Annotated in this window: 36 protein-coding genes; 19 read left to right on the forward strand and 17 right to left on the reverse strand. The window is 67.4% G+C overall.

Annotated features, from left to right (window positions below):
* Positions 1-141: 141 nt before the first annotated feature.
* The 7 genes from ubiD to HPA02_RS12735 all read left to right on the forward strand — a co-directional run bounded on the left by ubiD (position 142) and on the right by HPA02_RS12735 (position 5,696).
* Positions 142-1,638 (forward strand): 4-hydroxy-3-polyprenylbenzoate decarboxylase, encoded by a 1,497-nt coding sequence (gene ubiD / locus HPA02_RS12715; protein WP_146803581.1) that lies wholly within the window; start codon positions 142-144, stop codon positions 1,636-1,638.
* Positions 1,635-2,396 carry an NAD(P)H-flavin reductase gene (locus HPA02_RS12720; protein WP_146803582.1) on the forward strand — a complete coding sequence of 254 codons (762 nt, stop codon included), beginning with the start codon at positions 1,635-1,637 and terminating at the stop codon, positions 2,394-2,396. The genes ubiD and HPA02_RS12720 overlap by 4 nt, the downstream gene beginning before the upstream one ends.
* Positions 2,393-3,106: a dihydromonapterin reductase gene (folM, locus tag HPA02_RS12725; protein ID WP_146803583.1), complete on the forward strand. Its 714-nt coding sequence runs from the start codon at positions 2,393-2,395 to the stop codon at positions 3,104-3,106. Before HPA02_RS12720 ends, folM begins: the two co-directional genes overlap by 4 nt.
* A 60-nt stretch (positions 3,107-3,166) precedes the next feature.
* Positions 3,167-3,289 (forward strand): hypothetical protein, encoded by a 123-nt coding sequence (locus tag HPA02_RS18565; RefSeq protein ID WP_269750153.1) that lies wholly within the window; start codon positions 3,167-3,169, stop codon positions 3,287-3,289.
* A 351-nt stretch (positions 3,290-3,640) separates the two neighbouring features.
* A complete protein-coding gene (locus HPA02_RS18570) occupies positions 3,641-3,766 on the forward strand; it encodes a hypothetical protein (protein ID WP_276508217.1) in 126 nt (41 codons plus the stop codon).
* A gap of 289 nt (positions 3,767-4,055) precedes the next feature.
* Positions 4,056-5,117: a 3-deoxy-7-phosphoheptulonate synthase gene (locus HPA02_RS12730; RefSeq protein ID WP_146803584.1), complete on the forward strand. Its 1,062-nt coding sequence runs from the start codon at positions 4,056-4,058 to the stop codon at positions 5,115-5,117.
* A 66-nt stretch (positions 5,118-5,183) separates the two neighbouring features.
* Positions 5,184-5,696, forward strand: a complete 513-nt coding sequence (locus HPA02_RS12735; RefSeq protein ID WP_146803613.1) for a DUF3087 family protein — start codon at positions 5,184-5,186, stop codon at positions 5,694-5,696.
* A gap of 267 nt (positions 5,697-5,963) precedes the next feature.
* On the opposite strand, the gene ppk1 is transcribed toward HPA02_RS12735, so the two are convergent.
* Together ppk1 and hemB are read right to left on the reverse strand one after the other, a co-directional pair.
* Positions 5,964-8,159, reverse strand: coding sequence for a polyphosphate kinase 1 (gene ppk1, locus HPA02_RS12740; protein WP_146803585.1), 2,196 nt, complete (start codon positions 8,157-8,159; stop codon positions 5,964-5,966).
* 39 nt (positions 8,160-8,198) lie between these two features.
* Positions 8,199-9,200: a porphobilinogen synthase gene (gene hemB / locus HPA02_RS12745; RefSeq protein ID WP_371832435.1), complete on the reverse strand. Its 1,002-nt coding sequence runs from the start codon at positions 9,198-9,200 to the stop codon at positions 8,199-8,201.
* Between the two features lie 241 nt (positions 9,201-9,441).
* On the opposite strand from hemB, the gene elbB reads away from it, so the two are divergent.
* On the forward strand, positions 9,442-10,101 hold the full coding sequence (gene elbB, locus HPA02_RS12750; protein ID WP_146803587.1) for an isoprenoid biosynthesis glyoxalase ElbB: 660 nt from the start codon (positions 9,442-9,444) through the stop codon (positions 10,099-10,101).
* 109 nt (positions 10,102-10,210) lie between these two features.
* Here the strand turns inward: elbB and tatC are convergent, their stop codons facing one another.
* The 14 genes from tatC to HPA02_RS12820 form a co-directional block, all read right to left on the reverse strand.
* A complete protein-coding gene (gene tatC, locus HPA02_RS12755) occupies positions 10,211-11,017 on the reverse strand; it encodes a twin-arginine translocase subunit TatC (RefSeq protein ID WP_146803588.1) in 807 nt (268 codons plus the stop codon).
* Positions 11,014-11,493, reverse strand: a complete 480-nt coding sequence (gene tatB / locus HPA02_RS12760; protein ID WP_146803589.1) for a Sec-independent protein translocase protein TatB — start codon at positions 11,491-11,493, stop codon at positions 11,014-11,016. The genes tatC and tatB overlap by 4 nt, the downstream gene beginning before the upstream one ends.
* 6 nt (positions 11,494-11,499) lie before the next feature.
* Positions 11,500-11,754 (reverse strand): Sec-independent protein translocase subunit TatA, encoded by a 255-nt coding sequence (gene tatA, locus HPA02_RS12765; RefSeq protein ID WP_146803590.1) that lies wholly within the window; start codon positions 11,752-11,754, stop codon positions 11,500-11,502.
* A gap of 49 nt (positions 11,755-11,803) precedes the next feature.
* Positions 11,804-12,136 (reverse strand): phosphoribosyl-ATP diphosphatase, encoded by a 333-nt coding sequence (locus HPA02_RS12770; RefSeq protein ID WP_146803591.1) that lies wholly within the window; start codon positions 12,134-12,136, stop codon positions 11,804-11,806.
* Positions 12,137-12,165: 29 nt separating this feature from the next.
* Complete coding sequence (ubiB, locus tag HPA02_RS12775; protein WP_146803592.1) at positions 12,166-13,788, reverse strand: ubiquinone biosynthesis regulatory protein kinase UbiB; 1,623 nt, start codon at positions 13,786-13,788, stop codon at positions 12,166-12,168.
* Entirely contained in the window at positions 13,785-14,411 is a 627-nt protein-coding gene (locus tag HPA02_RS12780; protein ID WP_146803593.1) for a ubiquinone biosynthesis accessory factor UbiJ, read from the reverse strand. Before HPA02_RS12780 ends, ubiB begins: the two co-directional genes overlap by 4 nt.
* Before the next feature lie 3 nt (positions 14,412-14,414).
* Positions 14,415-15,161, reverse strand: coding sequence for a bifunctional demethylmenaquinone methyltransferase/2-methoxy-6-polyprenyl-1,4-benzoquinol methylase UbiE (gene ubiE, locus HPA02_RS12785; protein WP_146803594.1), 747 nt, complete (start codon positions 15,159-15,161; stop codon positions 14,415-14,417).
* A gap of 156 nt (positions 15,162-15,317) precedes the next feature.
* Positions 15,318-15,701 carry a gamma-butyrobetaine hydroxylase family protein gene (locus HPA02_RS12790; RefSeq protein WP_146803595.1) on the reverse strand — a complete coding sequence of 128 codons (384 nt, stop codon included), beginning with the start codon at positions 15,699-15,701 and terminating at the stop codon, positions 15,318-15,320.
* A 266-nt stretch (positions 15,702-15,967) separates the two neighbouring features.
* Positions 15,968-17,290 (reverse strand): ATP-dependent protease ATPase subunit HslU, encoded by a 1,323-nt coding sequence (hslU, locus tag HPA02_RS12795; RefSeq protein WP_146803596.1) that lies wholly within the window; start codon positions 17,288-17,290, stop codon positions 15,968-15,970.
* A gap of 10 nt (positions 17,291-17,300) precedes the next feature.
* Positions 17,301-17,819, reverse strand: a complete 519-nt coding sequence (gene hslV / locus HPA02_RS12800) for an ATP-dependent protease subunit HslV (protein WP_146803597.1) — start codon at positions 17,817-17,819, stop codon at positions 17,301-17,303.
* Between the two features lie 143 nt (positions 17,820-17,962).
* Positions 17,963-18,658 carry an SPOR domain-containing protein gene (locus HPA02_RS12805; RefSeq protein ID WP_146803598.1) on the reverse strand — a complete coding sequence of 232 codons (696 nt, stop codon included), beginning with the start codon at positions 18,656-18,658 and terminating at the stop codon, positions 17,963-17,965.
* Between the two features lie 100 nt (positions 18,659-18,758).
* Entirely contained in the window at positions 18,759-20,444 is a 1,686-nt protein-coding gene (gene argS, locus HPA02_RS12810) for an arginine--tRNA ligase (RefSeq protein ID WP_146803599.1), read from the reverse strand.
* Positions 20,445-20,712: 268 nt separating this feature from the next.
* Complete coding sequence (locus HPA02_RS12815; protein ID WP_146803600.1) at positions 20,713-21,261, reverse strand: YaeQ family protein; 549 nt, start codon at positions 21,259-21,261, stop codon at positions 20,713-20,715.
* A gap of 281 nt (positions 21,262-21,542) precedes the next feature.
* Positions 21,543-23,774 carry a primosomal protein N' gene (locus HPA02_RS12820; protein WP_186809982.1) on the reverse strand — a complete coding sequence of 744 codons (2,232 nt, stop codon included), beginning with the start codon at positions 23,772-23,774 and terminating at the stop codon, positions 21,543-21,545.
* A gap of 156 nt (positions 23,775-23,930) precedes the next feature.
* Between HPA02_RS12820 and rpmE the strand changes: the two genes are divergently transcribed.
* Positions 23,931-24,143, forward strand: a complete 213-nt coding sequence (gene rpmE / locus HPA02_RS12825) for a 50S ribosomal protein L31 (RefSeq protein ID WP_146803601.1) — start codon at positions 23,931-23,933, stop codon at positions 24,141-24,143.
* A gap of 272 nt (positions 24,144-24,415) precedes the next feature.
* Complete coding sequence (locus tag HPA02_RS12830; protein ID WP_146803602.1) at positions 24,416-25,684, forward strand: malic enzyme-like NAD(P)-binding protein; 1,269 nt, start codon at positions 24,416-24,418, stop codon at positions 25,682-25,684.
* Between the two features lie 136 nt (positions 25,685-25,820).
* Here the strand turns inward: HPA02_RS12830 and HPA02_RS12835 are convergent, their stop codons facing one another.
* Positions 25,821-28,346 carry a penicillin-binding protein 1A gene (locus HPA02_RS12835; RefSeq protein WP_146803603.1) on the reverse strand — a complete coding sequence of 842 codons (2,526 nt, stop codon included), beginning with the start codon at positions 28,344-28,346 and terminating at the stop codon, positions 25,821-25,823.
* 252 nt (positions 28,347-28,598) lie between these two features.
* On the opposite strand from HPA02_RS12835, the gene pilM reads away from it, so the two are divergent.
* The 9 genes from pilM to HPA02_RS12880 all read left to right on the forward strand — a co-directional run bounded on the left by pilM (position 28,599) and on the right by HPA02_RS12880 (position 41,874).
* Positions 28,599-29,660 carry a type IV pilus assembly protein PilM gene (gene pilM / locus HPA02_RS12840; RefSeq protein ID WP_146803604.1) on the forward strand — a complete coding sequence of 354 codons (1,062 nt, stop codon included), beginning with the start codon at positions 28,599-28,601 and terminating at the stop codon, positions 29,658-29,660.
* Positions 29,657-30,226 (forward strand): PilN domain-containing protein, encoded by a 570-nt coding sequence (locus tag HPA02_RS12845; RefSeq protein ID WP_146803605.1) that lies wholly within the window; start codon positions 29,657-29,659, stop codon positions 30,224-30,226. The genes pilM and HPA02_RS12845 overlap by 4 nt, the downstream gene beginning before the upstream one ends.
* 272 nt (positions 30,227-30,498) lie before the next feature.
* Positions 30,499-31,122, forward strand: a complete 624-nt coding sequence (locus HPA02_RS12850) for a type IV pilus inner membrane component PilO (RefSeq protein ID WP_146803606.1) — start codon at positions 30,499-30,501, stop codon at positions 31,120-31,122.
* Positions 31,119-31,664 carry a pilus assembly protein PilP gene (locus HPA02_RS12855; RefSeq protein WP_146803607.1) on the forward strand — a complete coding sequence of 182 codons (546 nt, stop codon included), beginning with the start codon at positions 31,119-31,121 and terminating at the stop codon, positions 31,662-31,664. Before HPA02_RS12850 ends, HPA02_RS12855 begins: the two co-directional genes overlap by 4 nt.
* A gap of 43 nt (positions 31,665-31,707) precedes the next feature.
* Positions 31,708-33,789: a type IV pilus secretin PilQ gene (locus tag HPA02_RS12860; protein ID WP_146803608.1), complete on the forward strand. Its 2,082-nt coding sequence runs from the start codon at positions 31,708-31,710 to the stop codon at positions 33,787-33,789.
* On the forward strand, positions 33,789-34,334 hold the full coding sequence (gene aroK, locus HPA02_RS12865; protein WP_146803609.1) for a shikimate kinase AroK: 546 nt from the start codon (positions 33,789-33,791) through the stop codon (positions 34,332-34,334). Before HPA02_RS12860 ends, aroK begins: the two co-directional genes overlap by 1 nt.
* 34 nt (positions 34,335-34,368) lie before the next feature.
* The gene (aroB, locus tag HPA02_RS12870) at positions 34,369-35,475 is read left to right on the forward strand and encodes a 3-dehydroquinate synthase (protein WP_146803610.1); all 1,107 of its coding nucleotides are present in this window, start codon (positions 34,369-34,371) and stop codon (positions 35,473-35,475) included.
* Between the two features lie 439 nt (positions 35,476-35,914).
* Positions 35,915-40,366, forward strand: a complete 4,452-nt coding sequence (gene gltB, locus HPA02_RS12875; protein ID WP_146803611.1) for a glutamate synthase large subunit — start codon at positions 35,915-35,917, stop codon at positions 40,364-40,366.
* An 89-nt stretch (positions 40,367-40,455) separates the two neighbouring features.
* Positions 40,456-41,874 (forward strand): glutamate synthase small subunit GltD family protein, encoded by a 1,419-nt coding sequence (locus HPA02_RS12880; protein ID WP_146803612.1) that lies wholly within the window; start codon positions 40,456-40,458, stop codon positions 41,872-41,874.
* The last annotated feature ends 307 nt before the right edge of the window (positions 41,875-42,181 follow it).

Genomic DNA, 42,181 nt, shown 5'->3' on the forward strand with positions numbered 1-42,181 from the left:
TTTGCGGAGTGCCTGTCCCCAGGAAAGCCCCGGGGCTTGGTCACGGTCATATGGCGGCCCTGACTCGATAGAATCAGCAGTAACGCCAAGGGGCAGCATGTTATGCTGCCCCTTTGCCGTTTAGCCATAGGGAATAACCCTGTGAAATATAAGGATTTACGGGACTTTATCGCGGCCCTGGAGGCCCAGGGCGAGTTGCAGCGAATCGGCGCCGAGGTGGATCCCTACCTGGAGGTCACCGAGATCTGCGATCGCACCCTGCGGGCCGGCGGCCCGGCGCTGCTGTTCGAGAACGTCAAGGGCCACGACATGCCGCTGCTGGGCAACCTCTTCGGCACCCCGCGCCGGGTGGCTCTGGGCATGGGGGAGGACTCCGTGGCGGCGCTCGGCGAGGTGGGCAAGCTGCTCGCCTACCTCAAGGAGCCGGACCCGCCCAAGGGGCTCAAGGACGCCTGGGAGAAGCTGCCGATCTTCAAGCAGGTACTGAGCATGGGGCCCAAGGTGGTCAGCAAGGCCCCGGTGCAGGAGGTGGTGCTGGAGGGGGATGCCGTCGACCTGGATCGGCTGCCCATCCAGCACTGCTGGCCCGGCGATGCCGCGCCCCTGGTCACCTGGGCCCTGGTGGTCACCAAGGGCCCCCACAAGAAGCGCCAGAACCTGGGGATCTATCGCCAGCAGAAGCTCGGCCGCAACCGGTTGATCATGCGCTGGCTCTCCCATCGCGGCGGGGCCCTGGACTTCCAGGAATTCCAGCAGGCCCACCCCGGCGAGCCTTTCCCGGTGGCGGTGGCGCTCGGCGCCGACCCGGCCACCATCCTCGGCGCCGTGACCCCGGTGCCGGACTCGCTCTCCGAGTACGCCTTCGCCGGGCTATTGCGTGGCTCGCGCACCGAGCTGGTCAAGTGCGGCCACGCCGACCTGCAGGTGCCGGCCTCCGCCGAGATCATCCTCGAGGGCTTTATCCATCCCGAGGACATGGCCCCGGAAGGCCCCTATGGCGACCACACCGGCTACTACAACGAGGTGGAATCCTTCCCGGTCTTCACCGTGACCCGCATGACGATGCGCCGCGACGCCATCTACCACTCCACCTACACCGGGCGTCCGCCGGATGAGCCGGCGATCCTGGGGCTGGCCCTCAACGAGGTCTTCGTGCCCATCCTGCGCAAGCAGTTCCCGGAGATCGTCGACTTCTACCTGCCCCCGGAGGGCTGTTCCTACCGCATGGCGGTGGTGACCATGAAGAAGCAGTACCCGGGTCACGCCAAGCGGGTGATGATGGGGGTGTGGAGCTTCCTGCGCCAGTTCATGTACACCAAGTTCGTGATCGTGCTGGACGACGACGTGGACGCCCGCAACTGGGAAGACGTGATCTGGGCCATCACCACCCGCATGGACCCGGCCCGGGATACCCTGCTGGTAGAGAATACGCCCATCGACTACCTGGATTTCGCCTCGCCGGTGGCGGGGCTCGGGTCCAAGATGGGCATGGATGCCACCAACAAATGGCCCGGCGAGACCGACCGCGAGTGGGGCACACCCATCGTGATGGACGAAGCCATCAAGGCCCGGGTCGACGCCCGCTGGGACGAGCTGGGTATCGAACTGCCGGCGACCAACCACAAGAGGACATCATGACGGCCAGGACAGTGACCTGCCATGTCGCGGCGGTGGAGGATCTCACCCCCGACGTTTTCCGCGTGACCCTGGAGGGGCGGCCCGAGGCGCTGTCCCATGCCCCGGGGCAATACCTGGAGCTGCAACTGGAAGAGGGCACCTGGGTGCCCTTCTCCATCGCCAACGCCCATGTCGATGACGGCATCCTGGAGCTGCATATCCAGCACTGGCCGGAGCGTTCCAACTCGGCGCGACTGCGCGAGATGATGCAGCACGCCGCCCAGTTGACCCTGCGTCTGCCCAGTGGCGATTGCGTCCTCGACCGCGACAGCCGGCGTCCCCTGACGCTGATCGCCGCCGGCACCGGCTTCGCCCAGATGAAGGCCATCCTGGAGGCGGCCTTCGCGGCCCACGAGCGCCCCATCCAGCTATGGTGGGCGGTGCGCGAGCGCCGCGACCTCTACCTGGAGAGCCTGGCCCGGGAGTGGACCGAGCGCTATCCCCACTTCCGCTTCCACGGGGTGATGGAGGTGGCGCCGGAGGAGCCCTTCGACGGTGAGCGCATCCAGGCCCATGTGGGCCGCATCGACGCCGCCCTGCGGCAGGGCCTGGGTTCGGTGGCCGGGCACGATGTCTACCTCTCCGGCTCGCCGGGCATGGTCTATGCCTGCCTGGATACCTTGGCGCCCCTGGGCCTGGAGGCGCCGCGAGTCTTCTCCGATGTCTTCGCCTATGCCCCCCGGGAGCCGCTGCTGCCGAGCCGCGAGGCCTCGTCGTGAGTGCCTCGCCGGTATTGATCACCGGCGGCGCCCAGCGCCTGGGGCGCCATTGCGCCGAGCGCCTGCTCGACGATGGCCACCCGGTGATCATCAGCTATCGCCGCGAGCGCCCGGAGCTCGACGAGCTGCGTCGCCGCGGCGTGGTGACCCTGGCGGCGGATTTCGCCAGCGAGGCGGGCATCCTCGACTTTATCGCTCGCCTCAAGGCCGAGACCAGATCGCTGCGCGCCATCGTGCATAACGCCAGCGACTGGGCGCCGGACACCACCGGGGATGAGGCGGGGACCAACTTCGAACGGCTGTTCCGGGTGCATATGCAGGCGCCCTATCTGATCAACCTGCATTGCCGCGAGCTGCTGGAGGCGTGTAGCGAGCCTCAGCGGGATATCGTGCATATGACCGACTATGTGGTGCGCAAGGGCTCGAAGAAGCATGCCGCCTATGCCGCGAGCAAGGCCGGCCTCGATAACCTGACCCTGTCGTTCGCCGCCCTGTATGCCCCGCGGATCCAGGTCAATGCCATCGCCCCGGCGCTGATCATGCTCAATGAGGGGGATGACGAGGCCTATGCCGAGAAGGCCCGGGCCAAGTCGGTGATGGAGATGGTCCCGGGACCCGGGGTGATCTATCAGAGCCTGCGCTACCTGCTCGATAATCGCTACGTGACCGGGGTGACCCTGCCGGTGGATGGCGGTCGTCACCTGCGTTGAGGGCCGCCCCCTCGGGGCGGCTAGACTGAAGACACATTCGTTGATTGAAGGAGCAAGACGATGGCTCACGATCCCAATTTCAAGGACGATACCGGCGTGCTGCTGGTCGTCATCGGCCTGGTGGTCTTCCTCGGCATGGCGGCGCTGCCCGGCACCATGGCCCTGGTACGCCTCTTCGGTTAATGGCCCGTAGCGAGGTTGCTGGGTCATTACAGTTGGAATAGCCGAAGGGCGCTGGGGGGAGGCCGGAGCAAAGCGTCTTTTTCATGGGTAAGGAGCACCGCTCCGAACGGGAAAGCCATGGATGGCTTACCCAGGCCCTGGAAGCGGAGCAGGATAGCGTAGCTTCGCAGGAAAAAGTCGAGCGCCCAAGGACGGGTTCACAGCGTCTTTGCGAAGGTTTACCCCCAGACAGCCCCGTGCCACCAGGAGGCGGAAGCACTTACTGTGATAGCCCTGCCCCGGCCGGGGGTTGCCAAGCGGCCTGGGCCGTGTAGGATGTAACGACGATTCCCATTCGTGACGGAGCCCCTGATGCCCAACCGTAGCCTGTCTGCCCCGCTGTCTCTCACCGCTTCCGGCGGCGAGTGCGTGCTGGGCGCCGGCTGGCGCGGTTATGGCTATTGGTTTAGCGCCGGCGTGCCGGTGGCCAGGCGCTGAGCCCAGCCACCAGGCGCGCCCCGCAGAGGGTTGCCGCCAGCGAATCGAACCCCCGGACGGCAACCCCGCCCGGGGGTTCTGCGTTCTGGGAACCACATAGACAGCCAACTGACAGGAGTCAGCCGATGTTCGACCGCGATCCCTCCGCCGCCCTTCGCCCCGCCTCCCTGGCCTATTACGGCTATGGTGGCTGGCGATTTAGCGGCGCTCGGTCGGCATCAGCTGCCACCTCCGGCCGGGTGATTCTGGGTGGCCACGCCAACCGATGCCATGACCGGAGTCCATTACGATGAATGCCCCTCTCGCCCTTGCCGAGCAACCCCAGTCCCCCATGACCGAGTCGCTCGAACGGCCCCTGCCGAGTCCCGCCCAGCTACGCCAGCGCCTGCCCCTGGATGCCGACCAGCGGGCCCGTGTCGCCGCCCAGCGCGAGGCCATCCAGGCCATCCTCGAAGGGCGCGACGATCGCCTGCTGGTGGTGGTGGGGCCCTGTTCCATCCATGATCCTAAGGCGGCCCTGGACTACGCCCGGCGCCTGGTGCCACTGGCCGAGGCCGTCGCCGATCGCCTGCTGGTGGTGATGCGGGTCTATGTGGAGAAGCCACGTACCACGGTGGGCTGGAAGGGTCTGGCCTATGATCCGCACCTGGATGGCAGCGACGACATGCCCCGGGGGCTGGCGCTCTCCCGGGAGCTGATGCGCGAGATCGTCGACCTGGGCCTGCCGGTGGCCACCGAGCTGCTGCAGCCGATGATCGCTCCCTACCTGGAGGACCTGCTGGCCTGGGCCGCCATCGGTGCCCGCACCACCGAATCCCAGATCCACCGCGAACTGGCCAGCGGCCTGGGGGCCGTCGTGGGCTTCAAGAACGGTACCGACGGCGGCATCCAGGTGGCCATCGACGCCATCCAGGCCGCCGCCCGCGCCCACCATCACTTCGCCCTCGGCGCCGAGGGGCAGCCGGTGATGCGTACCACCCCGGGCAATGCCCATACCCATCTGGTGCTGCGTGGCGGTCACGGCGAACCCAACTATCAGGCGTCACACGTGGCCAAGGCGCGCCGGGCGCTGAGCGAGGCGGGGCTGACGCCGCGGCTGATGGTGGATTGCAGCCATGCCAACTCGCGCAAGGATCATCGCCGCCAGGGCGAGGTGCTGCTGGAGGTGCTGGCCCAGCGCCTGGCCGGCGAGACGGCGCTGTGTGGGGTGATGCTCGAGAGCCATCTCCACGAGGGCAAGCAGCCGCTCAAGCCCGGGGCACTACGCTACGGCGTCTCGGTGACCGATGCCTGCCTGGGCTGGGAGAGCACCGAGCATCTGCTGCAATTGGCGGCTCGGCGGCTGCGCTGAATTTACCCGCGGGCGGTATCACGGGATAATCGCCAGCCATCCCGTGATGCCCAGGACCTTATGCCGATGATGTTCCGCTTCGAGACCCATGACCCCGAGACCTACCGGCGCAAGGCGCGCCTGATCAGCCTGGCCATGGCGGGCCAGCTGCTGGTCTTCGGGCTGCTCTTCTCCCAGTTGCTGGTGTATGCCTTCGGCTCCAGCATCTGGCTCAATGCCCTGGGCGTGCTGCTGGGGCTGATCGCCACCAGCCTGATCTTCGCCGCCCTCAAGGAGCGGCCCTGGATGAGCGAGGTGCGCTATGTGTGGCAGCTCAAGGGGAACCTCTCCCAGGTCAGCGGTTACCTGGGCGCGCTGCGCGAGGCGGTGGAGCAGGGCAACAACTCGGCGCTGCATCTGTTGACCTTCTACCACCAGGGCATGGCGCAGCTCGCGGAACTCAATGGCCGCACCCTGGACGACGATGGCGAGTTGCTGGCGGAGCGCCTCAAGGTGCGCCAGCGCCGCGCCGAGCGCGGCCTGCCGGAGCGCGTGGAGGGGTTCGACCCCCAGGATCTGCAGGCCTTTAAAAAGTCCTGACTAAGCGGCTAGCAATATCCCACGTAGCCGCCGGGCTTGCCGGCTCGCTCCTCTCCAGGACGAAACCCTGACGCTACGCTCGCGACTGACGCGTCGGGCCGGACCGAGGTCCCTCTCGCCGGCCCTAGATACGACATCCCTGTCGATCCCCGCTAGTCGCTCGCTTCTCGTCAGCGTCCTGGCGACGTCGCTGCGCTGGCCAGCCCGGCTTGTCCCGCTGAGCGGAGTGTGGCGGTACCGAATACCCTGCGCCTTTGCTGTGCCTTGCTATGCCTTGGTGGCATAGGCGTAGAGCAGGGTCTCCTGGGCGCTGATCGGCGCCGCCTCGCCGGGGTGCTGCTTCAGGTAGCTGCCGTCGGGCTGCAGCAGCCAGCTCTGGCAGTTATCCACCAGATAGGTCTCCAGGTCCTTGCGGACCCGGGCGGCCAGTTTCTTGTCGCGCAGCGGGAAGCAGGTCTCCACCCGGTGGAACATGTTGCGGGTCATGAAGTCGGCGCTGGAGCCCCATACCTCGCCCTGGCCGTCGTTATGGAAGTAGAAGACCCGGGTATGCTCCAGGAAGCGGCCGACGATGGAGCGCACGCGAATGTTCTCCGAGATGCCCGGCACCCCCGGTCGTAGGCAGCACTGGCCGCGGATGATCAGGTCGCATTCCACCCCCGCCTTGGAGGCGCGATAGAGGGCGCGGATCAGCTTGGGCTCGGTCAGCGAGTTGCACTTGATGATCAGGTGGGCGCGGCGCCCCTGGCGGGCGTGCTCCGCCTCCCGGTCGATCATCGCCACCAGCCCCTCGTGGAGGGTGAAGGGGGCATGCAGCAGGGCCTCGATGCGTCGCTGCTTGCCCATCCCCGAGAGCTGCTGGAAGAGCTGGAAGACGTCCTCGCAGAGCACCGGGTCGGCGGTGAACAGGCTGTAGTCGGTGTAGAGGCGTGCCGTCTTGGTGTGGTAGTTGCCGGTGCCCAGGTGGGCATAGTAGCGAAGCCCGCCCCGTTCGCGGCGCACGATATGCAGCAGCTTGGCGTGGGTCTTGTAGGCCATCACCCCGTAGATGACGATGGCCCCGGCCTCCTGCAGCTTGGCCGCCAGGGCCAGGTTATCCGCCTCGTCGAAGCGCGCCCGCAGCTCGATCACCACCGTGACCTCCTTGCCGCCCCGGGCCGCCTCCACCAGGGCGCCGACGATCGGCGAGTCGGCGCCGGTGCGATAGAGGGTCTGCTTGATGGCCAGCACCTCCGGGTCCCGGGCCGCCTCCGCCAGCAGGTCCTCCACCGGGGCGAAGGACTGGAAGGGGTGATGGAGCAGGATATCGCCGCCGGCGATGGCATCGAAGAGGCTGCCGCCCCGGTTCAGCGCCTTGGGCAGGCCAGGGGTGAAGGGGCGATAGACCAGCTCGGGGCGCGCCACGTCGTCGATCACCGCCATCATGCGGGTCAGGTTGACCGGACCGTTGACCCGGTAGAGGTCGCTCTCCTCCAGCTCGAACTGCTTGAGCAGGAAGTCGGCCAGATCCTCCGGGCAATTGTCGGCCACCTCCAGGCGCACGCCGCTGCCGTAGCGCCTGGCGAGCAGCTCGCCGCGCAGCGCCGAGGCGAGGTCGGAGACTGCCTCCGGGTCCACGGAGAGGTCGGCATTGCGAGTCAGGCGGAACTGGTAACAGCCCTTGACGCGCATGCCCGGGAAGACCTCGCCGGCATGGGCGTGGATCATCGAGGAGAGGAAGACATACTCCTTGATACCCTCCGCGCAGAGCGACTCGGGCAGGCCGATCAGCCGCGGCAGCGAGCGCGGCGCGGGGAGGATGGCCAGGCCTCCCTCGCGGCCGAAGGCGTCCTTGCCCTCCAGCTCGACGATAAAGTTGAGGCTCTTGTTGACCAGCCGCGGGAAGGGATGGGACGGGTCGAGGCCGATGGGGCTGATCACCGGCTGGATCCGCGATTCGAAGTAATCCGCCACCCAGTTGGCCTGCTCCGGCGTCCAGTCCTCGCGGCGCCGGAAGCGGATGCCTTCCTCCTCCAGGGCCGGCAGCAGCAGTTCGTTGAGGATGCGGTACTGGCGCTCCACCTGCTCATGGGCCAGTCGCGAAATCTCGGTGAGTAGCTGGGGCACCGGCAGGCCGTCGGCACCGCTCTCGTCGCGACCCAGGGCCAGGCTGTGCTTGAAGCCGGCGACGCGGATCTCGAAGAACTCGTCCAGGTTGGAGGAGAAGATCAGCAGGAAGCGCAGGCGATCCAGCAGCGGGTGCGCCGGATCCAGGGCCTGCTCCAGGACCCGGATATTGAACTCCAGGTGGGAGAGCTCGCGGTTGATATACAGGGCCGGGTCGTCCAGGGCCGCCTCCGGGGCCGGCAGCGGCTTGGCCTTGATGCCGGGGCGGTGGCGGTTGAGGCGCAGCTCCCCGGCGGATTCCCCGCGCTGGGGAGCCTGGGCACTAGGCGAGGTCTGAGGGCCGTGCAGCGTCGTCATCCGTGTCTCCTCGGGTGATGACGAGGCACGGCCCCGTCATCAGGCGTTGTTGAGCAGTCGCGCCGCCCGCTTGGCGAAGTAGGTCAGCACCCCATCGGCGCCGGCGCGCTTGAAGCAGAGCAGTGACTCCAGGATCACCCGGTCGGCATCCAGCCAGCCGTTATCGAAGGCCGCCATATGCATGGCGTACTCCCCGCTCACCTGATAGGCGAAGGTGGGGACCCGGAGTTCCTCTTTGACCCGGCGCACCACGTCCAGGTAGGGCATGCCGGGCTTGATCATCACCATGTCGGCGCCCTCGGCCAGGTCGAGGGCCACCTCGTGGAGGGCCTCGTCGCCGTTGCTCGGATCCATCTGATAGGTGGTCTTGTCGGCACGCCCCAGGTTGGCGGCGGAGCCCACGGCATCCCGGAAGGGGCCGTAGTAGTTGGACGCGTACTTGGCGCTATAGGCCATGATCCGCGTATTGACCAACTGCTCCTGCTCCAGCACCTGGCGAATGGCGCCGATGCGACCATCCATCATGTCCGAGGGGGCCACCACGTCGGCGCCGGCCTCGGCGTGGGAGAGGGCCTGCTTGAGCAGGGTCTCCACGGTGCGGTCGTTGTGGACATAACCCTCCGCGTCGAGGATGCCGTCCTGCCCATGGCTGGTGTAGGGGTCGAGGGCCACGTCGGTGATGATGCCCAGTCCCGGCACGGCGGCCTTGAGGGCGCGCACGCTGCGCTGCACCAGGCCCGAGGCGTTATAGGCCTCCTCGGCCAGCTCGCTCTTCAGCTCGGCGTCCACCACCGGGAAGAGCGCCAGGGCGGGAATGCCCAGCGCATGAGCCTCCCTGGCTTCCTCGATCAGCAGGTCCAGGGATAGCCGCTCGACCCCCGGCATGGAGGGCACCGCCTCGCGGCGGTTCTCGCCGTCCAGCACGAAGACCGGCCAGATCAGGTCGGCGGGGGTCAGCACGTTTTCACGCATCAGGCGGCGCGAGAAGTCATCCTTGCGCATGCGCCGCAGGCGCGCCGCGGGGAACTGGCGAGACGTCATCAGGCTCAAGGTCATTCTCCGGTCGAGGCCGCCCCGTCGTCCGACTATCGCCCATGGCGATGACAGTTCGGTGACAGTGGCGGGAGGGATCGATGGGCCCCTGGGGGCATGGGAAGGCAGTATATCAGGGCGGCTCGAGCCTCGGCAGGCGCCGCTTGTCGCACCCCGGGCGAGCCTCTAGAGTAAGGTCTCCACTGTTTCCCTGGGGCCCGCGGGGCGGGCCGAATGCGAGGAGTCGAAGATGACCAAGAAGGTAGCGGTGATTCTGGCCGGGTGCGGCGTCCAGGACGGTGCCGAGATCTACGAGACGACCCTGACCCTGCTGCGCCTGGATCAGCGGGGCATCGAGTATCGCTGTTTCGCCCCGGATATCGCCCAGCGGGAGGTGATCGACCATCACCGCGGCGAGGCGCTGGAGGGCGAGACCCGCAACGTCCTGGTGGAGGCCGCGCGCCTGGCCCGGGGCGAGGTCAGTCCCCTGGCCGAGCTCGATGCCGAGGCCTTCGATGGCCTGGTGCTGCCGGGTGGCTTCGGGGTGGCCAAGAACCTCTGCGACTTCGCCCTGGCCGGCTCCGACATGGAGGTGCTGGCGCAGCTACGCGATGCCGTGGTGCCCTTCCATGAGGCGCGCAAGCCCATCGGCCTGATGTGCATCGCCCCGGTGCTGGTGCCCAAGCTGCTAGGCAGCGGCATCGCCGTGACCGTGGGCAACGACCCGGGGGTGGCCGGTGCCATCAGCAGCATGGGCGGCCTGCATCGCAGCTGCGCGGTGGACGATATCGTCGTCGACCACGAGAACCGGGTGGTCACCACCCCGGCCTATATGCTGGCTAGTCGCATCAGCGAGGCGGGGGAGGGCATCTTCAAGCTGGTGGACAAGCTCGACGAGCTGATGGCCTAACCGGCGAAATCGTTCGCCTTCCTTGCCTGGAGCTCAGGCGGTTGGTTGGCAATAAAACACCGCCGTCGTGGTAGCCCACGGCGGCGGTGTTTTTATGGTGACAAGTGCCCTAGGAGCGGTCGTCGCCGGTGCTGTCGCTCGACTTCGCGTTCGGCTCGGCCTCGGCTGCCGACGTGGCGCGGCGCTGGCGGGCCAGGCGACCGAACAGCAGGCCTACCTCGTAGAGCAGGTACATGGGCACCGCCAGCAGGCTCTGGGAGATCACGTCCGGGGGGGTCAGCAGCATGCCGATCACGAAGCAGCCGAGGAAGATATAGGGGCGCTTCTTGGACAGGCTCTCCACCGTGGTGGCGCCGGAGGCGATCAGCAGGAAGGTGGCGATGGGGATCTCGAAGGCCACCCCGAAGGCGAAGAACAGCTTGAGGACGAAGTTCAGGTAGGCGTTGATATCGGTCATCACCGTCACGCCTTCCGGCCCGGTCTGGGTAAAGAACTGGAACAGCAGCGGAAAGACCACGTAATAGGCGAAGGCGGCGCCGGCGTAGAAGAGCAGTACGCTGGAGGCCAGCAGCGGTATGGCCAGGGCCTTCTCGTTGTCGTAGAGGCCCGGGGCGACGAAGGCCCAAGCCTGGTGCAGCACATAGGGAATGGCGGCGAAGACCGCCACCACCAGGGTCAGCTTGAAGGGGGCGAGGAAGGGCGAAGCCACCTCGGTGGCGATCATCTGGGAGCCTTCCGGCAATAGCGCCATCAACGGCTGGGCCACGAAGGTGTAGATGTCGTTGGAGAAGGCGTAGAGGCCGAGGAAGATCACCAGGATCGCCAGCACCGCCCGCATCAGCCGCGAGCGCAGCTCGATCAGGTGCTCGATCAGCGGGGCCTGGGCGAGGTCCTTGGGGTCGGGGGTCTGGCTCATGGGGCGGAGGAGTCCTTGGCGCGGGAGGTGGCACTGTCCTGGGGGGCGGCGGGCGCATCCTCGGCGCCACCAGCGTGGCCGCCCTTGCGCGCCAGCGCATCATCCAGACGTTCCAGGGGGCTGCTCCCCTCCCGACGCTCGCCCTCCCCGGGGGACGAGGCCGGGTCGCCTTCTGCCGGGGGCTTCGAGGAGGGCGAGGCGGCAGAGGAGCGGGTCGGTTCGGCCACGCCTTCGACGCCGCGCCGGGCCTGATTCAGGCTCTCGTCGAGCTTCTTCTGCTGCTCGTTGAGCTTCTGGCGCAGCTCCTCCGCCTCCAGTTGGGCGCTGATCTCACGCTGCATGCCGGAGACGGTACGCTTGATCTTGCCGATCCACAGTCCCAGGGTGCGGGCGGCCTTGGGCAGGCGTTCGGGGCCCAGCACCAGCAGGCCCACCACGCCGATTAGCAGCAGCTCGAGGAAGCCGATATCGAACATGGCGGTCTACTTGCGCTCTTCCGATTCCTCGGACTTCTGCTCGGCCTTGACGTCATAGGTGTTGCCCTGGTCGTCGTGGCGCACCTGGGCCTGGCCGGTCTCCTCCTCTTTCTTCTTCTCTTCCTCGTTCATGGCGCTCTTGAAGCCCTTGACGGCGCCGCCCAAATCGCTGCCCACGTTGCGCAGCTTCTTGGTGCCGAAGATCAGGATGATAATGCCGAGTACGATGAGCAGCTGCCAGATACTGATACCGCCTAACATAGTCTCTCTCCTTCAGAGGGCCGGCTCGTCGGGAGCCTGACCTGCATTGTCATTGCCGGGCGGCCTTCTCGTCCAGCCCGGACATGCCGAAGCGGCGCGCCAGCTCCTCCAGCACCGCCCGATGCGAGATATCCAGATGCGATAGCATCACCAGGCTATGAAACCACAGGTCGGCGGTTTCGGCGACCAGGGCGTGGCGCTCGGCCTCGCCGCCGGTCTCGGCGTCCTTGGCGGCGAGCAGGGCCTCGGTGGCCTCCTCGCCGACCTTCTCGAGGATCTTGTTGAGCCCCTTGTGATGCAGCGAGGCCACATAGGAGCTCTGGGGGTCGGCATGGCGGCGCTCGTCCAGCACCGCTTCGAGTCGTTCGAGGATATCGCTCATCGATGACACTCCAGGGTCAAGGGTCGGAATCAGTGCCAGGCCAGCAGCAGGGCGCCCAGCGCCGCGGCGGCGAGCACCGGCCAGGGCTGTTGCCCGGCCCAGGCCAGCAGCGGCTGCCAGGCCAGGGCCAGGGCCAGCAGCAGCACGCCGAAGCGCAGGCGGCGGGCGCCCCGGGCGGCATGCTTGAGATGGCGGCGCATGCCGGCCAGGGCATCGCTCTGGCGGCGGCGCTGCTGGCGCTCCGCCTCCACCTGGGTCAGGGCCTGGTGGGCCAGTACCGGCAGCTCCGGCAGCTGCCGGGTCAGTTCCGGCGCCTGGCGCTTGAGCGACTCCAGGAAGCCGCGGGGGCCGGCGCGCTCCTTCATCCAGCGCTCCAGGTAGGGCTTGGCGGTACTCCACAGGTCCAGGTCCGGATAGAGCTGGCGCCCCAGGCCCTCGATATTGAGCAGGGTCTTCTGCAGCAGCACCAGTTGCGGCTGGACCTCCATATTGAAGCGTCGGGCGGTCTGGAAGAGCCCCAGCAGCACCTGGCCGAAGGAGATGTCCTTGAGGGGCTTCTCGAGGATCGGCTCGCACACCGCGCGGATGGCGGCGGCGAACTCATTGGCCCGGGTGCCCTCGCCGACCCAGCCCGACTCGATATGCAGGGCCGCCACCTCATAGTAGTCCTGGTGGAAGAAGGCCAGCAGGTTGCGGGCCAGGTAATCCTGGTCCTCGCGGGTCAGGCTGCCGACGATGCCGCAGTCGATGGCGATGTACTGGGGATCCTGGGGCTTGTCCTCGGCGACGAAGATATTCCCCGGGTGCATGTCGGCGTGAAAGAAGTTGTCGCGGAAGACCTGGGTGAAGAAGATCTCCACGCCCCGCTCGGCGAGTTTCTTGAGGTCGGTGTCCCGGGCCTCCAGGGCCGCCAGGTCGGCCACCGGGATGCCGTGAATGCGTTCCTGAACCATCACCCCGCGGCGCGTCAACGGCCAGTGAATGGCCGGCACGTAGAGCAGCGGCGACTGCTTGAAGTTGCGCTTGAGCTGGGAGGTGTTGGCGGCCTCCTTGTGCAGGTCGAGCTCGTCGAAGAGGGTCGCTTCGTAGTCGCGGACCACCTCCAGGGGACGCAGGCGGCGCGCCTCGGGGACCAGGGTGAGCAGCCGCGCGACCCGGTAGAGCAGCGCCATGTCCTGACGCATCACCCGCTCGATGCCGGGGCGGATGATCTTGACCACCACGGCCTCGCCGCTATGCAGGGTGGCGGCATGCACCTGGGCGATGGAGGCGGAGGCCAAGGGGGTACTGTCGAAGCGGGCGAAGGCCTCGGTCAGGCTCATCTCCAGCTCTTCCTCGACTCGCGCCACCGCGGCCTCGCCGGGGAAGGGCGGCACCTGATCCTGGAGGCGGCGCAGCTCGTCGGCGATATCCGCGGGCAGCAGGTCGCGGCGGGTGGAGAGCATCTGGCCGAATTTGACGAAGATCGGGCCCAGGGCCTCCAGGGCCAGGCGCAGGCGTTCGCTGCGCGCGCGCGGGCCGATGGGGACCAGGCGCAGCGGCGAGAGCAGCAACAGCAGGCGCAGCGGCAGGGGCAGGCGGTCGAGGGGAATCAGGGTGTCCAGGCGGTAGCGGGTGACCACCCAGAAGATGCGTACCAGGCGCAGGGTCATGGGCCGGGCTCCTCGATGGCCTGCGCCAGGCGTCGCAGGCGGGCCAGCCGCGCCTCGAGGCGATCGGCGGCCACTTCCAGGTCGGTGAGGTGGTCGCGCAACACCTCCAACTGGCGTCGCGCCGGCAGTAGGCGGATCTCTTCGCTGAGGTATTCGCTGAGGTCGCTGCGCAGCTCGTGATGGCTGCGTAGGCCCCAGCGGGTCAGGCGGCGCAGCCCCTCGGCGAGGCTATGGGCAGGCACGTCACCCAGCCAGTCGGCCAGCTCCGCCTCCCAGTCCAGGTCGAGGTCGAGCAGCAGGTCGCGGGCCTGCTCCAGCAACGGCACGCGGCCGCGTACCGCCAGCTTGCCCTGGAACATCAGCCGCTCGACCGATTCGCCGCCGAGTAGGGCGCCGAGGGTCTCGGCATCCAGCTCGACGATGGCATCGGCGTCATGCTCTTCGCACGCCTCGGCCCGCAGCAGCATCAGGCCCCGGTCATGGAAATGCACCAGCAGTGCCAGGGCGGGGCGCTCCAGGCGCAGCAGCAGGCGACCGCCATTCAGGCGGGCGAGGCGCCTCGGGGCCGCGGGGTCCCGGGCCAGCAGGGCGTTAAGCGTGGATTCGAGGGCGGCCAGCAGCATGGGTCAGAGCTTGATCCCGCGGTGCAGGGCGACGATGCCGCCGGTGAGGTTGGTGTATTCGACCCGCTCGAGGCCCGCGGCTTCCATCATGCCCTTGAGGGTCTCCTGATCCGGGTGCATGCGGATCGACTCGGCCAGGTAGCGGTAACTGTCCGGGTCCTTGGCCACCAGCTCGCCCATCTTGGGCAGCAGGCGGAAGGAGTATTCGTCGTAGACCTTGGAGAGCAGGGCGCTGGTCGGCTTGGAGAACTCCAGCACCAGCAGGCGGCCGCCGGGCTTGAGCACCCGGGCCATGGAGCGCAGGGCGGCGTCCTTGTCGGTGACGTTGCGCAGGCCGAAGGCGATGGTGATGCAGTCGAAGCTGTTGTCCGGGAAGGGCAGGCACTCGGCGTTGGCCTGGACGTACTCGACGTTGCCGCCGACGCCGCTGTCGAGCAGCTTGTCGCGGCCCACGTTGAGCATGGAGGCGTTGATATCGGCCAGCACCACCTTGCCCCGGGGGCCCACCAGGCGCGAGAACTTGAGGGTCAGGTCGCCGGTGCCGCCGGCGATATCCAGCACCTGGTGGCCGGGACGCACGCCGGCTCGCTCGATGGTCAGGCGCTTCCAGAGGCGGTGGATGCCCAGCGACATCAGGTCGTTCATCAGGTCGTAGCGCGCGGCGACCGAGTGGAAGACATCGGCGACCCGCGAGGCCTTCTCCTCGACGGGTACATCCTGGAAGCCGAAGTGGGTGGTGCGCTTGTCCATGAACCCTTCCTAGCGAGCAGTCGAGTGATTGCGGCGGATCGCCACGGCAGGCGCTATTGTAGCCGGCTTGGCGCGGCCTTGTCTGCGCCGCGGGGTCGCATGCAGGACGAACGCCATCGCATGGCCGCGGGGGGCTGGGGGGCGGGAGGGCGCGGCCTAGAGTTGCTTGATCTGGATGCCCAGGGGCACCCGGGAGGCGCCGGCGGCCTCCAGGCGCTCCAGGTAGTCCTGCCAGTAGCGGGCCTGGTGCTCGGCCAGGTCGAGTAGGTACTCCCAGGTATAGAGGCCGCTGTCGTGGCCATCGTCGAAGTGCAGCTTGAGGGCGTAGCGGCCGGCCTGGGTGATATTGGCCAGGCCCACATCCTTCTTGCCGACCTGCAGCACGGCGTCGTCGCCGCCGTGGCCGCGTACCTCGGCGGAGGGGGAGTAGACCCGCAGGTACTCGATGGGCAGCCGGAAGCTGCGCCCGTCGGCGTAGTCGAGTTCCAGCTCGCGGCGCGTCTTGTGGTAGTGCACTCGGGTCGGAATAGGGGCGCTCATGGCAGGTCTCCGCTCTGGCGTGGTGGGGGCGCGGCTACCCCGGCGACAGGCCTACGAGGGGGGCTGTGAATCCATCCCTGGACGCTACCGATGCCCTGCGGCGCTCTCGCATCCTGCTCCGCTTGCAGGGCCGGTGCTGGCCATCCATGGCCAGCCCGTTCGGAGGAGTCCTCCTCACCCCTGGCATAGGCCCCCCGCTACGCCCTGTCCCCGGCGCCGCGCAGCTCGCTGCCTCAAGGCTTATCGCTCAAGGCTTCCGGCTGGGATTAGAGGATATACCGGGACAGATCCTCGTCCAGGGCCAGCTCGCCGAGCTGGGAGTCGACATAGGCGGCGTCGACGACCAGCGGGCCCTGGAGGTCGCCGCCCTGGTAGGAGGCCTCCTCCAGCAGGCGTTCCATCACCGTGTGCAGGCGACGGGCGCCGATGTTCTCGGTGCCCTCGTTGACCCGCCAGGCGATCTCGGCGATGCGCTCGATGCCGTCCTGGGTGAATTCCACGGTCAGGCCCTCGGTGGCCAGCAGCGCCTGGTACTGCTTGGTCAGCGCCGCGGAGGGCTCGGTGAGGATGCGCTTGAAGTCGTCCGGGGTCAGGGCGTTGAGCTCGACGCGGATCGGCAGGCGCCCCTGCAACTCGGGGATCAGGTCCGAGGGCTTGGCGAGGTGGAAGGCGCCGGAGGCGATAAAGAGGATATGGTCGGTCTTCACCATGCCGTACTTGGTGGAGACGCTGGAGCCCTCGATCAGCGGCAGCAGGTCACGCTGCACGCCTTCCCGGGAGACCTCGCCGCCGCTGGACTGACCGCTGCCCTTGGCGACCTTGTCGATCTCGTCGAGGAAGACGATGCCGTGCTGCTCCACCGCCTCGATGGCGCGGCTCTTGATCTCCTCCTCGTTGACCAGCTTGGCGGCCTCCTCGTCGCGCAGCAGCTGCCAGGCGTCCTTGACCTTGACCCGCTGGGTCTCGGTCTTCTGCTTGCCGAGGTTGGCGAACAGTCCCTGCAGCTGCTGGGTCATCTCCTCCATGCCCGGCGGGGTCATGATATCCACCCCCTGCGCCTGGGGCGTGATCTGGATATCGATCTCCTTGTCGTCCAGCTGTCCCTCGCGGAGTTTCTTGCGGAAGACCTGGCGGGTGGAGCTGTCCTGGCGCGGCGCATCCTCCTGGCCCCGCGGCGGCGGCAGCAGGGCGTCGAGGATACGATCCTCGGCGGCGTCCTCGGCGCGGTGGCCGACCTCTTCCTTGGCCTGTTCGCGGACCAGCTTGATGGCGGCCTCGGTGAGGTCGCGGACGATCGACTCCACGTCACGGCCGACATAGCCGACCTCGGTGAACTTGGTGGCCTCGACCTTGATAAAGGGGGCCCTGGCCAGCTTGGCCAGGCGCCGGGCGATCTCGGTCTTGCCCACCCCGGTGGGGCCGATCATCAGGATGTTCTTGGGGGTCACCTCGGGGCGCAGCTCGTCGTCGAGCTGCATGCGCCGCCAGCGGTTGCGCAGGGCGATGGCCACGGCGCGCTTGGCGTCCTGCTGGCCGATGATGTACTGGTCCAGGGCGTGGACGATCTCGCGGGGGGTCATCTGGGTCATGGGGACGGCCTCAGAGCTCTTCGAGAGTGACGTGGTGATTGGTGAAGACGCAGATGTCGCCGGCGATCTCCAGGGACTTTTCGGTGATTTCCCGGGCGCTGAGCTCGGTATTCTCGAGCAGGGCGCGGGCCGCGGAGAGGGCGAAGTTGCCGCCGGAGCCGATGGCGATGATACCGCGCTCGGGTTCCACCACGTCGCCGTTGCCGGTGATGATCAGCGAGGCGCTCTTGTCGGCCACGGCGAGCAGGGCCTCCAGGCGGCGCAGGGCGCGGTCGGTGCGCCAGTCCTTGGCCAGCTCCACGGCGGCCTTGGTCAGGTGCCCCTGGTGTTTTTCGAGCTGGGCCTCGAAGCGTTCGAAGAGGGTGAAGGCGTCGGCGGTGCCGCCGGCGAAGCCGGCCAGGACCTGGCCGCGATAGAGGCGACGTACCTTGCTGGCATTGCCCTTCATCACGGTGTTGCCGAGGGAGACCTGGCCATCGCCGGCCAGGGCCACCTGGTCACCGCGGCGCACGGATACGATCGTGGTCATGGAGGGGGTGACTCCGTAACGGGGAGCCGGGGCTCCCGATGACTTTCGGCGCCCGATCGGGCGCCGTGTGTAGGCTTTCAGGGGAGGTGTGGGCGACGCGGCCCGAATTCAAGCGCTCCGAGCGCTGCCAGCGAGTTCCGGGTTCAGTTCTGCAGGCGAATCAGCAGCGGCTCGATGCCCTGGGTGACCATCAGGTCCTGGGCGCGATTGAGCTCTCGGGCGTCCTCGTAGGGGCCCACCTGGACCCGGTGCCAGGCGTTGCCGTCGCTGCCCGCGACCTCGCTGATGCGTGCCACCAGGCCGAAGTCGCGCAGCCGCCCCGCCAGGCGCTGGGCGTCATTGACCTCGCGGAAGGAGGCGGCCTGCAGCATATAGCGATGCGGCGTGCCGGCATCGGCGGGGGCGGGGCTCGAGGCCTGTTCGTCGGCGGCCAGGTTGGCGGCGATCACCCGGGCGATGGGGTCCTCGTCGGCGGGGGCCGGTTCGCTGGCGGGGGGCGACTCCTCCTCGGGCTCGGGGCGTGGCGGCGGGGTGGCGGCGGAGGCCTGGGGCTCGCCCCGGGGCGCGATGACCTCGGACTCCGGCAGCAGGGTATAGAACTCGAAGGTAGGCGTGCGGGGCTCCTCGGCCGGGGATGCCGATTCCGGCGCCTCTCGAGGCACCACCGTGGCGCTGGGCGGTGGCGCCGAGGCCTGGAAATGCTGGGCCAGGAAGTAGCCGGCCAGCAGGCCACCGACGCCCCATAACCAGCCGGGCAGGCCGCGCCGCTGGGCGGTCGCGCGCTTACGGGACGAGGCGCCGCGACGCTTGGGCGGACTGGATTGACGACGGCTGGCCATGAATGACGTCTCCTTACATCGCTTCGGGGCACCGGCTCCGAAGAGCCGGTCGAGGCCTGTGTCTTTTCACTCTCAAAGCCCGTCGAGGCCTCTCGATCGCTTACATTTCCTCGGGGGCGCCGACGCCGAGCAGGTCCAGACCATTGCGAATCACCTGGCGGGTGGCCAGGCCCAGCGCCAGGCGGGCGTTGCGCAGGGCGTCGTCCTCCACCATCACCTTGACGGCGTTGTAGCAGGTGTGGAAATCCGCCGCCAGATCCTGCAGGTACTGGGCCACCTGCTGGGGTTCCCGGGAGGCGGCGGCATGGGCCACCACCTCGGGGTAGCGGGCCAGGCGGTTCATCAGCGCCTTCTCCTGGTCCTCGGTGAGCGACGCCAGGTTGGCCAGGGCCAGGTCGTGATCGAAGGACAGCCCCTCGGCTTCGAGGCGGCGCAGCACGCTGCACACCCGGGCATGGGCGTACTGCACGTAGTAGACCGGGTTGTCGTTGGACTGGGAGCGGGCCAGATCGATATCGAAGGTGAGCTGGGAATCGGCCCGGCGCGCGGCCAGGAAGTAGCGGGTGGCGTCGCGGCCCACTTCGTCGATCAGGTCGCGTAGGGTCACGTAGCTGCCGGCGCGCTTGGAGAGCTTGACCTCGACCCCGGAGCGGGTCACCAGCACCATCTGGTGCAGCACATAGTCGGGCCAGCCCTGAGGGATACCGGCATCCAGGGCCTGCAGGCCGGCGCGCACCCGGGTCACGGTGGAGTGATGGTCGGCGCCCTGCTCGTTGATGACTCGAGCGAAGCCGCGCTGCCACTTGTCCAGGTGGTAGGCCACGTCCGGCAGGAAGTAGGTGTAGCCACCGTCCTTCTTGCGCATCACCCGGTCCTTGTCATCCCCGAAGTCGGTGGTGCGCAGCCACAGGGCACCCTCCTCCTCGTAGGTGTGGCCCTGGTCGATCAGCCGTTCCACGGTGGCCTCGACCTTGCCGTCCTCGTAGAGGGACGATTCCAGGAAGTAGACGTCGAACTCGACGCCGAAGGCCTTGAGGTCGAGATCCTGTTCGCGGCGCAGGTAGGCCACGGCGAATTCGCGGATGGCGTCGAGGTCCTCCGGGTCGCCCTTGGCGGTGACATGGCGATCGTCGGCATGCACCGTCTCGCCGGCCAGGTAGCTGTTGGCCACGTCCTGGATATAGTCGCCCCGGTAGCCGTCCTCCGGCCAGCCGGCGTCCTCGGGGCCGAGGCCCTTGACGCGAGCCTGCACGGAGAGGGCCAGGTTGCTGATCTGGGCGCCGGCGTCGTTGTAGTAGAACTCGCGGGTGACGTCATGGCCCACCGCCTCCAGCAGGCGGCACAGGGAGTCACCGATGGCGGCGCCGCGGCCATGGCCCACATGCAGCGGGCCGGTGGGGTTGGCGGAGACGAATTCCACCTGCACCTTCTGACCCTGGCCGGCGAGGCTGCGGCCATAGGCGTCGCCGCTCTCCAGCACCTGGGCGACCACTTGGGCCACGGCATCGGTGGAGGCGAAGAAGTTGATAAAACCGGGGCCGGCGATCTCGGTCTTGCTCACCGCGGCGCTCTCGGGCAGGGCGGCCACCAGGGCTTCGGCCAGGTCGCGGGGCTTCTTGCCCGCCGGCTTGGCCAGCATCAGCGCCAGGTTGGTGGCGTAGTCGCCGTGAGCCTTGTCCTTAGTGGGGTCGACCTTGATGGTGGGGGACGTGTCCGCGGGCAGCACGCCCTGCTGCTTGAGGGTGACGAGCGCCTCGTCGAGCAGCGCGATAATGGTCTCTTTCATGGGGTCGGCATGTCCTGTGTCCCCCGCCGCTGGGCAGCGGCCGGGGCGGGTGAAAGCGTGGCAAAGGGGCCTATTATCGGCAATCGGGCCGCGGCTTTAAAGCCTGGGTGGCCTATAGGCGCCCCCTTATATTGGAACCGGCAATCGGGCCGCGGCTTTAAAGCCTGGGTGGCCTATAGGTGCCCCCTTATATTGGAACCGGCAATCGGGCCCAGTCTTTAAAGCCTGGCCGGCCTCCCGGGTAGCCCCGAGCTTCCGGGGGAGGCGATTAGTCGACGCCCAGCAGCGGCTCGGGGTCGAGGATCACGGTGCGCCGGCTATCGCTGAGCATCACCTGACCTTCCTGGACATTGCACTGCAGGTTGATGGAGCGATCCGCCAGTTCGGCCAGCTCGCGGCTCTGCTCCGCCGGCAGGCGCCAGATGATCAGGTTGTCGAAGCGGCTCAGGCGGTGCTGGAGCTTGTCCCACCAGGGACGCACGGCGCCCTCCTCGCCATAGGCGTAGAGGATCACCTGGCGCGAGCGCTGGCAGGCCTTGCGCAGGCGATCCTCGTCGGGCAGGCCCAGCTCGATCCACAGTTCGATGGCCCCGGTCAGGTCCTTGCGCCACAGCTCTGGCTCGTCGTCGGTGCTCAATCCGCGGGTGAAGGCGAGGTCTTCGCTGGCATTCAGGGCGAAGGCCAGCAGGCGCACCATCAGTCGCTGGTCGGTCTCCGAGGGGTGCTGGGCCAGGGTCAGGGAGAGGTCGTCGTAGTGGTGACGATCCATATCGGCCAACTGGATCTGGGCCTTGCAGATGGTGGACTTGAGGGCCATGGGCTGTCTCGCCGGTACCTGTGGAGAAGAGGGCGCCACTGTAACCCGCCACGACGGGGATCGAAAGCGAGAGGGGTAACGAAAACGAGGGCGGCTCAACTTGGTAACCCGCCACGACGGGGATCGAAAGCGAGAGGGGTAGCGAAAACGAGGGCGGCTCAACTTGGTAACCCGCCACGACGGGGATTGAAAGCGAGAGGGGGGCGAAAGCGAGGGCGGTTCAACTTGGTAACCCGGCACGGCGGGGATCGCAAGCGAGAGGGGATCGAAAACGAGGCCGCCTAGCTAAGGGTCTGGGGGTCGATATCCAGGGACCAGCGCACCCGGCGCGCCTCGCGGCACTGCTCCAGCCAACCGATCAGCCAGGCGCCCGCCTCGTGCAGGCGGCTGCGGCGCTCGGCGCTGAGCATCAGTTGCATATGGTAGCGGCCCTGGCGGCGCTCCATGGGGGCCGGTACCGGCCCCAGGCAGTGCACCTCCGAGGCCTGGTCGGCGAGCCAGGCACGCAGGGCCTCGGCGGCCTGCTCGGCCAGCGCCTGGACGGCCTCTTCCCGGGGCGCCTCCAGGCGCAGCAGGGCCAGGAAGCGGTAGGGGGGCAGGGCGGCGGCACGACGCTCGGCCAGCAGCCGTTCGGCCAGGGCATCGTAGCCCCGGGAGGCCAGCAGGGTGAGCTGGGGGTCGTCGCTATGCTGGGTCTGCACCAGCACCCGGCCGGGGTGTTCGGCGCGCCCGGCGCGTCCGGCGACCTGTTCCAGCAGTTGGGCGCTCTGCTCCATGGCGCGGAAGTCGCTGGCGTAGAGGCCGGCATCGGCATTGACCACCACCACCAGGGTGACATGGGGCAGATGGTGGCCCTTGGCGAGCATCTGGGTGCCCACCAGGATCGCCGCGTCGCCCCGGCGCACCTCGCTCAGCAGGCTCTCGAAGGCCTCCTTGCGACGCGTGCTGTCCCGATCGATGCGGTAGATCGGTACCTCGGGGAAGAGGCCGGCGAGGCTCTCCTCGCTGCGCTCGGTGCCGGTGCCCAGGGGGCGCAGGTCGGCACTGCCGCACTGGGGGCAGGCCTCCGGCAGCGGCTGCTGGTGGTCGCAGTGGTGGCAGGCCAGCAGGTGGGGCTGGCGATGCAGGGTGAGACGGGCGTCGCAGTGGCGGCACTCGGCCAGCCAGCCGCAGGTCTCGCAGGCCAGGGTCGGGGCGAAGCCGCGGCGATTGATGAAGACCAGTACCTGGTGTCCTGCCGCCAGGGTCTGGCGGATTGCCTCGATCACCGGTGGAATCAGGCCGCCGCGGCGGGGGCGGCCGCGGGTGTCGATCAGCTCCAGCCGGGCCGGGGCATGGCGGCTGGCGCGGCGGGTCAGGCGCAGATGCTGGTAGTGTCCCGAGTGGGCCTTGGCCAGGCTCTCCAGGGAGGGCGTGGCGCTGCCCAGCAGCACCGGGATGCCGTGATGGTGGGCTCGGGCCACCGCCAGGTCCCGGGCATGATAGCGCAGGCCCTCCTGCTGCTTGAGGGAGCCATCGTGCTCCTCGTCGACGATGATCACGCCGGGGCGTGCCAGGGGCGTGAAGATCGCCGAGCGGGTGCCGATCACGATGGGCGCGCGGCCCTGGAGCGCCGCCAGCCAGGCGTCCAGGCGTTCGCCGTCGGCCAGCCCCGAGTGCAGGGCCACCACCGGTACCCGGAAGCGTTTGCGAAAGCGCGCCAGGGTCTGGGGGGTCAGGCCGATCTCCGGTACCAGCACCAGGGCCTGGCGACCCTTGGCCACGACGGCCTCGATCAATTGCAGATAGACCTCGGTCTTGCCGCTGCCGGTGACCCCGTGGAGCAGGGCCGGCGTGAAGCGCTCCAGGCCGTCGTGGAGCCTGCCCAGGACCTGGGCCTGCTCGCCGTTGAGGGTCAGGGCCGGCTCCGCTAGCAGGCGCTCGGGGGCGGGAGGGGGCGCCTCGATCAGCGGCTGCTCCTCGGCATGAATCAGTCCCTTGTCGGTCAGGGCCTGCAACTGGGCGCGGGCATAGCCCTGGGCGGTGATGGCCGGCGTGGTCACTCCCCTGGGATGCTGACGCAGCATGGCCAGCAGCTCGGCCTGGCGAGGGGCCCGGGCCAGGGCCTCCGCCGGCAGGGACTGGCCGTCGGGGGTCAGGCGCCAGGTCTCGCGGGTGCGGGCCTCCAGGGGGCGGCCCTGGCGCAGCAGGCCGGGCAGCGCATGGCTCAGGGTATCGCCCAGGCCATGCTGGTAGTAGCGAGCGGTGAAATGGCACAGCCACAACCAGTCCGCCGGCAAGGGGGTGTCGTCGAGCCAGGCCGCGACCGGCTTGAGGCGAGACGCCGGGACCTCGCTATGCGCGCGACACTCGATGACGATGCCCACGACCTCGCGGCGCCCGAAGGGCGCCCTGACCCGCAGCCCCGGCCGCCAGCCGCCCGGCGGCGGGGCAATGGCGCGGTAGTCGAACAGGCGGCGCAGCGGGGAGGGGAGGGCGACCCCGAGGATCGTCGCGGGCGAGGAAGTGGGCAATTGGCCTCCGGCATCGTCTCTGCTAGAATGCGCGCCTTCATGGCGCCATGCGTCATGGTTACCGGTGGGCGCGGCGTCATCTTAACGCACCCAAAACCCGTATGCGGTGCCTGGCAAGAGATCAGGTGGCGGCATACCGCTCCATGAGGCTTCACGATGAAACAAGGTATCCATCCCGAATACAAGAAGGTCAGCGTCTCCTGCTCCTGCGGCGCCACCTTCGAAATTGGCACTACCTCCAACCAGGAGATGTCCCTGGACGTCTGCTCCCAGTGCCACCCCTTCTACACCGGCAAGCAGAAGCAGGCGACCACCGGTGGCCGCGTCGAGCGCTTCAACAAGCGCTTCGGTGCCGCGATCCGTCGTTAAGACGCTGCTCGCCATCGCCCCAGGGCGATACCAAAACCCGCCTGGCCTCGCCAGGCGGGTTTTTTTATATCTGGAACCAGAGAGTTGTCGCTGGAATAAGCTCTTTGTTATGCATGCATGGCCAGTCATAAGTTCGAGTAAATATTTGGAAATGCCTTCAAAAAGGTCGGCAAAATCCTTGAATGACAAGAACTTGGCATAAGTTGTGGCCTTGGATGTTTTTCTATATTCTGACGCGACACCGATATACTTTGCTACGACTGGACAACCCCATGACTGACCCGAGACAAGCGGCACTGGACTATCACTCACAGCCGATCCCCGGCAAGCTCTCCGTGGAGCTGACCAAGCCCACCGCGACCGCCAAGGATCTGGCCCTGGCATATAGCCCGGGTGTCGCCGAGCCGTGCCGCGAGATCGCCAAGGATCCCGAGAATGCCTACCGCTACACCGGCAAGGGCAACCTGGTGGCGGTGGTCTCCGATGGTTCTGCCATCCTCGGCCTCGGTAACCTGGGCCCGCTGGCCAGCAAGCCGGTCATGGAAGGCAAGGGCGTGCTGTTCAAGTGCTTCGCCGGCATCAACTCCGTGGACATCGAGGTCGACGCCGAGAGCCCGCAGGCCTTTATCGATACCGTGGCACGCATCGCCGATACCTGGGGAGGCATCAACCTCGAGGATATCAAGGCGCCGGAGTGCTTCGAGATCGAGCGCGCCCTGATCGAACGCTGCAATATCCCCGTCTTCCACGATGATCAGCACGGCACCGCCATCGTCACCGCGGCGGGCATGATCAATGCCCTGGATATCGCCGGCAAGAAGATCGACGAGGCACGGATCGTCTGCCTGGGCGCCGGTGCCGCCGCCATCGCCTGCATGAAGCTGCTGGTCTCCTGTGGTGCCAAGGCCGAAAATATCTTCATGCTGGATCGCAAGGGCGTGATCCACAGCGGCCGCGAGGACCTCAACCAGTACAAGGCGATGTTCGCCACCGAGACCGAGCGCCGCACCCTGGACGACGCCATCGACGGTGCCGATGTCTTCGTCGGTCTCTCCGGTCCCAACCTGCTCTCCGCCGAGCAGCTCAAGACGATGGCCGCCAAGCCGGTGGTCTTCGCCTGCTCCAACCCGGATCCGGAGATTCATCCGGAAGTGGCCAAGGCGGCCCGCGACGACGTCATCATGGCCACCGGTCGCTCCGACTTCCCCAACCAGGTCAACAACGTGCTGGGCTTCCCCTTCATCTTCCGCGGGGCCCTGGACGTGCGTGCCACCGCGATCAACGAAGAGATGAAGGTCGCCGCGGTGCATGCCATCAAGGACCTGGCCCGCGAGCCGGTGCCGGCGGAGGTCAAGGCCGCCTATGAGGTGGACGAGCTGAGCTTCGGCCCCGAGTACATCATTCCCAAGCCGATGGACGCACGCCTGCTGGACCGCGTCTCCGCGGCGGTGGCCCAGGCGGCGGTGGACTCCGGCGTGGCGCGCAAGCCCTACCCGGCCCACTACCCGCTGACCCGCATCGAGGATGTCTACGGCGACTAAGCCGCGATATCGCGATCGGTGAAGAGACGCCGGCCTTCGGGCCGGCGTCTTGCCGTTCGGGAAGCAAAAAGGCCCGCATCCTTGGATGCGGGCCTTGTCGTTGTCGGCTCGTGCCCGGCGGCCGCCGGGCAATGAGCTAGAAGATCGATTCGAAGGAGCCGCTGCCCTGGGCGCCGCTGTGCTGCTCGAGATCCTGGCTCACGCTGTAGGGCTCGAATTCGGGCAGGTGGTCGACATGGAAGAGCTCGCTGATGCCGCCGGCCTGACCATCGCGCAGGCGGCGGCCGGAATCCGGATCGACGCGGGCGCTGACCACCTCGGCGGGGCGCGCCTGCCTCGCCTCGGGACGGCCCGCCAGGGCCTGGCTCATGAAGTCGACCCACACCGGCAGGGCGGCGCGACCGCCGTACTCGCCGGTGGTCTCGTTATTGTCCTTGCCGATCCATACCGAGACCGCCAGGTCGGCGTTGTAGCCGGCGAACCAGGCGTCGCGCTGGTCGTTGGTGGTGCCGGTCTTGCCGACGATATCGCCGCGTCCCACCTCGAGGGCGCCGCGCCCGGTGCCGGATTCGACGACGTCGCGCAGCATGTCGGTAACCAGGTAGACGGCGCTGGCGTCGGCGACCCGGGGCGCCAGCGGATAGCGGCGACCCTCGATCTCCATCTCCTGGGTGTCGGGCCGACAGTCGCGGCAGACCCGGCGCGGGCTGGCCTCGTCCACCAGGGTCTCGTCGGCGCCGCGGGTGACCCGCTCGATGTACCAGGGCTGGATGCCGTAGCCGCCATTGGCCAGGGTGGCGTAGGCGGTGGTCATCTCCAGGGGCGTCAGGCTGGCGCTGCCCAGGGCCAGGGAGAGGCCGTGGGGCAGGCGCGACTCATCGAAGCCGAAACGCGCCAGGAAATCGATGGTGTTATCCAGCCCCAGGCGCTGCAGGACGCGGATGGTGACCAGGTTGCGCGACAGGGCCAGGGCGCGGCGCACGCGCATGGGGCCGCGGAAGTCGCCGCTGGAGTTGACCGGCCGCCAGGTGGTGCCGGCGTCCGGCATCACCACCGGGGCATCGTTGATGATCGAGGCGGGAGTAATCTCGCCCGCCTCCAGGGCCGCCAGATAGACGAAGGGCTTGAAGATGGAGCCGGACTGGCGTTGGGCCTGGGTGGCCCGATTGAACTTGCTGGCGTCGAAGTCGAAGCCGCCCTGCAGGGCCAGGATGGCGCCGCTGTCGGGATCCAGCACCACGATAGAGCCCTCGGCATCCGGGCGCTGGGAGAGGCGCCAACTGCCGTCTTCGCGTTGCAGGATGCGTACCAGGGAGCCGGGCGCGGCGATCTCGGCGGCCGAGCCCGGCTCGCCCTCGCGCCACTGGGCGCTGCGGTAGCGGCGCGCCCAGCGCAGGCCTTCCCAGTCGAGGGTCACCACCTCACCGTCGGCGGTCAGCACGCGCATCTCGCGTCCCTCGGCGGCGACCACGATGGCCGGATGCAGGGGACCGAGGCGTGGCGTGCGCTCGAGCACATTGAGCCAGTTGCTGACGTCGCCGTCGACACCCGCCACTTCGCTCTGGCTGCTGGCCGCGGCACGACGGGCGGTTTCCAGTACCTCGGGGGACTCGTCGAGTTCTTCTTCCAGGCCGCGGCGTTCGGTGCGCTCCTGGGCCTCCACCAGGCCGGCGGGAATCTCGGTCTGCTCCGGGCCGCGCCAGCCATGGCGCGTGTCATAGGCGATCAGGCCGCGGCTCAGGGCCTCCCGGGCCATGGGCTGCAGTTCGCTGTCCAGGGTGGTGGTGATGCGGTAGCCGCCGGTATAGGCCTCGTCGCCGTAGCGGTCCACGGCGAACTGGCGCGCCATCTCGGCCATGTAATCGGCCTCCACCTCGACCTGGGCCACATGGCGGCGGGCGGTGATCGGGGCGGCCACGGCCTCCGCGTAGGTGGCCTGGTCGATATGCCCCAGCTCGCGCATGCGATAGAGGATCCAGTTGCGACGGATCAGTGAGCGCTCCGGGTTGGCCAGGGGGTTGAAGGCGGAGGGTGCCTTGGGCAGGCCGGCGATCATCGCCATCTGGGCCAGGGTCAGCTCCTCCAGGGGGCGGTCGTAGTAGGTCTCGGCGGCGGCGGCAATGCCGTAGGCGCGGTGTCCGAGGAAGATCTTGTTGACGTAGAGCTCGAGGATCTCCTCCTTGCTCAGCACTTGCTCCATCTGCAGGGCCAGCAGGATCTCGCGGATCTTACGGGTGAAGGTGCGATCCAGGGTCAGCAGGTAGTTGCGCGCCACCTGCATGGTGATGGTGGATCCCCCCGACTGGATGTCGCCGCCGCTGGAGGCTAGCTCCACCGCCGCGCGGGCCAGGCCGCGGGGGTCGACGCCGGGGTGCTCGAAGAAGCTGGCGTCCTCGGCGGCCAGCAGGGCCTGGATCAGCGGTTCGGGAATCTCGTCGTAGTCGACGGCGATGCGTCGCTCCTCGCCGAACTCACCGATCAGCTTGCCGTCGCGGGTGAAGATGCGCAGCGGGGCCTGCAGCTCGAAGTCCTGCAGCTGGCGCACATCGGGCAGGCCGGGGGCGAAATAGAGGGCGGCGCCGGTCACGGCCAGCAGGCCGGCGGCGGTCAGCGAGAGCGTCAGCCACACGAGGGAGGCGATCAGGCGTTGGAAAAACTTCATGAGATACCCGTGATAAGCGCGTGATTAGCGGTGGCGGTACGACGATGAGGCGGGGCTATCCTTGAGGTTAGCCATTATATGGGCCGTAGCGGGGGGTCACCAGCGTTGAAGGGGTAAGCATCTTGCTATTGTGTGATGAAACGAAATCGGATGTAACCTGAAAATTACGCAGCCGCGGGGCGTCAGGGGGAGTCGAGGGGGTGACGCCCAGGTCGCAACGGCAACGCATGGGACGAGCAGGGGGCGACTCAGGTGCAACTTACTAGACAGGCGAAGGGGCTGATCGGTGTCGATATCACCTCGGCCACCGTCAAGCTGATCGAACTCAAGGCGGTACAGGGCGGCTTTCGGGTCGAGAGCTATGCGGTCTGCCCGCTGCGCGAAGGAGCCGTGGTCGAGCGCCGTATCCGCAACATGTCGGCGGTGGTCGAGGCGTTGCAGCGGGCCGTCGAACTGGCGCGCCCCACCACCCGGCTCACCGGCGCCGCGGTGCCGGCCAGTGCCGCCATTACCAAGACACTCACCATGCCCGCCTCCCTCAACGATGACGAGATCGAGGCGCGCATCCAGATCGAATCCGACAAGCATATTCCCTTCCCATTCAGTGAAGTGGCCTTCGACTTCCAGCGCCTGGGCACCCATGACCGTTATGCCGATCAGCAGGATGTGCTGCTGGTGGCCTGCCGTCAGCAGGACGTCAGCCAGCTCACCGAGGCCCTGCTGCAGGCGGACCTGACTCCGGCGGCGGTGGACGTGGAGACCTTCGCCATGGAGCGTGCCTTCACCGAGGTGCGCCACCAGTTGCCCCGGGAAGAGGATGCCAGTGGCGGGGTGGCCCTGGTGGATGTCGGCGCCACCATGCATGCCTTCCATGTCCTGCGTAACGGACGCATCACCTACAGCCGGGACACCGTCTTCGGCGGGCGCCAACTGACCGACGAGATCGTCAGCCGCTATGGCCTGAGCGTGGAAGAGGCGGGGCTGGCCAAGAAGCGCGGCGGCCTTCCCGAGGACTACCAGGGCAGCGTGCTGGAGCCCTTTATCGAGACCCTGGTCCAGCAGGTGGGGCGCTCCTTGCAGCTCTACTACACCGCCGGTCGACGGGAGGAGGTCAAGCGGCTGGTGCTGGTGGGGGGCTCCTGCGTGATCCCCGGCCTGCAGGAGCGCCTGGCGGCCGACAGCGGCATGGAGGTGGTGGTCGCCAATCCCTTCCTGCGCATGAAGGTCAATTCGCGCATCGATATCCACACCCTGGCCAGTGATGCCCCCGCCATGCTCACGGCCTGCGGTCTGGCAATGAGGTCGCGCCCATGACGATCGAGATCAATCTGTTGCCCTGGCGCGAGCAGCGTCGGGAGCGTCGCAGCAAGCGCTTCCAGTTGGCCCTGATGGCCATGGTGGTGGTGGGGTTGGCCGGTGGGGCCGGCATGACTTACTACTACCAGCAGGCCCTGGACGTACAGCAGCAGCGCAATGCCCATATCACCGCCCAGTCGGCCCGGCTCGATCGGGACATCCGCTCGATTCGCGAGTACGAGGCCGAGATCGAGCGTTTGGAGGCGCAGATCGCGGTCTTCCGTCGCCTTCAGGAGGGGCGTCCGCAGACCGTGCATGTCTTCAACCAACTGACCGCCAGCCTTGAGGAAGGGGTCCACTACACCGAACTGACCCGTCAGGGCGACCAGCTACGCCTCACCGGCCTGGCCGAGAACAATCGCCAGGTCTCCGATCAACTGCGTGCCCTGGGAGCCGCCACGGCCTTCGACGTGCCCAGCCTCTCCGAGGTGGAGGCCGACGAAGGGCAGGCGCGGCGGCGCTTCAGTCTCAGCGTGCCGCAGCGCATGCCGGGCCAGCCACTGGCCGAGGAGGACGAGTCATGAGTCTTTCCGGGGCGAGATCGAGAGAGTGGCGCCGGTTCAATCAGTGGACGCGCATGCCGGAGACGTCGGTCTTCGAGGAGGATGCGTCATGAGTCTTTCCGGGGCGAGATCGAGAGAGTGGCGCCGGCTCAATCAGTGGGTGCGCATGCCGGGGGCGTCGGTCATCGAGGAGGATGCGTCATGAGTCTTTCCGGAGCGAGATCGAGAGAGTGGCGCCGGCTCAGTCAGTGGGTGCGCATGCTGGTGGCGACGGCCATCGAGGAGGACGAGTCATGAGTCTTTCCGGAGAGTGGCGTCGGCTCAAGGAGCTGGATTGGCGCGAGCTCGATCTGCGTGAGGCGGGCGGCTGGCCCTGGTCGCTGCAGTTGATCTGCTGCCTGCTGGTGCTGGGGCTGACCTTCGCCGGCATGCATTGGTACCTGGCCTCTCCCAAGGCGGAGGAGCTGGCCCGGGCCGAGGGCGAAGAATCTAGCCTGCTGGAAGAATATCGCGGCAAGGCGGCCCAGGCGGCCAACCTGCCGGCCATGCGCGAGCGCAATGCGGCGCTGCAGGCGCGTCTCGATACGCTGCTGGAGATGCTGCCCAGCGGCGCCGAGATTCCCTCGTTGATCGACAATATCAGCGAAACGGCCATCGACAATCAGCTGCTCATCGATGCGATCCGGCTGCGTGCCCCGGTGCCCCAGGAGTACTACGTGGAGCAGCCCTTCGATATTCAGGTGGAGGGGGATTATCACCGTATCGCCTCCTTCCTTTCCGGGGTGGCGGGGCTGCCGCGCATCGTCACCCAGCACGACTTTACCCTGGCGCCGGTGGGTGGGGGCGGCCGTCTGCGCCTGTCGCTGCTGGCCAAGACCTACAGCTATCGCCATGACGGCGGGGAGGAGAGCCCATGAAGTCACGCCTTGCGCGGGGCGGCGGCCTGCTGCTGCTCGTCGGTCTGGCGGGGTGCAGCGATCCCGATATCGCCGGCCTCGATCGTCAATTGGCGGAAATACGCGCCAACCCGGGACGCCTGGAGCTATCGGCACTACCGGATACGCCGAAGTACGTGGCCATTCCCTATGCTCAGGCCGATCGGCGCAGCCCCTTTATGGCCCGCCTGCCGGAGCCGGAGGCGGGGCTGGTCGGCGGTTCCGAGGAGTTGGCGCCGGACATGGCGCGGCCCAAGGAGCCGCTGGAGCTCTATCCCCTCGAGCGGCTGGCGCTGGTCGGCACCCTCTCGGTAGGGGGGCAGCCCTCGGCACTGGTCAGGGCGCCGGACGGCGAGGTGCACCGTCTGCGCAACGGCAATTACATGGGCACCGATTTCGGGCGCATCGTCAGCATCACCGAGGCCTCCGTACAACTGGTGGAGGTGGTGCCCAACGGTCGCGGGGGGTGGATCGAACGAGTGCGCAGCCTATCGCTGAATGGGGGGGGGCGTCAGCGTGGCTGATGGCCAGGCGGCGTAAAGACCAACAGGGCAAGGGGAAGGGATCATGCAAACCATCACGCGCTATCTGGCAATGTTTTGCCTGTCACTGCTGGGCGGGGGGGCCGCCTGGGCGGCATCGACCCTGACGGACCTGGACTATCGGCAGGCGGGCGAGGGGGTCGAGGTCGAACTGCATTTCGAGGGCGGCGTGCCCGAGGTGCGCGGCTATCGGCTCGATGGGCCGCCGCGCCTGACCATCGATCTGATGGAGACCGCCAGCCTGGTGGATCGTCCGCGTCAGTCCCTCGACCTGGGGGGCGTGGAGCAGGTCACTACCCTGCAGGCCGGGTCGCGGACCCGGTTGGTCTTTACCCTCGACGAGGAGCTGCCCTATTCCACGCGCCAGGAGGGGGATCGGTTGATCCTGGCCATCGGCGGCGCCGGCGGGGCGTCCTCGTCGGTGGTCGCCGCCGCCTCGCCCACGACCACCACCACCACGACCACGGCGGTCGTCCGGGAGCCGCGCATCGAGGATATCGATTTCCGCCGCGGCGCCGATGGTGCCGGGCGTCTGATCGTGACCTTCGATCGTAGCGGTATCGAGAGCCGGGTTCGCGAGGCCAGTGACAACCGCATCCTCGCGGAGCTGCGCGGGGTGCGACTGCCGGCGTCCCTGGATCAGGTGCTCGACGTCACCGACTTCGCCACGCCGCTGAGCCGCATCGTACCGCGCCCCGGCCGCGAAGGGGTGACCCTGGAGCTGCAGGCCAGTGATGACTTCGCCATGTTCTCCACCCATAGCGGGCGGGAGTTGATCATCGAGGCTCAGCCGGTGGCGGCGCCGGCGCCGCAGCAAGTGACGCGCCCCGAGCAGCGCAGCTTCAGTGGCGAGCGTATCACCCTGAACTTCCAGGATATCGAGGTGCGCTCGGTGCTCTCCATCATCGCCGACTTTACCGGGTTGAATATCGTCGCCAGCGATAGCGTTACCGGTCGGGTGACCCTCAACCTGCAGGACGTGCCCTGGGACCAGGCCCTGGACCTGGTGCTCAAGAGTCACGGCCTGGCCAGTCGTCAGGAGGGCAACGTGATCGTGGTGGCACCGGCGGCGGAGTTGGCCAATATCGAGCGCCAGGAGATCGAGGCGCGGGAGCAGATGGAGGTGCTGGCGCCTCTGGTGACCCGTTATGTGCAGATCAACTATGCTCGGGCCGCCGACCTGGCCGGGCTGTTGCGCGGCGGCGAGGAGGGCTTCGGCCTGCTCACCGAGCGTGGCCGGGTCAGTGTCGACGCGCGCACCAACACCCTGCTGATTCAGGACACCGCCGAGCAGCTCGAGCAGATCCTCGACACCATCGAGCAACTGGACGTGGCGGTGCGCCAGGTACAGATCGAGGCGCGGATCGTCATCGCCCGGGATAGCACCAGCCGCGAGCTGGGGGTCAACTGGGGGCTGTCGCGCCCCGGAGGCAGCAATATCGACCTGGATGGCGCTGCCACCGGTCCCGGTCAGACTTTCTTCGATCCGGTGGAGGGCGAGTTGGTCTACCGCGATCGCGGTGGCCTGGCGGTGGACCTGGGTGGCGATCGCGACCCGCTGACCTCCTTCGCCTTCGGCTACCTCTCCGGGGATATCCTCATCGACCTGGAGCTGCGTGCCCTGGAGAGCGAGGGGCGCAGCCAGACCATCTCCCAGCCCCGGGTGATTACCGCCAACCAGCGCACCGCCATTATCAAACAGGGCGAGGAGCGGGCCTTCCAGACGGTCAGCGACAGCGGCACCGAGACCGACTTCAAGGAAGCGGTGCTCTCCCTGGAGGTGACCCCGCAGATCACCCCGGACAATCGCATCGTCATGGACCTGCTGATCACCAACGATAGCTTCCGGGATACCTTCGTCGGCAGCGAGCCGCCCATCGACCGCAACGAAATCCAGACTCAGGTGCTGGTCAACAACGGCGAAACGGTGGTCCTGGGGGGGATCCTGACCACCGAGCAGATCCGCAGCCTCTTCGAGACGCCGCTGCTGTCGGACATCCCGATCATCGGCAACCTCTTCCGCTATACCCAAGAGAGCAATGAAAAGGTAGAGTTGCTGATATTCATCACACCCACGATCCTCGAGGATGGGCTGGCACTTCGCTGATGCAGGACTTACCCAATCTCTTTCTCATCGGCCCCATGGGGGCCGGCAAGAGCACCATCGGCCGCCTCCTGGCGGCCGAGCTGTGCCGTGACTTCTATGACAGCGACCACGAGATCCAGGCGCGCTGTGGTGCCGATATCCCCTGGATCTTCGATGTCGAGGGGGAAGCCGGGTTTCGCGAGCGCGAGTCCCAGGTGATCGATGAGCTGACGCAGCTATCGGGCGTCGTCATGGCCACCGGCGGCGGCGCGGTGATCCGCGAGGTCAATCGGCGCGCCCTGCGCGAGCGGGGGACCGTCATCTACCTCTATACCACGGTGGAGCAGCAGCTCAGGCGCACCGCCAAGGATCGCAATCGCCCCCTGCTCCAGGCCGAGGATCCCGGTCAAGTGCTGAGGGATCTCTTCGCCGCGCGGGACCCCCTCTATCGTGCCACGGCGGACCTGATCGTGCGCACCGATCGCCGCGGCCCCAAGGCGGTGGCCGGTGAGATCGTGCGCCGGGTCACCAAGCTGGTCGACCCGCTCAAGTCCTGCAAGGCGTGATGCCCTCCTCAGTAACCTTCGGTGCTACCCCTCCATGAGCCAAGTCACCTCTTCTGTCAGTACCCTTAGCGTCGATCTCGGCGAGCGCAGCTACCCCATTCATGTCGGTGCCGGTCTGCTGGGGGATCCCCAGTGGCTGGCCCCCTATCTGGCCGGTCGCCAGGTGATGATCGTCACCAACGAGACGGTGGCGCCCCTCTACCTGGCGGCCTTCAGGGCCGGCCTGCCCGAGGGGCTCGAGGTGCGTGAGGTGATCCTGCCTGACGGCGAGCATACCAAGACCCTGGCCAGCGTCGAGCGGATCTGGGATGCCTTGCTGGAGGCCGGCTTTAATCGCCGCTGCACCCTGGTGGCCCTGGGGGGCGGGGTGATCGGCGACATGACCGGCTATGCCGCCGCCTGCTACCAGCGCGGGGTGGCCTTTATCCAGGTGCCCACGACATTGCTCTCCCAGGTCGACTCCTCGGTGGGGGGCAAGACCGGTGTCAATCATCCCCGCGGCAAGAACATGATCGGTGCCTTCTGGCAGCCCCGTGCCGTGCTGATCGACACCGCCACCCTGGGCAGCCTGCCGGCCAGGGAGCTCTCCGCCGGCCTGGCGGAGGTGATCAAGTATGGCCTGATCCGCGATGTGGATTTCCTGGCCTGGCTGGAGGCGCGGATGGCGGACTTGCGCGACCTCGACGAGGCGGCCCTGCGCGAGGCGATCCTGCGCAGCTGTGCCATCAAGGCCGAGGTGGTGGCCGCCGACGAGACCGAGCAGGGGGTGCGTGCCCTGCTCAACCTGGGGCACACCTTCGGGCACGCCATCGAGGCCTACCAGGGCTATGGTGCCTGGCTGCATGGCGAGGCGGTGGGGGCCGGCATGCTGATGGCCGCCGAGCTCTCCGCGCGACTGGGCTGGCTCACCCGGGATGAGGTAGCGCGGGTGACGACGGTGATCGAGGCGGCGGGCCTGCCGCTGGCGGCGCCGGCGGCCATGGACGAGGAGGCCTTCCTGGTGCCCATGCGCCTCGACAAGAAGAATATCGATGCCCGCCTGCGCTTGATCCTGCTGCGGCGGTTGGGGGAGGCCTGTGTGTATGACGAGACGCCGCCGGAGCAGCTGCATGGTGTGCTGACGGACTTTCCTAGGCAGTGATATTTTCTAGAAAATAAATTCTTCACAAGAAAAGCGGCGGCTACCTTGGGGTGGCCGCCGCTTTTCTTTTGGGACGTAGCCTATGTCTGGAGAGTATGCGATTCATGAATTCGTATGCCTTATGCATGATCGGTATGGGTGGAAGTCGGGGTTGTTAGACTAAAGTCTATTATTGTGATCGTTATCGAGAGGGTGGCGTCAAGTCATTGAACTGGCGAGTTTTTTCTTCGTTGGGTGTGGCTAACTCATCGATTTATTGAGATTTTTTGGGGGGCGGTCGGGGCCGGGAATTGCGCGGGGAAGGGGGGCTGGCTATGCTGGACAGCCTTTTTACTGCTTCATGGCCGCCCGATACTGCGTATCTATAAAAAAATAAAAACAGATAAAAATATCATGGCTGGTCAGGAAATAAAAGACATCTAGCTTGAGGGACACGCCCATGAACCGAGGTCTCCATCAGCCCGGCGAATTCCGCGATAACTGCGGCTTCGGCCTGATCGCCCATATGGAAGGCGAGGCCAGCCATGACCTGCTCAAGACCGCCATCGAGTCGCTGACCTGCATGACTCACCGCGGCGGCATCGCCGCCGACGGCAAGACCGGCGACGGCTGCGGCCTGCTGCTCAAGATGCCCGAGGGCTTTATGCGCGAAGTGGCCCGGGAGACCCTGGGGGTCGACCTGGGCAGCCGCTTCGCCGTGGGCACCATCTTCCTGCCCGACGACGACGATCGCGAGGCCCATGCTCGCCAGGTGCTGGACGCCGAGCTCGAGGCCCGCGGCCTCACCGTGCACGGTTGGCGCGAGGTGCCCACCGATCCCGGCGTCTGCGGCCCCATGGCCCTGGAGTGCCTGCCGCGGATTCGTCAGGTCTTCGTCGAGGCCGCCGACGAACGCCTCGATGCTCAGCTGGCGGTAGACCTCTTCATGGCGCGGCGTCGCGCCGAGGAGGCCCTGCGCGACGAGGAGGAGTTTTACGTCTGCTCCCTCTCCGCCAAGGTGGTCTCCTACAAGGGCCTGATGATGCCGGTGGACCTGCCCACCTTCTATCGCGACCTGGGCGATCCGCGCCTGACCACGTCGATCTGCGTCTTCCACCAGCGCTTCTCGACCAACACCGCGCCGCGCTGGCCGCTGGCCCAGCCGTTCCGCTTCCTGGCCCATAACGGTGAGATCAACACCATCGAGGCCAACCGTGGCTGGGCCAACTCGCGTAAAGAAAACTTCGTCTCGCCGCTGCTGCCGGAGATCGCCGAGCTCGACGAGATCGTCAATACCGTAGGCTCCGATTCCTCCAGCATGGACAACATGCTGGAGGTGCTGATGACCGGTGGCATGGACATCTACAGCGCCATCCGCATGATGGTGCCGCCGGCCTGGCAGAACGTGGAGACCATGGACGGCGCCCTGCGCGCCTTCTACGAGTACAACTCCATGCATATGGAGCCCTGGGACGGTCCCGCCGGCATGGTGATGACCGATGGCCGCAACGCCGTCTGCATGCTCGATCGCAACGGCCTGCGTCCGGCCCGCTGGGTGATCACCAAGAATGGCTATATCACCCTGGCCTCCGAGATCGGCACCTACGACTACGCCCCCGAGGAGGTGGTCGCCAAGGGCCGCGTCGGGCCGGGGCAGGTACTGGGCATCGACACCGAGACCGGCCAGGTGCTGCACACCGCCGACGTGGACGAGCGCCTCAAGTCCGCCTATCCCTACAAGCGTTGGCTCAAGGAGCGTGCCCACTACCTGGAATCCGCCCTCACCGAGCTGGCCCGCTTCCAGCCCCTGGAGGCCGAGGCGCTCAATGTCTGGCAGAAGATGTTCCAGGTCAGCTTCGAGGAGCGTGATCAGGTGCTGCGCCCGCTGGCCGAGAGCGGCCAGGAGGCGGTGGGCTCCATGGGTGACGACACCCCCATGGCGGTGCTGTCACGGCAGAACCGCCTGCTCAGCGACTACTTCCGCCAGAAGTTTGCTCAGGTCACCAACCCGCCCATCGATCCGCTGCGGGAAGCGATCGTGATGTCCCTGGAGACCTGCATCGGCGCCGAGCTCAATGTCTTCGAGGCGACCCCGGATCATGCCCATCGCATCATCCTGACCACGCCGATCCTCTCGCCGCGCAAGTTCACCGCGTTGGTCAGTCACGAGGATCCGGCCTTCGCCAGCCACACCCTCACGCTCGGCTATGATCCCGAGCAGCAGGGCCTCAAGCAGGCGCTGCTGGCGCTCTGCCAGCAGGCCGAGGAGGCGGCGCGCAGCGGCAAGGTGATCCTGGTGCTCTCCGATGCCGACCTGCCCAAGGGCGAGCTGCCGATCCATGCCGCCCTGGCGGTGGGCGCCGTGCACCATCACCTGGGCAAGCTGGCGCTGCGCCCGCGGGTCAACCTGGTGGTGGAGACCGGCTATGCCCGGGATGCTCATCAGATGGCGGTGCTCTTCGGCGTCGGCGCCACCGCGGTCTATCCGTGGCTGGCCTATCAGGTGATGGCCGATATGCACCGCTCCGGTGAGCTGGTCGGCAACCCGGCGGACGCCCGGGAGAACTACCGCAAGGGCATGCAGAAGGGGCTCTACAAGATCCTCTCCAAGATGGGCATCTCGACGCTGGCCTCCTACCGCGGCTCCATGCTCTTCGAGGCGGTGGGCCTCGACGAGGAGGTGATGGCGCTGTGCTTCCCGGGCATGGCCTCGCGCATCCAGGGCACCGGCTTCGCCGAGCTGCAGCTGCAGCAGGAACTGCTGGCCCGGGACGCCTGGATTCCCCGCAAGGGCATCTCCCAGGGCGGCCTGGTCAAATACGTGCATGGCAAGGAGTACCACGCCTACAACCCGGACGTGGTCAAGACTCTGCAAGAGGCGGTGCAGCAGGGCGACTACCAGAAGTGGAAGAAATTCGCCCGGCTGGTCAACGAGCGGCCGGTGGCCACCATCCGCGACCTGCTCAGGCTCAAGCCCGCCGCCAAGCCGTTGCCCCTGGAGGAGGTGGAGCCGGTGGAAGCGCTGATTCCCCGCTTCGACAGCGCCGGCATGTCCCTCGGCGCCCTGTCGCCGGAGGCCCACGAGGCCCTGGCCCAGGCCATGAACGAGTCCGGCGGTCGCTCCAACTCCGGTGAGGGCGGCGAGGACCCGGCCCGCTACGGCACCATCCGCTCCTCGAAGATCAAGCAGATCGCCTCCGGGCGCTTCGGCGTCACCCCGGCCTACCTGGTCAATGCCGAGGTGCTGCAGATCAAGGTGGCCCAGGGCGCCAAGCCCGGCGAGGGCGGCCAGTTGCCCGGCGGCAAGGTCAACGAGCTGATCGCCCGGCTGCGCTATTCGGTGCCCGGCGTGACCCTGATCTCGCCGCCGCCGCACCACGATATCTACTCCATCGAGGACCTGGCGCAGCTGATCTTCGACCTCAAGCAGGTCAACCCGGACGCCCAGGTCTCGGTGAAGCTGGTCTCCGAGCCAGGCATCGGCACCATCGCTACCGGGGTGGCCAAGGCCTACGCCGACCTGATCACCGTCTCCGGCTATGACGGCGGCACCGCGGCCAGCCCCATCACCTCCATCAAGCACGCCGGCTCGCCCTGGGAGCTGGGCCTGCCGGAGGTGCACCAGGCGCTGCGCATCAACGGCCTGCGCGACAAGATTCGCCTGCAGACCGACGGCGGCCTGAAGACCGGCCTCGACGTGGTCAAGGCGGCGATCCTCGGCGCCGAGAGCTTCGGCTTCGGCACCGCGCCCATGGTGGCGCTGGGCTGCAAGTACCTGCGTATCTGCCACCTCAACAACTGCGCCACCGGCGTCGCCACCCAGCACCAGTACCTGCGCGACGAGCACTTCCGCGGCACCGTGGACATGGTCAAGCATTACTTCCGCTTTATCGCCGAGGAGGTGCGCGAGCTGATGGCCCTGCTGGGCGTGCGCCGGCTCACCGACCTGATCGGTCGCACCGACCTGCTGGAGGTGCTGGAGGGCGAGACCGCCTCCCAGCGCAAGCTGGACCTGGCGCCGCTGCTGGCCAACGACTTCGTGCCGGCGGAGGCCCCCCAGTTCTGCGCCGTGGAGCGCAACGTGCCCCACGATCCGGGCGCCAAGAATCAGGAGGTGCTGGCGGCCCTGCAGCAGGCCATCGCCGAGAAGTCCGGCGGCGAGTTCCGCTTCGCCATCACCAACTGCGATCGCTCGGTGCCGGCGGCGGCCTCCGGGGCCATCGCCAAGCGCTACGGCGAGGCGGGCCTGGAGGAGGCCCCCATCAAGGTGCGCTTCGAGGGTGTGGCGGGCCAGAGCTTCGGGGTGTGGAACGCCCGTGGCCTCAACCTCTACCTGGAGGGTGACGCCAACGACTACGTCGGCAAGGGCATGAACGGCGGGCAGATCGTTATCGTGCCGCCCCGGGCCAGCCGCTTCGAGAGCCACCAGACGGCGATCATCGGCAATACCTGCCTGTATGGCGCCACCGGCGGCAAGCTGTTCGCCGCCGGTACCGCCGGCGAGCGCTTCGCGGTACGCAATTCCGGGGCCCATGCGGTGATCGAGGGCGCCGGCGACCACTGCTGCGAATACATGACCGGTGGCCTGGTGGCTGTGCTCGGCGAGACCGGCGTCAACTTCGGCGCGGGCATGACCGGCGGCTTCGCCTACGTGCTCGACGAGGATCGCACCTTCGTCGACAAGTACAACCACGAGCTGGTGGAGATCCACCGGGTCAATACCGAGGCCATGGAGGCCTATCGGCGTCATCTGCGGGAGATCATCGAGGAGTACGTGGCCGAGACCGGCTCCGAGCGCGGCAAGGCCATTCTCGAGGACTTCAGCGACTTCGTCCGTCACTTCTGGCTGGTGAAGCCCAAGGCCGCGAGCCTGGGCAGCCTGCTCGCCGAATCCCGGCGTCGGCCGGAATAAGCGGCCGGAATCAGTGACCGGCGCCGGCCCAGGGCAAGGCCCCGGCCGGCGCCGACGAGATCGCCACGCAGAGACTAGGAGCAGAGACCATGGCTAACCGTTTGAGCAACGATTTTCAGTTTATCGACGTGGGTCGTCAGGACCCGCAGAAGAAGGAGGCGCGGACCCGGGCCAAGGAGTTCGCCGAGATCTACGAGCCCTTCAAGCCCCAGGAGGCGGCGGGCCAGGCGCATCGCTGCCTGGCCTGCGGCAACCCCTATTGCGAGTGGAAGTGCCCGGTCCACAACTACATTCCCAACTGGCTGAAGCTGGTGGCCGAGGGCAATATCCTCGAGGCCGCCGAGCTCTCCCACCAGACCAACTCGCTGCCCGAGGTGTGCGGCCGGGTGTGTCCCCAGGATCGCCTCTGCGAGGGTGACTGCACCCTGAATGACGGCTTCGGCGCGGTGACCATCGGCTCGGTGGAGAAGTACATCACCGATACCGCCTTCGCCATGGGCTGGCGCCCGGACATGTCGCGGGTGACCCGCACCGACAAGCGGGTGGCCATCATTGGCGCCGGTCCGGCGGGGCTTGGCTGCGCCGATATCCTGGTGCGCAACGGCGTCACCCCGGTGCTCTTCGACAAGTACCCGGAGATCGGCGGCCTGCTGACCTTCGGCATCCCCGAGTTCAAGCTCGAGAAACACGTCATGGAGCGGCGTCGGGCGGTCTTCGAGGAGATGGGCATGGAGTTCCGCCTCGGCGTCGAGGTGGGCAAGGACGTGGCCTTCGAGACCCTGCTCGAGGAGTGCGACGCCGTCTTCCTGGGCATGGGCACCTACAAGTACATGGAGGGGGGCTTCCCCGGCGAGAACCTGCCCGGGGTCCACAAGGCCCTCGACTACCTGATCGCCAACGTCAACCACTGCCTGGGCTTCGAGAAGGATCCCGCCGACTTCGTCTCCCTGGAAGGGCAGAAGGTGGTGGTGCTGGGCGGCGGCGATACCGCCATGGACTGCAACCGCACCGCCATTCGCCAGGGCGCGGCCAGCGTGTCCTGCGCCTATCGCCGCGACGAGGAGAACATGCCGGGCTCCAAGCGCGAGGTAACCAATGCCCGTGAGGAGGGGGTGGACTTCCTCTTCAACCGCCAGCCGGTGGCCGTGGTGGGCGAGGAGAAGGTCGAGGGCGTCAAGGTGGTGCGCACCCGCCTGGGCGAGCCGGACGAGAACGGTCGCCAGCGTCCCGAGGTGGTGCCGGGTTCCGAGGAGGTGCTGCCCGCCGATGCGGTGGTGATCGCCTTCGGCTTCCAGCCGAGCCCGGCGCCCTGGTTCGCCGACTTCGGCATCGAGGTGGACGAGCGCGGCCGGGTCAAGGCTCCCGAGCAGGGCGCCTACCCCTTCCAGACCACCAACGAGAAGATCTTCGCCGGTGGCGATATGGTGCGCGGCTCCGACCTGGTGGTCACCGCCATCTACGAGGGGCGCCAGGCCGCCGAGGGCATCCTCGACTACCTGGAGGTATAAGCCGCTCGACTGGCTAGATAGTGGAGCGGGGCTGGCTAGCGAAGCGACGTCGCCAGGGCGCTGACGAGAAGCGAGCGACTAGCGGGGATCGACAGGGATGTCGATCTAGGGTCGGCGAGAGGGACCTCGGTCCGGCCCGACGCGTCAGTCGCGAGCGCAGCGTCGGGGTTTCGTCCTGGAGAGGAGCGAGTCAGCCAGCGTCGCTTCCACGGCCACTCGGGCTGCGAGGTTTGGGGGTGCTGGCCGACCGCTAATGCCATCTGTTGCCGGAGGCCCGGGGCTACCCTGAGGGCAGGCACTTCGCAAA

The organism is Bisbaumannia pacifica (assembly GCF_007989625.1).
GTDB classification, from domain to species: Bacteria; Pseudomonadota; Gammaproteobacteria; order Pseudomonadales; family Halomonadaceae; genus Bisbaumannia; species Bisbaumannia pacifica.

Excerpts from the sequence above, each read along its gene's own strand:
- HPA02_RS12720 (WP_146803582.1), top strand. The coding sequence starts at position 1,635 with ATGACGGCCAGGACAGTGACCTGCCATGTCGCGGCGGTGGAGGATCTC.
- HPA02_RS18565 (WP_269750153.1), top strand. The coding sequence starts at position 3,167 with ATGGCTCACGATCCCAATTTCAAGGACGATACCGGCGTGCTGCTGGTC.
- HPA02_RS18570 (WP_276508217.1), top strand. The coding sequence starts at position 3,641 with ATGCCCAACCGTAGCCTGTCTGCCCCGCTGTCTCTCACCGCTTCCGGC.
- HPA02_RS12730 (WP_146803584.1), top strand. The coding sequence starts at position 4,056 with ATGAATGCCCCTCTCGCCCTTGCCGAGCAACCCCAGTCCCCCATGACC.
- HPA02_RS12735 (WP_146803613.1), top strand. The coding sequence starts at position 5,184 with ATGATGTTCCGCTTCGAGACCCATGACCCCGAGACCTACCGGCGCAAG.
- ppk1 (WP_146803585.1), bottom strand. The coding sequence starts at position 8,159 with ATGACGACGCTGCACGGCCCTCAGACCTCGCCTAGTGCCCAGGCTCCC.
- hemB (WP_371832435.1), bottom strand. The coding sequence starts at position 9,200 with ATGACGTCTCGCCAGTTCCCCGCGGCGCGCCTGCGGCGCATGCGCAAG.
- elbB (WP_146803587.1), top strand. The coding sequence starts at position 9,442 with ATGACCAAGAAGGTAGCGGTGATTCTGGCCGGGTGCGGCGTCCAGGAC.
- tatC (WP_146803588.1), bottom strand. The coding sequence starts at position 11,017 with ATGAGCCAGACCCCCGACCCCAAGGACCTCGCCCAGGCCCCGCTGATC.
- tatB (WP_146803589.1), bottom strand. The coding sequence starts at position 11,493 with ATGTTCGATATCGGCTTCCTCGAGCTGCTGCTAATCGGCGTGGTGGGC.
- tatA (WP_146803590.1), bottom strand. The coding sequence starts at position 11,754 with ATGTTAGGCGGTATCAGTATCTGGCAGCTGCTCATCGTACTCGGCATT.
- HPA02_RS12770 (WP_146803591.1), bottom strand. The coding sequence starts at position 12,136 with ATGAGCGATATCCTCGAACGACTCGAAGCGGTGCTGGACGAGCGCCGC.
- ubiB (WP_146803592.1), bottom strand. The coding sequence starts at position 13,788 with ATGACCCTGCGCCTGGTACGCATCTTCTGGGTGGTCACCCGCTACCGC.
- HPA02_RS12780 (WP_146803593.1), bottom strand. The coding sequence starts at position 14,411 with ATGCTGCTGGCCGCCCTCGAATCCACGCTTAACGCCCTGCTGGCCCGG.
- ubiE (WP_146803594.1), bottom strand. The coding sequence starts at position 15,161 with ATGGACAAGCGCACCACCCACTTCGGCTTCCAGGATGTACCCGTCGAG.
- HPA02_RS12790 (WP_146803595.1), bottom strand. The coding sequence starts at position 15,701 with ATGAGCGCCCCTATTCCGACCCGAGTGCACTACCACAAGACGCGCCGC.
- hslU (WP_146803596.1), bottom strand. The coding sequence starts at position 17,290 with ATGACCCAGATGACCCCCCGCGAGATCGTCCACGCCCTGGACCAGTAC.
- hslV (WP_146803597.1), bottom strand. The coding sequence starts at position 17,819 with ATGACCACGATCGTATCCGTGCGCCGCGGTGACCAGGTGGCCCTGGCC.
- HPA02_RS12805 (WP_146803598.1), bottom strand. The coding sequence starts at position 18,658 with ATGGCCAGCCGTCGTCAATCCAGTCCGCCCAAGCGTCGCGGCGCCTCG.
- argS (WP_146803599.1), bottom strand. The coding sequence starts at position 20,444 with ATGAAAGAGACCATTATCGCGCTGCTCGACGAGGCGCTCGTCACCCTC.
- HPA02_RS12815 (WP_146803600.1), bottom strand. The coding sequence starts at position 21,261 with ATGGCCCTCAAGTCCACCATCTGCAAGGCCCAGATCCAGTTGGCCGAT.
- rpmE (WP_146803601.1), top strand. The coding sequence starts at position 23,931 with ATGAAACAAGGTATCCATCCCGAATACAAGAAGGTCAGCGTCTCCTGC.
- HPA02_RS12830 (WP_146803602.1), top strand. The coding sequence starts at position 24,416 with ATGACTGACCCGAGACAAGCGGCACTGGACTATCACTCACAGCCGATC.
- HPA02_RS12835 (WP_146803603.1), bottom strand. The coding sequence starts at position 28,346 with ATGAAGTTTTTCCAACGCCTGATCGCCTCCCTCGTGTGGCTGACGCTC.
- HPA02_RS12845 (WP_146803605.1), top strand. The coding sequence starts at position 29,657 with ATGACGATCGAGATCAATCTGTTGCCCTGGCGCGAGCAGCGTCGGGAG.
- HPA02_RS12850 (WP_146803606.1), top strand. The coding sequence starts at position 30,499 with ATGAGTCTTTCCGGAGAGTGGCGTCGGCTCAAGGAGCTGGATTGGCGC.
- HPA02_RS12855 (WP_146803607.1), top strand. The coding sequence starts at position 31,119 with ATGAAGTCACGCCTTGCGCGGGGCGGCGGCCTGCTGCTGCTCGTCGGT.
- HPA02_RS12860 (WP_146803608.1), top strand. The coding sequence starts at position 31,708 with ATGCAAACCATCACGCGCTATCTGGCAATGTTTTGCCTGTCACTGCTG.
- aroK (WP_146803609.1), top strand. The coding sequence starts at position 33,789 with ATGCAGGACTTACCCAATCTCTTTCTCATCGGCCCCATGGGGGCCGGC.
- aroB (WP_146803610.1), top strand. The coding sequence starts at position 34,369 with ATGAGCCAAGTCACCTCTTCTGTCAGTACCCTTAGCGTCGATCTCGGC.
- gltB (WP_146803611.1), top strand. The coding sequence starts at position 35,915 with ATGAACCGAGGTCTCCATCAGCCCGGCGAATTCCGCGATAACTGCGGC.
- HPA02_RS12880 (WP_146803612.1), top strand. The coding sequence starts at position 40,456 with ATGGCTAACCGTTTGAGCAACGATTTTCAGTTTATCGACGTGGGTCGT.